General features: G+C 71.2%; 67 protein-coding genes and 3 pseudogenes (1 of these 70 only partly in view). 11 read left to right on the top strand and 59 right to left on the bottom strand.

Annotation, left to right across the window (positions count from 1 at the left end; translation table 11 throughout):
* The 3 genes in view from AC07DW_RS01075 to AC07DW_RS01065 are tightly spaced (at most 30 nt apart) and all read left to right on the top strand, a layout consistent with a single transcriptional unit that may run on beyond the window.
* A protein-coding gene (locus AC07DW_RS01075; protein ID WP_478855487.1) for a carbohydrate ABC transporter permease crosses the window boundary here: on the top strand, positions 1–659 show its 3' portion. It extends 310 nt beyond the left edge of the window; the window shows 659 of its 969 coding nt (coding positions 311–969); the start codon falls outside the window, past its left edge; the stop codon is at positions 657–659.
* A complete protein-coding gene (locus AC07DW_RS01070; RefSeq protein ID WP_478855486.1) occupies positions 656–1,585 on the top strand; it encodes a carbohydrate ABC transporter permease in 930 nt (309 codons plus the stop codon). Before AC07DW_RS01075 ends, AC07DW_RS01070 begins: the two co-directional genes overlap by 4 nt.
* Before the next feature lie 30 nt (positions 1,586–1,615).
* On the top strand, positions 1,616–2,656 hold the full coding sequence (locus AC07DW_RS01065) for a hydroxyacid dehydrogenase (RefSeq protein WP_478855485.1): 1,041 nt from the start codon (positions 1,616–1,618) through the stop codon (positions 2,654–2,656).
* A 115-nt stretch (positions 2,657–2,771) separates the two neighbouring features.
* On the opposite strand, the gene groL is transcribed toward AC07DW_RS01065, so the two are convergent.
* The 3 genes from groL to AC07DW_RS01050 form a co-directional block, all read right to left on the bottom strand.
* Positions 2,772–4,400: a chaperonin GroEL gene (gene groL, locus AC07DW_RS01060; RefSeq protein ID WP_478855484.1), complete on the bottom strand. Its 1,629-nt coding sequence runs from the start codon at positions 4,398–4,400 to the stop codon at positions 2,772–2,774.
* A gap of 116 nt (positions 4,401–4,516) precedes the next feature.
* Positions 4,517–4,825: a co-chaperone GroES gene (gene groES, locus AC07DW_RS01055; protein ID WP_019066754.1), complete on the bottom strand. Its 309-nt coding sequence runs from the start codon at positions 4,823–4,825 to the stop codon at positions 4,517–4,519.
* 227 nt (positions 4,826–5,052) lie between these two features.
* A complete protein-coding gene (locus AC07DW_RS01050; protein ID WP_478855483.1) occupies positions 5,053–6,024 on the bottom strand; it encodes a polysaccharide deacetylase family protein in 972 nt (323 codons plus the stop codon).
* 82 nt (positions 6,025–6,106) lie between these two features.
* On the opposite strand from AC07DW_RS01050, the gene AC07DW_RS01045 reads away from it, so the two are divergent.
* Positions 6,107–7,300 carry a class I SAM-dependent methyltransferase gene (locus tag AC07DW_RS01045; protein WP_478855711.1) on the top strand — a complete coding sequence of 398 codons (1,194 nt, stop codon included), beginning with the start codon at positions 6,107–6,109 and terminating at the stop codon, positions 7,298–7,300.
* A gap of 80 nt (positions 7,301–7,380) precedes the next feature.
* Here AC07DW_RS01045 and AC07DW_RS01040 read toward each other — a convergent pair whose 3' ends face one another.
* The 6 genes from AC07DW_RS01040 to tsaB form a co-directional block, all read right to left on the bottom strand.
* On the bottom strand, positions 7,381–8,637 hold the full coding sequence (locus AC07DW_RS01040; protein ID WP_478855482.1) for an RNA polymerase sigma factor: 1,257 nt from the start codon (positions 8,635–8,637) through the stop codon (positions 7,381–7,383).
* 59 nt (positions 8,638–8,696) lie between these two features.
* On the bottom strand, positions 8,697–9,053 hold the full coding sequence (locus AC07DW_RS01035) for a YciI family protein (RefSeq protein WP_478855481.1): 357 nt from the start codon (positions 9,051–9,053) through the stop codon (positions 8,697–8,699).
* Between the two features lie 164 nt (positions 9,054–9,217).
* Complete coding sequence (locus tag AC07DW_RS01030; RefSeq protein WP_478855480.1) at positions 9,218–9,472, bottom strand: hypothetical protein; 255 nt, start codon at positions 9,470–9,472, stop codon at positions 9,218–9,220.
* Entirely contained in the window at positions 9,469–10,575 is a 1,107-nt protein-coding gene (tsaD, locus tag AC07DW_RS01025) for a tRNA (adenosine(37)-N6)-threonylcarbamoyltransferase complex transferase subunit TsaD (RefSeq protein ID WP_478855479.1), read from the bottom strand. The genes AC07DW_RS01030 and tsaD overlap by 4 nt, the downstream gene beginning before the upstream one ends.
* Positions 10,568–11,071, bottom strand: coding sequence for a ribosomal protein S18-alanine N-acetyltransferase (gene rimI / locus AC07DW_RS01020; RefSeq protein WP_478855710.1), 504 nt, complete (start codon positions 11,069–11,071; stop codon positions 10,568–10,570). Before rimI ends, tsaD begins: the two co-directional genes overlap by 8 nt.
* 17 nt (positions 11,072–11,088) lie before the next feature.
* On the bottom strand, positions 11,089–11,745 hold the full coding sequence (tsaB, locus tag AC07DW_RS01015; RefSeq protein WP_478855478.1) for a tRNA (adenosine(37)-N6)-threonylcarbamoyltransferase complex dimerization subunit type 1 TsaB: 657 nt from the start codon (positions 11,743–11,745) through the stop codon (positions 11,089–11,091).
* 105 nt (positions 11,746–11,850) lie between these two features.
* On the opposite strand from tsaB, the gene AC07DW_RS01010 reads away from it, so the two are divergent.
* The gene (locus tag AC07DW_RS01010; protein WP_478855477.1) at positions 11,851–12,417 is read left to right on the top strand and encodes a hypothetical protein; all 567 of its coding nucleotides are present in this window, start codon (positions 11,851–11,853) and stop codon (positions 12,415–12,417) included.
* A gap of 441 nt (positions 12,418–12,858) precedes the next feature.
* Here AC07DW_RS01010 and AC07DW_RS01005 read toward each other — a convergent pair whose 3' ends face one another.
* The 9 genes from AC07DW_RS01005 to AC07DW_RS00965 form a co-directional block, all read right to left on the bottom strand.
* Positions 12,859–13,059 carry a hypothetical protein gene (locus tag AC07DW_RS01005; protein WP_478855476.1) on the bottom strand — a complete coding sequence of 67 codons (201 nt, stop codon included), beginning with the start codon at positions 13,057–13,059 and terminating at the stop codon, positions 12,859–12,861.
* A 141-nt stretch (positions 13,060–13,200) separates the two neighbouring features.
* Positions 13,201–13,716 carry a tRNA (adenosine(37)-N6)-threonylcarbamoyltransferase complex ATPase subunit type 1 TsaE gene (gene tsaE, locus AC07DW_RS01000; protein ID WP_478855475.1) on the bottom strand — a complete coding sequence of 172 codons (516 nt, stop codon included), beginning with the start codon at positions 13,714–13,716 and terminating at the stop codon, positions 13,201–13,203.
* Entirely contained in the window at positions 13,688–14,914 is a 1,227-nt protein-coding gene (locus AC07DW_RS00995) for an alpha/beta fold hydrolase (RefSeq protein WP_478855474.1), read from the bottom strand. Before AC07DW_RS00995 ends, tsaE begins: the two co-directional genes overlap by 29 nt.
* A gap of 23 nt (positions 14,915–14,937) precedes the next feature.
* Positions 14,938–16,083, bottom strand: a complete 1,146-nt coding sequence (alr, locus tag AC07DW_RS00990) for an alanine racemase (RefSeq protein WP_478855473.1) — start codon at positions 16,081–16,083, stop codon at positions 14,938–14,940.
* 92 nt (positions 16,084–16,175) lie between these two features.
* Positions 16,176–17,591, bottom strand: a complete 1,416-nt coding sequence (locus AC07DW_RS00985) for an NAD(P)H-hydrate dehydratase (RefSeq protein ID WP_478855472.1) — start codon at positions 17,589–17,591, stop codon at positions 16,176–16,178.
* Positions 17,592–17,594: 3 nt separating this feature from the next.
* Positions 17,595–17,963 (bottom strand): holo-ACP synthase, encoded by a 369-nt coding sequence (locus AC07DW_RS00980; protein WP_478855471.1) that lies wholly within the window; start codon positions 17,961–17,963, stop codon positions 17,595–17,597.
* Positions 17,960–19,807, bottom strand: a complete 1,848-nt coding sequence (glmS, locus tag AC07DW_RS00975; protein WP_478855470.1) for a glutamine--fructose-6-phosphate transaminase (isomerizing) — start codon at positions 19,805–19,807, stop codon at positions 17,960–17,962. Before glmS ends, AC07DW_RS00980 begins: the two co-directional genes overlap by 4 nt.
* 70 nt (positions 19,808–19,877) lie before the next feature.
* Positions 19,878–20,690 carry an ABC transporter permease gene (locus AC07DW_RS00970; protein WP_478855469.1) on the bottom strand — a complete coding sequence of 271 codons (813 nt, stop codon included), beginning with the start codon at positions 20,688–20,690 and terminating at the stop codon, positions 19,878–19,880.
* Entirely contained in the window at positions 20,687–21,685 is a 999-nt protein-coding gene (locus tag AC07DW_RS00965) for an ATP-binding cassette domain-containing protein (RefSeq protein ID WP_478855468.1), read from the bottom strand. The genes AC07DW_RS00970 and AC07DW_RS00965 overlap by 4 nt, the downstream gene beginning before the upstream one ends.
* Positions 21,686–21,834: 149 nt before the next feature.
* Between AC07DW_RS00965 and coaA the strand changes: the two genes are divergently transcribed.
* Both coaA and AC07DW_RS00955 read left to right on the top strand, forming a co-directional pair.
* Positions 21,835–22,827 (top strand): type I pantothenate kinase, encoded by a 993-nt coding sequence (gene coaA / locus AC07DW_RS00960; RefSeq protein ID WP_478855709.1) that lies wholly within the window; start codon positions 21,835–21,837, stop codon positions 22,825–22,827.
* A gap of 31 nt (positions 22,828–22,858) precedes the next feature.
* Positions 22,859–23,797 carry a DUF389 domain-containing protein gene (locus AC07DW_RS00955; RefSeq protein ID WP_478855467.1) on the top strand — a complete coding sequence of 313 codons (939 nt, stop codon included), beginning with the start codon at positions 22,859–22,861 and terminating at the stop codon, positions 23,795–23,797.
* A gap of 62 nt (positions 23,798–23,859) precedes the next feature.
* Here AC07DW_RS00955 and glmM read toward each other — a convergent pair whose 3' ends face one another.
* The 6 genes from glmM to AC07DW_RS00925 all read right to left on the bottom strand — a co-directional run bounded on the left by glmM (position 23,860) and on the right by AC07DW_RS00925 (position 28,924).
* Positions 23,860–25,218: a phosphoglucosamine mutase gene (glmM, locus tag AC07DW_RS00950; protein WP_478855466.1), complete on the bottom strand. Its 1,359-nt coding sequence runs from the start codon at positions 25,216–25,218 to the stop codon at positions 23,860–23,862.
* A 109-nt stretch (positions 25,219–25,327) separates the two neighbouring features.
* Complete coding sequence (rpsI, locus tag AC07DW_RS00945; RefSeq protein WP_356734380.1) at positions 25,328–25,846, bottom strand: 30S ribosomal protein S9; 519 nt, start codon at positions 25,844–25,846, stop codon at positions 25,328–25,330.
* 41 nt (positions 25,847–25,887) lie between these two features.
* Positions 25,888–26,331 carry a 50S ribosomal protein L13 gene (gene rplM / locus AC07DW_RS00940; RefSeq protein ID WP_478855465.1) on the bottom strand — a complete coding sequence of 148 codons (444 nt, stop codon included), beginning with the start codon at positions 26,329–26,331 and terminating at the stop codon, positions 25,888–25,890.
* Between the two features lie 139 nt (positions 26,332–26,470).
* A complete protein-coding gene (locus AC07DW_RS00935; RefSeq protein ID WP_478855464.1) occupies positions 26,471–26,722 on the bottom strand; it encodes a hypothetical protein in 252 nt (83 codons plus the stop codon).
* A gap of 30 nt (positions 26,723–26,752) precedes the next feature.
* Positions 26,753–26,980, bottom strand: a complete 228-nt coding sequence (locus AC07DW_RS00930; RefSeq protein WP_478855463.1) for a hypothetical protein — start codon at positions 26,978–26,980, stop codon at positions 26,753–26,755.
* A gap of 321 nt (positions 26,981–27,301) precedes the next feature.
* A complete protein-coding gene (locus AC07DW_RS00925) occupies positions 27,302–28,924 on the bottom strand; it encodes an ABC-F family ATP-binding cassette domain-containing protein (RefSeq protein ID WP_478855462.1) in 1,623 nt (540 codons plus the stop codon).
* Between the two features lie 55 nt (positions 28,925–28,979).
* Here AC07DW_RS00925 and AC07DW_RS00920 point away from each other — a divergent pair, with 55 nt between their 5' ends.
* Entirely contained in the window at positions 28,980–29,873 is an 894-nt protein-coding gene (locus AC07DW_RS00920; protein WP_478855461.1) for a hypothetical protein, read from the top strand.
* Here AC07DW_RS00920 and truA read toward each other — a convergent pair.
* From truA to AC07DW_RS00755, 33 genes are all read right to left on the bottom strand, one after another.
* Entirely contained in the window at positions 29,838–30,701 is an 864-nt protein-coding gene (gene truA, locus AC07DW_RS00915) for a tRNA pseudouridine(38-40) synthase TruA (RefSeq protein WP_478855460.1), read from the bottom strand. The two genes, AC07DW_RS00920 and truA, sit on opposite strands and share 36 nt — an antisense overlap.
* Before the next feature lie 77 nt (positions 30,702–30,778).
* Positions 30,779–31,276: a 50S ribosomal protein L17 gene (gene rplQ, locus AC07DW_RS00910; protein WP_478855459.1), complete on the bottom strand. Its 498-nt coding sequence runs from the start codon at positions 31,274–31,276 to the stop codon at positions 30,779–30,781.
* An 80-nt stretch (positions 31,277–31,356) separates the two neighbouring features.
* Positions 31,357–32,379, bottom strand: a complete 1,023-nt coding sequence (locus AC07DW_RS00905) for a DNA-directed RNA polymerase subunit alpha (RefSeq protein WP_003956430.1) — start codon at positions 32,377–32,379, stop codon at positions 31,357–31,359.
* Positions 32,380–32,499: 120 nt separating this feature from the next.
* The gene (gene rpsK, locus AC07DW_RS00900; protein ID WP_003956432.1) at positions 32,500–32,904 is read right to left on the bottom strand and encodes a 30S ribosomal protein S11; all 405 of its coding nucleotides are present in this window, start codon (positions 32,902–32,904) and stop codon (positions 32,500–32,502) included.
* Between the two features lie 64 nt (positions 32,905–32,968).
* A complete protein-coding gene (gene rpsM, locus AC07DW_RS00895) occupies positions 32,969–33,349 on the bottom strand; it encodes a 30S ribosomal protein S13 (RefSeq protein WP_478855458.1) in 381 nt (126 codons plus the stop codon).
* 185 nt (positions 33,350–33,534) lie between these two features.
* Positions 33,535–33,648, bottom strand: coding sequence for a 50S ribosomal protein L36 (gene rpmJ / locus AC07DW_RS00890; protein ID WP_003956441.1), 114 nt, complete (start codon positions 33,646–33,648; stop codon positions 33,535–33,537).
* 56 nt (positions 33,649–33,704) lie between these two features.
* Positions 33,705–33,926: a translation initiation factor IF-1 gene (gene infA, locus AC07DW_RS00885; protein ID WP_003956442.1), complete on the bottom strand. Its 222-nt coding sequence runs from the start codon at positions 33,924–33,926 to the stop codon at positions 33,705–33,707.
* Between the two features lie 213 nt (positions 33,927–34,139).
* Positions 34,140–34,991 carry a type I methionyl aminopeptidase gene (map, locus tag AC07DW_RS00880; protein WP_478855457.1) on the bottom strand — a complete coding sequence of 284 codons (852 nt, stop codon included), beginning with the start codon at positions 34,989–34,991 and terminating at the stop codon, positions 34,140–34,142.
* A 118-nt stretch (positions 34,992–35,109) separates the two neighbouring features.
* Entirely contained in the window at positions 35,110–35,769 is a 660-nt protein-coding gene (locus AC07DW_RS00875; protein WP_478855456.1) for an adenylate kinase, read from the bottom strand.
* Positions 35,769–37,088, bottom strand: coding sequence for a preprotein translocase subunit SecY (secY, locus tag AC07DW_RS00870; protein ID WP_478855455.1), 1,320 nt, complete (start codon positions 37,086–37,088; stop codon positions 35,769–35,771). The genes AC07DW_RS00875 and secY overlap by 1 nt, the downstream gene beginning before the upstream one ends.
* A 436-nt stretch (positions 37,089–37,524) precedes the next feature.
* The gene (gene rplO / locus AC07DW_RS00865) at positions 37,525–37,980 is read right to left on the bottom strand and encodes a 50S ribosomal protein L15 (protein WP_433114905.1); all 456 of its coding nucleotides are present in this window, start codon (positions 37,978–37,980) and stop codon (positions 37,525–37,527) included.
* Position 37,981: 1 nt separating this feature from the next.
* Positions 37,982–38,164: a 50S ribosomal protein L30 gene (rpmD, locus tag AC07DW_RS00860; protein ID WP_041130781.1), complete on the bottom strand. Its 183-nt coding sequence runs from the start codon at positions 38,162–38,164 to the stop codon at positions 37,982–37,984.
* A complete protein-coding gene (gene rpsE, locus AC07DW_RS00855; protein WP_006376045.1) occupies positions 38,164–38,769 on the bottom strand; it encodes a 30S ribosomal protein S5 in 606 nt (201 codons plus the stop codon). Before rpsE ends, rpmD begins: the two co-directional genes overlap by 1 nt.
* A 43-nt stretch (positions 38,770–38,812) precedes the next feature.
* Positions 38,813–39,196 (bottom strand): 50S ribosomal protein L18, encoded by a 384-nt coding sequence (gene rplR, locus AC07DW_RS00850; protein ID WP_031076680.1) that lies wholly within the window; start codon positions 39,194–39,196, stop codon positions 38,813–38,815.
* Between the two features lie 3 nt (positions 39,197–39,199).
* Positions 39,200–39,739 carry a 50S ribosomal protein L6 gene (gene rplF, locus AC07DW_RS00845; protein ID WP_064069946.1) on the bottom strand — a complete coding sequence of 180 codons (540 nt, stop codon included), beginning with the start codon at positions 39,737–39,739 and terminating at the stop codon, positions 39,200–39,202.
* A 21-nt stretch (positions 39,740–39,760) separates the two neighbouring features.
* A complete protein-coding gene (gene rpsH, locus AC07DW_RS00840) occupies positions 39,761–40,159 on the bottom strand; it encodes a 30S ribosomal protein S8 (protein WP_084897853.1) in 399 nt (132 codons plus the stop codon).
* A gap of 208 nt (positions 40,160–40,367) precedes the next feature.
* A complete protein-coding gene (locus tag AC07DW_RS00835) occupies positions 40,368–40,553 on the bottom strand; it encodes a type Z 30S ribosomal protein S14 (protein WP_003956452.1) in 186 nt (61 codons plus the stop codon).
* Positions 40,554–40,558: 5 nt separating this feature from the next.
* Positions 40,559–41,116, bottom strand: coding sequence for a 50S ribosomal protein L5 (gene rplE, locus AC07DW_RS00830; protein WP_064069947.1), 558 nt, complete (start codon positions 41,114–41,116; stop codon positions 40,559–40,561).
* Positions 41,116–41,439 (bottom strand): 50S ribosomal protein L24, encoded by a 324-nt coding sequence (gene rplX, locus AC07DW_RS00825; protein WP_019888758.1) that lies wholly within the window; start codon positions 41,437–41,439, stop codon positions 41,116–41,118. The genes rplE and rplX overlap by 1 nt, the downstream gene beginning before the upstream one ends.
* 2 nt (positions 41,440–41,441) lie before the next feature.
* Positions 41,442–41,810: a 50S ribosomal protein L14 gene (gene rplN, locus AC07DW_RS00820; protein WP_003956455.1), complete on the bottom strand. Its 369-nt coding sequence runs from the start codon at positions 41,808–41,810 to the stop codon at positions 41,442–41,444.
* Positions 41,811–41,951: 141 nt separating this feature from the next.
* Complete coding sequence (rpsQ, locus tag AC07DW_RS00815) at positions 41,952–42,236, bottom strand: 30S ribosomal protein S17 (RefSeq protein WP_189550649.1); 285 nt, start codon at positions 42,234–42,236, stop codon at positions 41,952–41,954.
* Positions 42,236–42,460, bottom strand: a complete 225-nt coding sequence (gene rpmC / locus AC07DW_RS00810; RefSeq protein WP_031076670.1) for a 50S ribosomal protein L29 — start codon at positions 42,458–42,460, stop codon at positions 42,236–42,238. The genes rpsQ and rpmC overlap by 1 nt, the downstream gene beginning before the upstream one ends.
* Complete coding sequence (gene rplP, locus AC07DW_RS00805; protein WP_005313579.1) at positions 42,460–42,879, bottom strand: 50S ribosomal protein L16; 420 nt, start codon at positions 42,877–42,879, stop codon at positions 42,460–42,462. Before rplP ends, rpmC begins: the two co-directional genes overlap by 1 nt.
* A gap of 5 nt (positions 42,880–42,884) precedes the next feature.
* Entirely contained in the window at positions 42,885–43,715 is an 831-nt protein-coding gene (rpsC, locus tag AC07DW_RS00800) for a 30S ribosomal protein S3 (protein ID WP_031076668.1), read from the bottom strand.
* Positions 43,715–44,062, bottom strand: a complete 348-nt coding sequence (gene rplV, locus AC07DW_RS00795; RefSeq protein WP_030685471.1) for a 50S ribosomal protein L22 — start codon at positions 44,060–44,062, stop codon at positions 43,715–43,717. The genes rpsC and rplV overlap by 1 nt, the downstream gene beginning before the upstream one ends.
* A gap of 49 nt (positions 44,063–44,111) precedes the next feature.
* On the bottom strand, positions 44,112–44,393 hold the full coding sequence (gene rpsS, locus AC07DW_RS00790) for a 30S ribosomal protein S19 (RefSeq protein WP_003974263.1): 282 nt from the start codon (positions 44,391–44,393) through the stop codon (positions 44,112–44,114).
* 12 nt (positions 44,394–44,405) lie between these two features.
* On the bottom strand, positions 44,406–45,242 hold the full coding sequence (gene rplB / locus AC07DW_RS00785; protein WP_344363073.1) for a 50S ribosomal protein L2: 837 nt from the start codon (positions 45,240–45,242) through the stop codon (positions 44,406–44,408).
* Between the two features lie 41 nt (positions 45,243–45,283).
* Positions 45,284–45,601, bottom strand: coding sequence for a 50S ribosomal protein L23 (gene rplW, locus AC07DW_RS00780; protein ID WP_351809114.1), 318 nt, complete (start codon positions 45,599–45,601; stop codon positions 45,284–45,286).
* Positions 45,601–46,251: a 50S ribosomal protein L4 gene (rplD, locus tag AC07DW_RS00775; protein WP_064069951.1), complete on the bottom strand. Its 651-nt coding sequence runs from the start codon at positions 46,249–46,251 to the stop codon at positions 45,601–45,603. The genes rplW and rplD overlap by 1 nt, the downstream gene beginning before the upstream one ends.
* Positions 46,252–46,259: 8 nt before the next feature.
* Positions 46,260–46,904, bottom strand: coding sequence for a 50S ribosomal protein L3 (gene rplC, locus AC07DW_RS00770; RefSeq protein WP_478855454.1), 645 nt, complete (start codon positions 46,902–46,904; stop codon positions 46,260–46,262).
* Between the two features lie 13 nt (positions 46,905–46,917).
* The gene (gene rpsJ / locus AC07DW_RS00765; RefSeq protein ID WP_003948644.1) at positions 46,918–47,226 is read right to left on the bottom strand and encodes a 30S ribosomal protein S10; all 309 of its coding nucleotides are present in this window, start codon (positions 47,224–47,226) and stop codon (positions 46,918–46,920) included.
* Positions 47,227–47,699: 473 nt separating this feature from the next.
* Positions 47,700–48,776, bottom strand: a complete 1,077-nt coding sequence (locus AC07DW_RS00760) for a hypothetical protein (protein ID WP_478855453.1) — start codon at positions 48,774–48,776, stop codon at positions 47,700–47,702.
* A gap of 83 nt (positions 48,777–48,859) precedes the next feature.
* A complete protein-coding gene (locus AC07DW_RS00755) occupies positions 48,860–49,828 on the bottom strand; it encodes a TetR/AcrR family transcriptional regulator C-terminal domain-containing protein (RefSeq protein ID WP_478855452.1) in 969 nt (322 codons plus the stop codon).
* A gap of 180 nt (positions 49,829–50,008) precedes the next feature.
* Between AC07DW_RS00755 and AC07DW_RS00750 the strand changes: the two genes are divergently transcribed.
* Entirely contained in the window at positions 50,009–51,112 is a 1,104-nt protein-coding gene (locus AC07DW_RS00750; protein ID WP_478855451.1) for an FAD-dependent monooxygenase, read from the top strand.
* Positions 51,113–51,139: 27 nt separating this feature from the next.
* Here the strand turns inward: AC07DW_RS00750 and AC07DW_RS00745 are convergent, their stop codons facing one another.
* A complete protein-coding gene (locus AC07DW_RS00745) occupies positions 51,140–51,343 on the bottom strand; it encodes a DUF397 domain-containing protein (RefSeq protein WP_478855450.1) in 204 nt (67 codons plus the stop codon).
* Positions 51,340–51,678, bottom strand: a pseudogene (locus tag AC07DW_RS00740) (Scr1 family TA system antitoxin-like transcriptional regulator); the annotation flags it as partial. The gene AC07DW_RS00745 and the pseudogene AC07DW_RS00740, both read right to left, overlap by 4 nt.
* Positions 51,679–51,682: 4 nt before the next feature.
* Between AC07DW_RS00740 and AC07DW_RS00735 the strand changes: the two are divergent.
* Both AC07DW_RS00735 and AC07DW_RS00730 read left to right on the top strand, forming a co-directional pair.
* Positions 51,683–52,160, top strand: a pseudogene (locus AC07DW_RS00735) (ATP-binding protein).
* Positions 52,161–52,212: 52 nt separating this feature from the next.
* Positions 52,213–53,045 (top strand): annotated as a pseudogene (locus AC07DW_RS00730) (RpnC/YadD family protein); the annotation flags it as partial.

The raw sequence follows: 53,045 nt of genomic DNA, 5'->3' as shown, positions 1-53,045 counted from the left end.
TCCCGCTGCTGCTCGCCGGGGCCCTCGGCCTCGCCCTGCTGCTCGACTCGGCGCTCGCGCGCGCACGCCACCTCTTCCAGCTGGCGCTGTTCCTGCCGCACGCCGTGCCCGGCATCATCGCCGCGCTGATCTGGGTGTACCTCTACACGCCCCAGCTCAGTCCGGTCGTGGAGGCCATGGAGTCCGGCGGCCTCGGCTTCGACTTCTTCTCACCCGAGGGCGCCCTCCCCTCCGTGGTGAACATCGCGCTGTGGGAATGGCTCGGCTACAACATGGTGATCTTCTACGCGGTCCTCCAGGCCATCGACCGCTCCGTCCTCGAAGCGGCGACGGTCGACGGGGCGGGCGCCTGGCGCACCGCCTTCAGCATCAAACTCCCGCTGATCCGGGCCTCGCTGGCGATGGTCGCGCTGTTCACCGTCATCGGCTCGCTCCAGCTGTTCACCGAGCCGCTGATCCTCAACAAGGGCACGGGCTCGGCCGTCACCTCCACCTGGACGCCCAACATGTACGCGTACACCGCGGCCTTCGACCGCAACGACTACGGCCTCGCGGCCGCCGCCTCCGTCCTCCTCGCGCTCACCGCCGCGCTGCTGTCCTTCGCCGTCACCCGCCTCACCGGCCGCCGGAGGCACGACCGCGGGGAGAAGCACGCATGAGCGCGCCCACCACCAGCCCACCGAGGCCCGCCACGGCCGACCGCCGCACGGCGCCCCCGGCACGGGGCGGCAGCCGCCCCCGCCGGGCACCGGACCGTTGGCTGTCCCGGACCGCCGTCAACGGGGCGCTGCTGCTGTCCGCCGCCTACACGCTGTTCCCCCTGGTCTGGCTCGTGACCGCCGCCACCAAGGACGCGGGCGGACTGCTGGCCGGGAACGCCTTCTCCTTCGAGGGGTTCGACCTCGCCGGCAACCTCACCCGGCTCGCCGCGTACGGCGACGGCGTCTACTTCCGCTGGTACCTCAACAGCCTGCTGTACGCGGGCGGCGGGGCACTGGCATGCTCGTTCGTCTGCGTCGCCGCGGGCTACGCCTTCGACAAGTACGACTTCCGCGGCAAGGAGAAGCTGTTCGGGGTGGTCCTCATGGGCGTGCTCGTCCCCACCACCGCGCTCGCCCTGCCCATGTACCTGCTCGCCGGCGAGGCGGGGCTCGTCAACACCTACGGGGCCGTGCTGATCCCCGTCCTGGTCAATCCGTTCGGCGTCTACCTCGCCCGCGTCTTCAGCGCCGGCTACATCCCGGGCGAGGCCCTGGAGGCCGCCCGCATCGACGGGGCCGGGGAGCTGCGCGCCTTCTGGTCGATCGGGCTGCGCATGATCATGCCCGGCTTCGTGACCGTCTTCCTCTTCCAGTTCACCGCCATCTGGAACAACTTCTTCCTCCCCCTGGTGATGCTCTCGGACCAGCGGCTCTTCCCCCTGAGCCTCGGCCTGTACGCATGGAACAGCAACGCCCACGCCGAGCCGGACTTCTACCCCCTCGTCGTCACCGGCTCCCTGCTCGCCGTCGTCCCCCTGGTCGTCGCCTTCGTCTCGCTCCAGCGCCACTGGAGGGCCGGCCTGACCGCCGGCGCCGTCAAGTGAGGCCGTCCTTCGAGGAGCTCACCACCCACCATGCGCCACACCACTGACAACCGGTCCGCCGAACGCCCCGCCCTGCTGCTCGCCATGGGCCCCGGCATCGCCGGGCGACTGCTCACCGACGCCCACCGCGCCCGCCTCACCGACCTCACCCGCACCGATCCGCATCTGGTCGCCCACGACCTGGCCGCGCCCACGCCCCTGGTGGCGTCCGCCCTCGCCCGGGCCGAGGTGCTGTTCACCTGCTGGGGGGCCACACCGCTCACCGCGTCCGTCCTGGACCGGGCCCCCCGCCTGCGCGCCGTCGTCCACGCCGCCGGCTCCGTCAAGCACCACGTCACCGACGCCTGCTGGGAGCGCGGCATCGCGGTGACCTCGGCGGCGGCGGCCAACGCCCTGCCCGTGGCCGAGTACACGCTCGCCGCCATCCTGCTGGCCGGCAAGCGCGTCCTGCGCGCCGCGCGCCGGTACGCCGAACTGCGCGCCGAGCACGACTGGCTGCGGGAGCTCGCCGACGGCGGCAACCACCGCCGCACGGTCGGCATCGTGGGCGCGTCCCGCATCGGCCGCCGCGTGATCGAGCTGTTGCGCCCCTTCGACGTGCGGGTGCTGCTGTACGACCCGTACGTCACCCCCACCGACGCCTCGGCGCTCGGCGCCGTCCCGGCCGCGCTGGACGAGCTGTGCGCCCGCGCGGACATCGTCTCCGTGCACGCCCCGCAACTGCCGTCCACCCACCACATGATCGGCCCCGCGCAGCTGGCCGTCATGCCGGACGGCGCCACGCTCATCAACACCTCGCGCGGCTCGCTGGTCGACGAGGCCGCCCTGCTGCCGCACCTCACCACGGGCCGCCTGCACGCGGTGCTCGACGTGACCGACCCCGAACTCCCGCCCCCCGACTCCCCGCTCTACACCCTGCCCAACGTGCTGCTCACCCCGCACATCGCCGGCTCCCTCGGCAACGAGCTGCACCGCATGGCCGACCAGGCCCTGGACGAGGTGGAGCGGTACGTGAAGGGGGCGCCGTTCGCGGACCCGGTGCGCCCCACGGAGCTGAACCGCTCGGCGTGACGCCGCCGGAGGGGCGCCGCCCGGTTCGGCGCCGCCCGGTTCGGCGCCGCCGGGAAACACCGAGGCCCGGTGCCCCCGCGACGGGGGCACCGGGCCTCGAAACGCTCGGGTGGCGTCAGTGGGAGTGGCCGTGACCGTGGCCGTGGCCCGCGTCCGCCGGCTCCTCTTCCTTCTTCTCGACGACCAGGGTCTCGGTCGTGAGCAGCAGGGAGGCGATGGAGGCGGCGTTCTCCAGGGCCGAGCGGGTGACCTTGACCGGGTCGATGACGCCGGCCTTGATCAGGTCGCCGTACTCGCCGGTGGCGGCGTTGAAGCCCTGGCCCTTGTCGAGCTCGGAGACCTTCGAGGTGATGACGTAGCCCTCGAGGCCCGCGTTCTCGGCGATCCAGCGCAGCGGCTCGACGGCGGCGCGGCGGACGACCGCGACACCGGTGGCCTCGTCGCCCTCCTTGCCGAGGTTGCCGTCCAGCACCTTGACGGCGTGGACCAGCGCGGAGCCACCACCGGAGACGATGCCCTCCTCGACCGCGGCGCGGGTCGCGGAGATGGCGTCCTCCAGACGGTGCTTCTTCTCCTTCAGCTCCACCTCGGTGGCGGCGCCGACCTTGATCACGCACACGCCGCCGGCGAGCTTCGCGAGGCGCTCCTGGAGCTTCTCGCGGTCCCAGTCGGAGTCCGTGGTCTCGATCTCGGACTTGATCTGCGCGACGCGGCCCTGCACGTCCTCGGAGTTGCCACCGCCGTCGACGATCGTGGTGTCGTCCTTGGTGACGGTGACGCGGCGGGCGGTGCCCAGCACCTCGAGACCGGCCTGGTCGAGCTTGAGGCCGACCTCCTCGGCGATGACGGTGGCGCCGGTGAGGGCGGCCATGTCGCCGAGCATCGCCTTGCGGCGGTCGCCGAAGCCGGGGGCCTTGACCGCGACGGCGTTGAACGTGCCGCGGATCTTGTTGACCACCAGGGTCGACAGGGCCTCGCCCTCGACGTCCTCGGCGATGATCAGGAGCGGCTTGGAGGAGCCGGCCTGGATGACCTTCTCCAGCAGCGGGAGCAGGTCGGTGATCGCGGAGATCTTGCCCTGGTGGATCAGGATGTACGGGTCGTCGAGGACGGCCTCCATACGCTCCTGGTCGGTGACCATGTACGGGGACAGGTAGCCCTTGTCGAAGGCCATGCCCTCGGTGAAGTCGAGCTCCAGGCCGAAGGTGTTGGACTCCTCGACGGTGATGACACCGTCCTTGCCGACCTTGTCCATCGCCTCGGCGATGAGCTCGCCGACCTGCTGGTCCTGCGCGGAGAGCGCGGCCACGGCGGCGATGTCGGCCTTGTCGTCGATCGGGCGGGCCGACGCGAGCAGCTCGTCGGAGACGGCCTTGACCGCGGCGTCGATGCCCTTCTTCAGGGCGGCCGGGGAGGCGCCCGCGGCGACGTTGCGCAGACCCTCGCGGACCAGGGCCTGGGCCAGGACGGTGGCGGTGGTGGTGCCGTCACCCGCGATGTCGTTGGTCTTGGTCGCCACCTCCTTCACCAGCTGGGCGCCGAGGTTCTCGTACGGGTCCTCGATCTCGACCTCGCGGGCGATCGTGACACCGTCGTTGGTGATGGTCGGCGCGCCGAACTTCTTGTCGATGACGACGTTGCGGCCCTTGGGGCCGATCGTCACCTTGACGGTGTCGGCAAGCTTGTTGACGCCGCGCTCAAGGGCGCGACGGGCGTCCTCGTCGAACTTCAGGATCTTCGCCATGGGAGCGATTCAGCCCTCTCGAAAACTCTGGTTGACGAACCGCGCCCCTCGCCGCCCGGCAATGTGTATCGGCGGGGGCCAGGGGCGCAGCTCAAAAGCGATCTTGCTCGGGTGACTTACTTCTCGATGATCGCGAGCACGTCGCGAGCCGAGAGGACGAGGTACTCCTCGCCGCTGTACTTCACCTCGGTGCCGCCGTACTTGCTGTACAGCACGATGTCGCCGGTCTTGACGTCGAGCGGCAGGCGCTCGCCGTTCTCGAAGCGGCCCGGGCCAACGGCCAGGACGACGCCCTCCTGGGGCTTCTCCTTGGCGGTGTCCGGGATGACCAGGCCAGAGGCGGTGGTCTGCTCGGCGTCGAGCGGCTGGACCACAATGCGGTCCTCGAGCGGCTTGATGGCAACCTTGGAGCTGGTGGTCGTCACGATCCGACCTCCCCCTTCGGAGATCTCACGGGGTTAACTGTCTGAGGTGGCGACCAGGTGGATCCGTCGTCGCGGGTGCCGGACCTGCCCGTCGCTGTGTTGGCACTCTCCAGTGGGGAGTGCCAGACCCGAGACTATGACCGCGATTAGCACTCGGTCAAGCGGAGTGCCAATTCACCGCCCGGTCGTGGCGTGCGCCGGCCGTCCGGCGGCGGCCGGCGAGGGGCTCATACGTAGTCCTCCAGCCTGGCCACCGCGTAGCCCTTGGCCGTGACGACGTCCATCACCTGCCTGATCATGTCCGGCATGGTGCCGTTCCAGTCCTCCCTGCCGCGGAAGTGCGTGAGGATGATGTCGCCGGGGTGCAGGTCCCGGTCCCACTCGCGCCATTCCATGTGGTCGGGGAACGCCTCGGCCGCCCACAGGGGCACGGCCCTGACACCGCACGACCGGGCGGCGCGCAGGGTGTCGGCGTTGTAGTTGCCGTAGGGCGGGCGGAAGAGGGTGGGCCGCTCGCCGTACCGCTTCTCGATGGTGTCCTGCTGCCCGCAGATCTCGTGCTTCTGCTCCGCGTAGGAGAGGCCGGGCATGTACCGGTGGTTGAGGGTGTGGTTGTGCAGGGCGACGCCCCGGTCCCGCATCCGCGCGAAGTAGCCGTAGTCCTCCTTGACCAGGTAGTCGCTGAGGAAGGCGCTGTACGGGATGTCCAGCTCGTCCATCATCTCCAGCAGCCGCGGGTCCTTCTCCGCGCCGTCGTCGATCGTCAGGAAGACGACCCGCTCCTGGGTCGGGACGGTGGTGAAGACGGGCGGCAGGGTCGGGTCGCCGACACCGAAGCCCTTGCGGAAGGTGATGTGCGGCCGGTCGGCCGCCGCCGGGGGCGGGGGTGCGGCCAGGGGGGTGGACCTCAGGCCCCACTTGCGGGCGGCGACGGCACGGGCGGCCTGCGCCCGCCTGACCTTCTCCACGTACGCGGTGAGGGCGGCGGCCGCGTCCGGGGGCCGCTGGGGCTGCTGACCGGCGGCGGGCCCGGCACTGCCGCCGCGCAGCCCCGGACCGCCCCGGCCCGGTCCCGCGCCCGCCCCTCCGGCACCGGTCTCCGCCGCGCAGGCGGATCCGAGTGCCGCGAGCACCAGGGCGGCGACCAGAACTCGCACCCGCTTACTTACCATTTGACCTTTTTGTCGTACTAGCTGCATGGCGCCGCATCCTGTCAGCGCGCGGCCCCGGCCACCGGGAGACACCGCCGCCCGGCGCGCACCATCCCCCGCCTGGCCCACAATGGGCCGGGTGACCGATCTCGCCGCCTTCTCCGCGCTCCTCACCGACGAGGGCCAGGCCCTGCTCACCGCCCTGCGCGACCACACCCCCTCCCAGGAGCTGGCGGTCGCCTCCCGGCTGCGCCGCGACCACCCGGCCGACCTGGTCACGGCGGCGATCGCCCAGGCCCGGCTGCGGCAGCGGGCGGTCGCCAAGTTCGGCGAGCACGACGCGCACCGCATGTACTTCACGCCCGGCGGCGTCGAGCAGTCCACCCGCAAGGCGGTCGCCGAGCACCGCGCCGCCGCCTTCGCCCGCCTCGGCGTGCGCAGCATCGCGGACCTGTGCAGCGGCATCGGCGGCGACGCCATCGCCCTGGCCCGCGCCGGCATCCGCGTCCTCGCCGTCGACCGCGACCCGCTGACCGCCGCGGCCGCCCGCGCCAACGCCGCCGCGCTGGGCCTGGCCGACCTGATCGAGGTGCGCTGTGCGGACGTCACGGAGGTCGACACCTCGGCGTACGACGCGGTCTTCGTCGACCCGGCGCGGCGCGGCGGGAGCGGCGGCCGGGGCGGGCGGATCTTCGACCCGGAGGCGTACTCCCCGCCCCTGTCCTGGGCCGTCGACGCGGCCCGCGGGGCCCCGCACGCCGCGCTGAAGATCGCCCCGGGCATCCCGCACGAGACCGTCCCGCCGGAGGCCGGGGCCGAGTGGGTCTCGGACGGCGGCGACGTGAAGGAGGCCGTGCTGTGGTTCGGCACCCGGCCCGGCACGGTCACCGCGACCCTCCTGCCCGGCGGCCACACTCTCACCGGCCGCGGCCTGCCCGACCCGCCGGTCCGCCCCGTCGGCCGCTACCTGTACGAACCGGACGGCGCCGTGATCCGGGCGCACCTGGTCGCCGAGGTCGCCGAGGACCTCGGGGGCGGCCTGGTCGACGGGACGATCGCGTACATCACGGCGGACGAACCGCGCCCCACCCCGTACGCCACCGCGTACGAGATCACCGACGAGCTGCCCTTCAACCTCAAGAAGCTGAAGGCGCTGCTGCGCGAGCGCGAAGTGGGAACCCTGACGGTGAAGAAGCGCGGCTCGGCGGTCGAGCCGGAGGAGCTGCGCCGCAAGCTCAAGCCGAAGGGGCCGCACGCGGCCACGGTGTTCCTGACCCGCGTGGCGGGCGCGCCGGCCATGCTGATCGGCCGGCCGGTGAAGTAGCGCGCCGACGGCACCGCACAGACGTCCACCGGTGGAACCGCGCACAGGTCCCGCCCCGGGGCCACCCGTCGCGGCGCCGGTCAGGACGGGGCGTCCCCCCGGGCCGGCGCGCCCGGCGGTGCGCTCTCTTGTGCCCGCTCCAGCAGCAGGGCCCTCTCCCGGGCGTTGCGCGCCAGTGACGCCGCCCGCTCGAAGGCCGCACGGGCCTCGTCGGCGCGCCCGAGCCGGGCCAGCAGGTCGCCCCGCACGCTGGGCAGCAGGTGGTAGTCCCTCAGGGCCGGTGCGCCGGCCAGGCCGTCCACGATGACCAGCCCCGCCGCCGGGCCCTCGGCCATCGAGACCGCCACCGCCCGGTTCAGCTCCACGACCGGCGAGGGGACGACGGCGGCGAGCCGCCCGTACAGGGCCGCGATGGTCGCCCAGTCGGTGTCCTCGTACCGCGCCGCGCGCGCGTGGCAGGCCGCGATCGCCGCCTGGAGGGAGTACGGCCCCGTCCCGGCCCTCTCCAGCGCCGCGAAGCCCCGACGGATCAGCAGCCGGTCCCAGCGGCCGCGGTTCTGGTCGGCCAGCAGCACCGGCTCCCCACCCGGTCCGGTGCGCGCCGCCGTGCGCGACGCCTGGAGCTCCAGGAGCGCGGCCAGCCCGTGCGCCTCCGGCTCGCCGGGCATCAGCCCGGCCAGCACGCGCGCGAGCCGCAGCGCGTCCTCGCACAGGCCCGGGCGCAGCCAGTGGTCGCCGGCGGTCGCCGCGTACCCCTCGTTGAAGATCAGGTAGATGACCTCCAGCACGGAGGCGAGGCGGGCCGCCCGGTCCTGGGCGCGGGGCACCTCGAAGGGCACGCCCGCCCGGGCGAGGGATCGTTTCGCCCGGACGATCCGCTGCGCGACCGTCGCCTCGGGCACCAGGAAGGCGCGGGCGATCTCCTCCGTCGTCAGCCCGCCGAGCAGCCGCAGCGTGAGCGCCACGCGCGCGTCGGCGGAGAGGACCGGGTGGCAGGCGGTGAAGACCAGCCGCAGCAGGTCGTCGTCGATGTCGTCCGGCTCGGCCGTCTCCGGTTCGTACGCGGTCCGCAGGTCGCGCCCGACCTCGGCGAGCTTGCGCGCGTACGTCTCCCGGCGGCGTACGAGGTCGACGGCGCGGTTCCTGGCCGTGGCCATGAGCCAGGCGCCCGGCCTGTCCGGGACGCCCGACTCCGGCCACTGCTCCAGGGCGGCGACCAGGGCGTCCTGCGCCAGCTCCTCCGCGATGCCCACGTCGCGGACGATCCGGGCGACGGCCGCGATGATCCGCGCCGACTCGATCCTGAACACCGTCTCCACGGCGTGGGGTGCGCTCACGCCTCCTCATGGTGCCGTACCGGCCGGTGCCCCGCCGGCCGGTACCGCGCGGGTGCCGATCAGCCTTCGGCGATCTCCCGGACCTCGGCGGTGATGGTCCAGTACTCCTCATGGGTCCGGAGGAACCGCCGGGTCCACTCGACGGCCTCGGCCTTGTCCTTGCACTGGATGATCGAATACCCGCCGACGACCTCCTTGGACTCGGTGAAGGGCCCGTCGGTGACCGACAGCCGCCCGCCCGACCAGGTGACGCGGGTGCCCTCGGAGGTGGGCGTGAGCCCGGCGGTCTCCAGCATGACCCCGGCCTTGGTGATCTCCTCCAGGAGCTTGCCCATCCGCTCCTGGAGCTCGGGGCTCGGGCCCTCGGCGGGGGCGTTCTTCTCGTCGACGCGGATCATCGTCAGGAAGCGCGGCATGGCCGTCTCCTCGCTGTGGTGCGGCGGGGCCGTTCCCCGCCTTCACCCCTACGTCGAACGGGCGGCCGCCGGATCGACACCCGGCACGGAAGAACCTCGGGAATTTCCGGCGGGCCTCCGCACGGCCCGACCGGTCGGCTCGTGGTGCCGGCCGGACGGGCGGCTCACGTCCCGTGGGACTCGAAGCGCCAGCGGTGCACCGGGCGGGTGACCAGGTCCGGGGCGGGCTCCGGGAGCTCGGGAAGGTCGGCCTCGTAGGGGGCGTCCCACCAGGTGAGGACCAGCACCCGGTCGCCGGGCGCGGTGAACGTCTCGCGCCGGACCGGCTCGGCCGGGAGCGGCCGGGTGCGGGCCCACTGAAGGAGCTCCGCGCCGCGGCCCTCCACCGCGCGGGCCTCCCACATCAGGGTGACCTTCACGAGTACAGGTTGTCCTTGCTGACCTCGTGCACGTGGTCGTGGCCGTGGTCGTGACCGCCACCGCCGGGCACGTGCGGGTCCGTCACCGGCAGGGACGAGTCCGCCGACAGATCCAGGTCGGAGGCCGGCCGGTTGCGGGCCACCATCTCGGCGCCGAGGGCCGCGACCATCGCGCCGTTGTCGGTGCACAGGCCGGGCCGGGGGACGCGCAGCCGGATGCCGGCCCGCTCGCACCGCTCCTGGGCCAGGGCCCGCAGGCGCGAGTTCGCGGCCACCCCGCCGCCGATCATCAGGTGGTCGACGCCCTCGTCCTTGCAGGCCCGCACCGCCTTGCGGGTCAGCACGTCGACGACCGCCTCCTGGAAGGACGCCGCCACGTCCCGTACCGGCACCTCCTCGCCCGCCGCCCGCTTGGCCTCGATCCAGCGGGCCACGGCCGTCTTCAGGCCCGAGAAGGAGAAGTCGTACGCGGGGTCGCGCGGCCCGCTCAGCCCGCGCGGGAACGCGATGGCGGACGGGTCGCCCTCCTTGGCCAGCCGGTCGATGACCGGGCCGCCGGGGAAGCCCAGGTCCAGCACGCGGGCGATCTTGTCGAACGCCTCGCCCGCCGCGTCGTCGATCGTCGCGCCCATGGGCCGGACGTCGGAGGTGATGTCCGGGGCCAGCAGCAGCGACGAGTGGCCGCCGGACACCAGCAGCGCCATCGTCGGCTCCGGCAGCGGCCCGTGCTCCAGCTGGTCGACGCAGATGTGCGAGGCCAGGTGGTTCACCCCGTACAGCGGCTTGTCCAGCGCGAACGCGTACGCCTTCGCCGCCGACACGCCGACCAGGAGCGCTCCGGCGAGGCCCGGTCCCGCGGTGACGGCGATGCCGTCCAGGTCGCGGGCGGACACCCCGGCCTGCTCCAGGGCGCGCTCGATGGTGGGGACCATCGCCTCCAGGTGCGCGCGGGAGGCGATCTCGGGGACGACGCCGCCGAACCGGGCATGCGTGTCCACGCTCGACGCGACGGCGTCCGCGAGCAGGGTGGTACCGCGGACGATGCCGACGCCGGTCTCGTCGCAGGAGGTCTCGATGCCGAGGACGAGGGGTTCGTCAGCCATGACTCTCAGTTCCTTGTACGTCTGGTGCGCCGGGTGCGCCGGGTGCGTCTGGTGCGTCCTGGACGCGCAGGCGCATGACGAGCGCGTCGATGTTGCCGGGCTGGTAGTAGCCGCGGCGGAAGCCGATCGGTTCGAAGCCGAAGCGCTCGTACAGCCGCTGCGCACGGGTGTTGTCCACGCGCACTTCGAGCAGGACCTCGTCGCACTCGAAGGCGGTGGCGTGCTGGAGGAGGTCCGTCAGCAGGCGGGCGCCGAGTCCGGAGCCCCACTGGTCGCGGGCGACGGCGATGGTCTGTACGTCGCCGAGTCCGCCGGCCGCGGCGAGCCCGGCGTACCCCACCAGCCGGCCGCCGGTCTCGGCCACGACGTAGCGGCGGGTGGCGTGCGGGCCGCGCGCGTGGGCGAGCTCGGACCAGAACATCCCCTCCGACCAGGCGTCGTCGGGGAACAGCTCCCGTTCCAGCTCCAGCACCGGCGCGATGTCCCACCAGCGCATCTCGCGCAGGACCGCCGTCACTTGGGGGTGACCACCTTGTAGTTCTTCGGCACCTGGGCGTCGGGGCGCCGCAGGTACAGCGGGCGCGGCTCCAGGAACGGCTCGCCCGCCTTCAGCCGCTCGGCCGCCAGCGCCGCGAGGGCCGCCGCCGACTGGTGCTCCGGGTCCCGGGCGCCGGGGAACACCTCGCCGTACAGCCGCGCGCCCGCCCCGACCGCCGGCAGGCCGGCGACCCGCTCGGCGATGTCGGCGGGCCGGTCGACGGCGGGCTCGGTCACGCGGGTGCGGCAGTCGTCGTAGCGCGCCCAGTAGACCTCCTTGCGGCGGGCGTCGGTCGCGACGACGAACGGCTCGTCCAGCCCGGAGGCGTACGCGAGGCCGTCCAGCGTGCACAGTCCGTGGACCGGTACGCCGCCGAGCGCCGAGGCGAAGGTCGCGGCGGTCACCAGGCCGACCCGCAGCCCGGTGTACGGGCCGGGGCCGACGCCGACGACGATGCCGGTCACGGCGTCGAGCTTCAGTCCGGCGTCCCGCAGGACCCGGTGGACGGCGGGCAGCAGCAGTTCCCCGTGCCGGCGCGCGTCGATCCGCGTGGACGTGGCGACGACGGAGTCGCCGTCGTGGAGGGCGGCCGTGACGGCGGGTGTGGCGGTATCCATGGCGAGCAAGAGCACGCAAACAGCCTACGGCTCCGTGGCGGCGGGCACGGAGCCCCGGGTCGCGGGCATGATCCTGCTACGGTCACACCGCATACGTACGTGGGAGAGGTGGGCAGCAACGTGGCAAGGAGCAGCTCGGGATTCGTGGCCGGGCTCACCGCGGCGGCTCTGGCCGCGGTCGCCTTCCTCGCCTACCAGGCGTCGGCCCATGTCCCCGCCGACCTGTCGGCCGGGTCCCCCGCGCCGGCCGCCTCGCCGTCGGCCCCCGCGCCGAGCGGTGGCGCGAAGCGGCCGGCCGGTCCCGCGGCGGCGCTGCCGAAACAGTCCGGCTCGGGCGTGCGGGTGGTGTACTCGCTGAGCGGGAAGCGGGTGTGGCTGGTGGGCGAGAAGAACGCGGTGACGCGGACGTTCGCGGTGATGCCGAGCACGGTCGACCCGGCTCCCGGGACGTACGCGGTGACGTCCCGCTCGGGCAGCGTGCCCGGCTCCGACGGCGTGCGGATCGAGCACGTGGTGCGGTTCGCGACGGTCGACGGCGTGACGATCGGCTTCAGCGCGGCCGTCGACGGCACGATGGCCACCCCGGACCCGGCGCGCCGCACGGGCGGCATCCGGATGAAGCGGGCGGACGGCGACGCCATGTGGACGTTCGCGACCGTCAACTCGAAGGTCGTCGTCGTCCCCTGACCGGCTGTCGCCGCTGCCTTCCGGTCCGTCCGCGACCGGCCGGGAAGGGACCGGACCGCTGTCCGTCCGCGGCGGCGCCGTGGCGGTGGCTTCCGGACCGAACCGGCCGGTGACGCGCCGCAGCGGTCCGGGCGGTGGCTTCCGGACCGGCCCGTGACCTACTCGGCCCGACCAGTGACGCGCCGCGCGCGGGCGGTGGCTCCCGGTCCGGAGCGGCCCGAACCCGACCGGTGACCCGTGGCGGCACACGGGGGCGGTGGCTCCCGGACGGAGCGGCCCATGACCGGACTCCCCCGACAGGTGTGACGCGCGGCGGCGCGGAGCGTCGAAGTCCCCCGCAGCCCCTCCGCGCGGCGCGCACGGCGCACGTGGCGTTGTGCGGCCTGGCGTCGAGCGCCCCCCTCGGGACGGGGCGCCCCGCTCGGCGGCGGCGCCGGCGGCTTACGCGGCCCTGCGGCGCTCCGGCGCGGACGGCGGGGCCTCGCCGCGGGCCTCGCGGAGAGGGGCGCCGGGCGCGTCGTCGGCGCCCGCGCCCGCCTCGGCATCGGCGTCGGTCGCTCCGGGCGGCGTGGAGACGGCGCTCGCCGCCGCGCACGACGCCAGCAGATCGCGCATCGACACATTCTGCTCGGACGTCGGCATGGTCGCCTCCTCGGGCTGCGGGGCGGGCACGGTTAGGTAGACCTAACCAGGTCCTGGTACCCATGTGACCACGCCCGGGAGGTACGGCGCAACATCATGCCGACGTCTTGTCGGAAACTACGGCGCCCGGTTCCCGTCCCGCTACCCCAGCGCCAGGTCCACGCCGGCCCAGCGCGCCCCGTACCCGGTGAGCGTCACGACCCGCCGTTCGTCGTCCGTGGAGCCGACGACCCGGTCGATGACGACGTGCAGCCGGTCCTCGCTGAGGTCCTCCACCTTGCCCTCGCCCCACTCCACGACCACCACCGAGTCGGGCAGCGAGACGTCCAGGTCGAGGTCCTCCATCTCGTCGAGCCCGCCGCCCAGGCGGTAGGCGTCGACGTGGACGAGCGCGGGGCCGCCCGCCAGGGACGGGTGGACACGGGCGATGACGAACGTCGGGGACGTCACGGCCCCGCGTACCCCCAGGCCCTCGCCGAGTCCGCGCGTCAGGGTCGTCTTGCCGGCTCCGAGCTCGCCGGTCAGCATGACGAGGTCGCCGGGGCGCAGCAGCTTGGCGAGCGTACGGCCCAGGTCCTGCGTCTGCTCGGGGGCGTGGAGGGTGAGGCGGGCGGTGGCCGTGGCCCCCTCAGGGGCCGGGCTGTGCGGTGCTTCCATACGTGCCAACGTTAGTCGGTGCCGGCACGGCTCCGACCCGTACCAGCAGGTCCGCGAGCCGGTCGGTGACCGTCTCGGGGTGCTCCAGCATCACCAGGTGCCCACCGTCGGGCACGATGACCAGCTCGGCGTCCGGGAGCAGGCCGGCGATGGCCTCGGTGTGCGAGCTGGGCGTCACCAGGTCCCGGTCGCCGGCCAGCGCCAGCACCGGCACCTCGGCGAAGACGCCCAGCGCCTCGGCCTTGTCGTGCTCGGTGAACGCCGGGTAGAACTCGGCGACCACGTCGATGGGCGTCCCCTCGATCATCCGTTCCGCGAACCGGGCGACCGCCGGGTCGACGTCCTTCGACGAGAACGAGTACCGCTTGATCAGCCCCGCGAACAGGTCGGCGGTGGCCTGCCGTCCCCGCTCCACCAGCTCCGCCTGCGAGCCCAGCGCCCGCAGCACGCCCGGCAGCACCCGGCGCACGGCGTTGACGCCCGCGACCGGCAGCCCGTAGTTGACCTCACCGAGGTTGCCGCACGACGTCCCGACGAAGGCGACGCCGACGACCCGCTCGCGGATCAGCTCCGGGTACTGCTCGGCCAGCGCCATCACCGTCATGCCGCCCATCGAGTGCCCCACCAGCACCAGCGGCCCTTCCGGCGCGGCGGCGTCGACGACCGCCTTCAGGTCACGGCCGAGCTGGTCGATGGTGACCGGCACCCGGTCCGGGCCCTGCTGCGCCGCGCCCCGCCCGGAGCGGCCGTGGCTGCGCTGGTCCCAGTGGACCGTGCGGACCAGGCCCCGCAGCGCGGCGCGCTGGAAGTGCCAGGAGTCCTGGTTGAGGCAGTAGCCGTGGCTGAAGACCACGGTGACGGGGCCGGGCGACCGGCGCCCGAAGAGCCGGCGGCGGCGCGGCGGAGCGCCGCTGTCCGCCTCCACCTCGTCGACCTCGTAGTACAGCTCGGTGCCGTCGTCGGCCACGGCCCGGCCGGGGGTGCCGCGCAGCGCGCCGTACGGGCCGGCGGCGTCCAGCGCGAGGCGCGCCTTGCGGCGTATGCCGCGCCCGACCGTGAGCCGCTCGACGGCGACCCCGGCCGCCGCGCCGGCCGCGATCACTCCTATCGCGGCACCGGCGAACCCGGCGCGGCGCCAATTGCCGGCCGCGGCGGCGGACAGCGCCTCGGCCGCCTCCACCGAACTGGTCTCAGTCACTACGCCGCTCCTCCGGGCTGCCGCTACTCGTTGAGATAGACGCGTGGTACCCGTGAACCGATGCGCGTCACGATCTCGTACGCGATCGTGTCCGCGGCGCGCGCCCAGTCCTCGGCGGTCGGCTCACCGTGATCGCCTGCCCCGAACAGCACCGCTTGTGCACCCGGTTCGACGACGTCTCCCCGGAGGTCGACGACGAACTGGTCCATGGCGACCCGTCCGGCCACCGTCCGCACCGCGCCGCCGACGAGCACCGGGCCTCGGCCGGACGCGTGGCGCGGGATGCCGTCGGCGTACCCCAGGGGTACCAGGCCGAGGGTGGTGGGCCGGTCGGTGACGTAGTGGTGGCCGTAGCTGACGCCGTGCCCGGACGGCACGTCCTTGACGAGGGCGACGCTCCCCACCAGCCGCATCACGGGGCGCAGCCCGAAGTCGGCGGGGGTGCCGACCTCGGGGCTCGGCGAGACGCCGTACATGGCGATCCCCGGCCGTACGAGGTCGAAGTGCGTCTCCGGGAGGGTGAGCGTGGCCGGGGAGTTGGCCATGTGCCGCACCTCGGGATCGACGCCCGCCTTCTCGGCGTACGCGAGCATCTCGTGGAACGTCTCCAGCTGGGCGCGGATTGAGGGGTGTCCGGGCTCGTCGGCGCACGCGAAGTGCGACCACAAGCCGGTGACCTTCACCAGGCCCTCGGCCTGCGCGGCGAGGGCCTCGCCGACGAGCCGTGACCAGTCGGCGGGCTGGCAGCCGTTGCGCCCGAGACCGGTGTCCGCCTTGAGCTGCACGCGCGCCGGCTGTGCGGTCCGGCGCGCCGCCTCGGTGACCTCCCGCAGGGCCCACAGCCCGCTGACCGTCATGTCCAGGCCGGCCCGGATGCCCTCGTCCCAGGGGTCGCCGGGCGTCCACAGCCAGCACAGGACGGGCGCGTCGATCCCGGCGGCCCGCAGCGCGAGGGCCTCGTGCGGTGTGGCGGTGCCCAGCCAGGTGGCCCCGGCCTCCAGCGCCGCCCTCGCGCACGGCACGGCCCCGTGCCCGTACGCGTCGGCCTTCACGACGCCCATGACCTGAACGTCCGTCCCCACGCGCCCGCGCAGGGCACGCACGTTGGCGCGCAGCGCGCCGAGGTCGATCTCGGCGCGGGCGCGAAGGGTCTGTGCTGTCTCACTCATCGCGCCCAGTCTCTCAGGTGCGCGCCCCGCCTCCCCCGTGTCCCCGCCCACGCCCGGTGCCGGGCGGGGCCGGCGGCCCCGGCCGGGGCGTCTCAGCCCCGTACGTCCCGCCACGCCCCCGGCAGCGCCTCCGCCACGTCGCACGCCGCGACCGGGGCGTCCCGCGAGGCGCGGCGGGCCGCCAGCCCGTGGAGGTAGGCCCCGGCCGACGCGGCGTCGCGCGGCGCGAGGCCCGCCGCCAGCAGCGAGCCGGCCAGGCCCGACAGGACGTCACCGCTGCCGGCGGTGGCCAGCCACGGCGTACCGGTGGGGTTGACGCGCACCGGCCCGTCCGCGGAGGCCACCAGCGTGGTGGAGCCCTTCAGCAGCACCGTCGCGCCGTACCGCCCGGCCAGCTCCCGCACCGCCTCCAGGCGCCGGGACTCCACGTCCTCGCGGGCCGTGCCCAGGAGCGCCGCCGCCTCGCCCGCGTGCGGGGTCAGCACCGTGGGCGCCGGGCGGGCGCGGACCGCCGACGGGTCCAGGTTCCGCAGCCCGTCGGCGTCCACCAGGACGGGGACGTCGGACTCCAGGACGTCGGCCACGCCCGGCGTGTCGCCCAGGCCCGGTCCGACGACCCACGCCTGGACGCGCCCCGCCCTGGCGGGCGGCCCGGCGTGGACCAGGGTCTCGGGGTGGCGGGCCAGCACCGCGTCGCCGGCCGGCCCCACGTACCGCACCGCCCCGGCGCCGCCCCGCAGGGCGCCCGACACCGCGAGGACGGCCGCGCCGGGGTAGCGCGCCGAGCCGGCGACGATGCCGACGACGCCCCGCCGGTACTTGTCGCTCTCCCCCGCCGGGACGGGCAGGAGGCGGGCCACGTCGTCGTGTTGGAGGGCCTCGGCGTCGGGCACCGGCGGCAGGGCGAGCCCGATGTCGACGAGCCGCAGCGCCCCCGCGTGCTCGCGGGCCGGGTCGATCAGCAGCCCGGGCTTGTACGCCCCGAAGGTCACCGTCGCGTCCGCGCGCACCGCCTCGCCCGCCACCTCCCCGGTGTCGGCGTCCACGCCGCTCGGCAGGTCGACGGCCACCAGCACGGCGCCCGAGGCGCGCGCCGCCCGCACCAGCTCCGCGGCCCGCGGCCGCAGCCCGCCGCGCCCGCCGATCCCGGTGATGCCGTCCACCACCAGGTCGGCACGCTCCACCGCCCCGGCCGGGTCGCCGGCCACCCGGCCGCCGGCGCCCGTGAGCGCCGCCAGCCCGCCCTGGTGGGCGCGCGTGCCCAGCAGGACGGCGGACACGCCCGCGCCCCGGCGGGCCAGCCGGGCGCCCGCGTACAGCGCGTCGCCGCCGTTGTCGCCGCTGCCGACCAGCAGTACCACCCGGGCGCCGTAGACGCGGCCGAGCAGCCCGGCGCAGGCGGCTGCCAGCCCCGCCGCCGCCCGCTGCATCAGCGCGCCCTCCGGCAGCCTCGCCATCGACTCGGCCTCGGCGGCCCGTACGGTCTCCACGCGGTAAGCGGTACGCATGGGTCAACCCTCCGCGATCACCACCGCCGACGCCACCCCCGCGTCATGGCTGAGCGACACGTGCCACTGCCGTACGCCCAGCTTCGCGGCGCGCGCCGCGACCGTGCCCCGCACCCGCAGCCGCGGCTGCCCGCTGTCCTCGACGTACACCTCGGCGTCCGTCCACTGGAGCCCGGCCGGGGCGCCGAGGGCCTTGGCGATCGCCTCCTTCGCCGCGAACCGCGCCGCCAGCGAGGCGATGCCGCGCCGCTCCCCGCTCGGCAGCAGCAGTTCCCGCTCCACGAAGAGCCGTTCCGCCATGTGCGGCGTGCGCTCCAGCGCCGCCGCGAACCGGTCGATCTCCGCCACGTCGATCCCGACCCCGATGATCATTCGACGGTGACCGACTTCGCCAGGTTGCGCGGCTGGTCCACCTCGTTGCCCCGGGCCGTCGCCAGCTCGCAGGCGAAGACCTGCAACGGCACCGTGGACACCATCGGCTGGAGCAGGGTCGGCGTGGCGGGGACGCGGATCAGGTGGTCGGCGTAGGGCGTCACCGCCTCGTCGCCCTCCTCCGCGATGACGATCGTGCGGGCGCCTCGGGCCCGGATCTCCTGGATGTTCGACACGATCTTGTCGTGCAGGACCGACCGTCCGCGCGGCGAGGGGACCACCACGACGACCGGCAGGTCCTCCTCGATCAGCGCGATCGGCCCGTGCTTCAGCTCGCCCGCGGCGAAGCCCTCCGCGTGCATGTACGCGAGCTCCTTGAGCTTCAGCGCGCCCTCCAGGGCCACCGGATAGCCCACGTGCCGCCCCAGGAACAGCACGGTGTTCTTGTCCGCCAGGGAGCGGGCCAGCTCCCGCACCGGTTCCATGGTCTCCAGGACCCGGTCGACGTCGTCCGCGATCCGCGCCAGGTCCCTGACGACCGCCCGGATCTCGTCGCCCCACTGGGTGCCGCGCAGCTGCCCCAGGTACAGGGCCAGCAGGTACACGGCCACGAGTTGTGTCAGGAACGCCTTGGTGGACGCGACCGCCACCTCCGGGCCCGCGTGCGTGTAGAGCACGCCGTCCGACTCGCGCGGGATGGTCGAGCCGTTGGTGTTGCAGATCGCCAGCACCCGCGCCCCCTGCGCGCGGGCGTGCCGCAGCGCCATCAGGGTGTCCATGGTCTCGCCCGACTGCGAGATCGCGATCACCAGCGTGCGCTCGTCCAGGATCGGGTCCCGGTAGCGGAACTCGCTGGCCAGCTCCACCTCGCACGGGACGCGGGTCCAGTGCTCGATGGCGTACTTGGCGATCAGCCCGGCGTGGAACGCCGTCCCGCACGCCACGACGACCACCTTGTGGGCCTCGCGCAGCACCGCGTCGGGGATCCGCAGTTCGTCCAGCCGCAGCGAGCCGCCGGCGTCGATCCGGCCCAGGAGGGTGTCGGCGACCGCCTTGGGCTGCTCGGCGATCTCCTTGAGCATGAAGTAGTCGTACCCCCCCTTCTCGGCCGCCGAGGCGTCCCAGTCGACGTGGTACGAACGCACCTCGGCGGGCGCCCCGTGGAAGTCGGTGACGGTCACGCCGTCCCGGCGCAGCTCCACCACCTGGTCCTGCCCGAGCTCGATCGCCGAGCGGGTGTGGGCGATGAACGCGGCCACGTCGGAGGCGAGGAACGCCTCGCCCTGGCCGACCCCGACCACCAGCGGCGAGTTGCGCCGGGCGCCCACGACCACGTCCGGCTGGTCGGCGTGCACGGCGACCAGGGTGAAGGCGCCGTCCAGCCGCCGGCACACCAGCCGCATCGCCTCCGCGAGGTCGCCGCACGAGGAGAACTCCTCCGCCAGCAGGTGGGAGACCACCTCGGTGTCCGTCTCGGACTCCAGGACGTGCCCCCGCCCGGCCAGCTCGGCGCGCAGCGGTGCGAAGTTCTCGATGATGCCGTTGTGGACGACGGCGACCCGCCCCGCGTTGTCGAGGTGCGGGTGGGCGTTGGCGTCGGTCGGCCCGCCGTGCGTCGCCCACCGGGTGTGCCCGATACCCGCGCTGCCCGTCGGCAGCGGCCGGTTGTCCAGCTCCTTCTCCAGGTTGACGAGCTTGCCCGCCTTCTTCGCCGCGGCCATCGACCCGTCGGAGAGCACCGCGACACCGGCCGAGTCGTAGCCCCGGTACTCGAGCCGCTTGAGGCCCGCGATCACCACATCAAGCGCCGACTGCCCGCCGACGTAACCCACGATTCCGCACATGCCGAGCAGCCTAAAGCCGCCGCCCCCCTCAGGTCCGCAAGGCCGACCGTGGCCGGTCCGGGCCCGCCGGTCAGGCCTTCGCCCGGTACGCCCGCATGGCCAGCGGGTAGAACACGACGGCTATGCCCGCCGCCCAGACCAGCGACCACAGCACCGGCCGGCCGACCTCGCCGCCCAGCAGCAGGCCGCGGAAGGCGTCCGACAGGTGCGTCACCGGGTTGACGTTCACCCAGGCCTGGAGCCAGCCGGGCATCGTGTCGACCACGACGAACGCGCTGCTGGTGAACGTGATCGGGAAGATCAGCGTGAACCCGAACGCCTGCACCTTCTCCGCGTCGCCCGCCAGCATCCCGATGAGCACCGCGCACCACGACACGGCCGCCGCGAAGGTGACGACCAGCAGGAGGCCCGCGAGGAAGCCGCCGATGCCGCCGGTGACCCGGAAGCCGAGCGCCAGGCCGAGGCCGGTCATCAGCAGCACCGCCCACACGTGCTTGGCCAGATCGGCGGCGATCCGGCCGAACAGGGGTGCCGACCGGGCTATCGGCAGGCTCCGGAAGCGGTCGAAGACCCCTTTCGTCAGGTCCGTGTTGAGGGCCATCGCCGTGTAGATCGTCATGAACAGGGTGTTCTGGACGATGATCCCCGGCAGCGCGTACTTCAGGTAGGCCTCCGGCGACCCGGCCATCTGTCCGCCCATCACGTACGTGAAGAGGAGGACGAACATGATCGGCGTGATGCTGAAGTCCACGAGCTCCAGCGGGTTGTGCTTGACGGCCACCAGGCTCCGCCACGCCATCGTGGCCGTCTGCCGCAGGCCCGCACCCGGCCGCACCCGGCCGCCCGCCGTCAGGGGCGCGCCGCCGGCCGTCGTGGCGGTCATGCCGAACTCACCACCTTCTCGATGTCGCTGTCGTCGGGCTCGGCCTCCGCGTCGCCGGCGCCCGGCTCCGCGCGGTGCCCGGTGAGTGCCAGGAAGACCTCGTCCAGCGACGAGCGGCGCAAGGTCAGCTCGCCGACCGCGATACCCGCCCCGTCCAGCCGCCGGACGACGGCGGGCATCAGCTCCGGGCCGTTCACCGGGGCGGTGATCACGTCGCCCTCGATCTGCGTCTGCGGGCCGGCCGCCTCGGCGACCAGCGCGTGGGCTCCCGCCAGGTCGTCCGCCCGCACCGGCCGCACCTGGAGCACCTGGCCGCCGACCTGGGTCTTCAGCTCGTCGGGGGTGCCCTCGGCGATGACTCGGCCCTTGTCGATCACCACGATGTCGTCGGCGAGCACATCCGCCTCGTTCAGGTACTGCGTGGTCAGCAGGGCGGTCACGCCCTCGGCGACCAGGCCGCGCAGCATGTCCCACAGCTCACCGCGGCTGCGCGGGTCCAGGCCGGTGGTCGGCTCGTCGAGGAACAGGATCCGCGGCCGCCCGACCAGGCTCGCCGCCAGGTCCAGCCGGCGCCGCATACCGCCCGAGTACGTCTTCACCGCGCGGCCCGCCGCGTCGACGAGCTGGAACCGGTCCAGCAGCTCTGCCGCCCGGGCCCTGGCCTCCCGGCGCGGTATCCCCAGCAGGCGTCCGATCAGCAGCAGGTTCTCGGTGCCCGTCAGGTTGTCGTCGACCGCCGCGTACTGCCCGGTGAGGCCCACGAGCGAGCGCACGACCCCGGCCTCCCGCACCACGTCGTGCCCGGCGACCAGGGCCCGGCCCCCGTCCGGCGCCAGCAGGGTGGCGAAGATCCGGACCGCCGTGGTCTTCCCCGCCCCGTTCGGCCCCAGCAGCCCCAGCACGGTCCCCGTGCGGGCGGCGAGGTCCACCCCGGCCAGCGCCCGGGTCTCCTTGAATCGTTTGGCCAGGCCCTCGGCCTGGATCGCGTACGTCATGGGACCGATCCCCTCGGCTCGGGTCGTACCACGCGAACACCGGGGCACCGGCGCCCACCTCTCCCACAACTGTGACGCACGCCACTGACATTCCCGGGTCGCCCGAGGTGACCGAGCACACGGCCCACAACCCGGCCGCAAGCACGACAATGGCGGGTGTGATCACTTCGCCGCCACGAGGCACCGCCGCCCACCGCCGTGCGGAGGCCAGTCCGTACGTCGACCTCACCCGCGACGAGTGGAGCGCGCTGCGCGACAAGACGCCGCTGCCCCTCACCGCCGAGGAGGTCGAGCGGCTCCGCGGGCTCGGCGACGTCATCGACCTCGACGAGGTCCGCGACATCTACCTGCCGCTCTCCCGCCTGCTCAACCTGTACGTCGGGGCCACCGCGAACCTGCGCGGCGCGCTGAACACGTTCCTCGGCGAGAGGAGCGCCCAGCGCGGCACCCCGTTCGTCATAGGGGTCGCCGGTTCCGTGGCCGTCGGCAAGTCCACCGTCGCCCGGCTCCTCCAGGCGCTGCTCGCCCGCTGGCCGGAGCACCCGCGCGTGGAGCTGGTGACCACCGACGGGTTCCTGCTCCCCATGAAGGAGCTCCAGGCGCGCGGCCTGATGTCCCGGAAGGGGTTCCCCGAGTCGTACGACCGGCGCGCCCTGACCCGGTTCGTCGCGGACATCAAGGCGGGCAAGGACGAGGTCACCGCCCCCGTCTACTCCCACCTGATCTACGACATCGTGCCCGGCCAGCGCCTCACCGTCCGGCGCCCCGACATCCTGATCGTCGAGGGCCTCAACGTCCTCCAGCCCGCGCTGCCCGGCAAGGACGGCCGCACCCGCGTCGGGCTCGCGGACTACTTCGACTTCTCGGTGTACGTCGACGCGCGCCCCGAGGACATCGAGTCCTGGTACCTGAATCGTTTCCGCAAGCTGCGGGCCACCGCGTTCCAGAACCCCTCCTCGTACTTCCAGAAGTACACGCGGGTCAGCGAGGAGGAGGCGCTCGACTACGCCCGTACCATGTGGCGGACCATCAACAAGGTGAATCTGCTGGAGAACGTGGCCCCCACCCGCGGCCGTGCCACGCTCGTCGTACGCAAGGGCCCCGACCACAAGGTCCAGCGGCTCTCCCTCCGCAAGCTCTGACGACTCCGGACACCCCGAAGGGGCCGCGCCCGTGCTGCACCTGCGCCTGATCGTCCCGGCCGACCGCACCGAGGAGGTGGTCGGCACCATCGAGAAGACGGTCGGCACGACCCACCTCGTCGTCGTCCCCGGCGCCGCCCGCGACCCGGCGGGCGACCTCGTCCTGTGCGACGTCGCGCGCGAGGCGGGCGACGGACTGCTCTCCGACCTGTGCGCCCTGGGCCTGGACCGGTCCGGCTCGATCGCCGTCGAGGACATCGGGCTGTCCCTCTCGGAACGCGCCGAGAAGGCCGAGGAGGCCGCGCCCGGCGAGGGCGCCGACGCCGTGCTGTGGGAGCAGCTCCAGGACGCCACGCACGAGGAGTCCACCCTCAGCGTCACCTATGTGGCGTTCCTGACCCTCGCCACCATGATCGCCGCGTGCGGTGTGGTCCTCGACAACGCCATCCTGATCGTGGGCGCCATGGCGGTGGGCCCGGAGTTCGGCCCGCTCGCCGGCATCTGCACGGCGCTGGTGCAGCGGCGGCCCCGGCTGGCGGTACGGTCGCTGGTCGCCCTGCTGGTGGGGTTCGCGGCGGCCATGGGGCTGACGGTGCTGTTCGGCCTCGGGATGGACGCGGCGGGCCTGTTCACCGAGAGCATGCTGCACGGCGAGCGGCCCAACACCGGGTTCATCTACGCGCCGGACTGGTTCTCCTTCGTCGTCGGCTTCCTCGCGGGCGCCGCCGGCACGCTGTCGCTCACGTCCGCGAAGTCGGGGGCGCTGGTCGGTGTGGCCATCTCGGTCACCACCGTCCCGGCGGCGGCCAACGCGGCCGTCGCGCTGGGGTACGGCGACCTGGGCCAGACCAAGGGCTCCGTGGAGCAGCTCCTGCTGAACCTGCTGGCGATCGTGATCGCCGGCACCCTGACCCTGCTGACGCAGAAGTTCCTCTGGGCGCGGCAGCGCCGCCGTACCCGGCAGGCCTGAGGGCGCGTACGCGTAAGGGGCGCCCCACCGGCCACGGTGGGGCGCCCCTTATGCGGACGACGTCAGCCGAGCGCGGACTTCACCACGTCGGCGAGCTCACCGGCGACCGAGCGGGCCTGCTCGATGTCGGCGGCCTCGACCATGACGCGTACCAGCGGCTCGGTGCCCGAGGGGCGCAACAGGACGCGGCCGGTGCTGCCCAGCCGGCGCTCGGCGTCGGCGACGGCGCTGCCCAGCTCGGCGGAGGTCTTCACGCGCGACTTGTCGACGTCCTTGACGTTGATCAGGACCTGCGGCAGGCGCTCCATGACCCCGGCCAGCTCCGCGAGCGGCCGCCCGGTCGCCGCGACGCGGGCGGCGAGCAGCAGGCCGGTGAGGGTGCCGTCGCCGGTGGTGGCGTGGTCCGAGACGATGACGTGCCCGGACTGCTCGCCGCCGAGGGCGTAGCCGTGCTGCTTCATCGACTCCAGCACGTAGCGGTCGCCGACGGCCGTCTGGACGAGCTGGAGGCCCTCGCGCTCCATGGCGAGCTTGAAGCCCAGGTTCGACATGACGGTCGCCACGACGGTGTCGCCGCGCAGGGTGCCCGCCTCGCGCATGGCGAGGGCGAGCACGGCGAGGATCTGGTCGCCGTCGACCTCGGCGCCCGTGTGGTCCACGGCCAGGCAGCGGTCGGCGTCCCCGTCGTGGGCGATGCCGAGGTCGGCGCCGTGCTCGACGACGGCGGCCTTCAGCATCTCCAGGTGCGTGGAGCCGCAGCCGTCGTTGATGTTGAGCCCGTCGGGGGTGGCGCCGATGGTGATGACGTCGGCCCCGGCCTGCTGGAACGCGGCGGGCGACACCCCGGACGCGGCGCCGTGCGCCTCGTCCAGCACGATCTTGAGCCCCTCGAGCCGGTTCGGCAGGACGCTCAGCAGGTGGGCGACGTACTGGTCGAAGCCCTCGTGATAGTCGGCGATCCGGCCGACGCCGGCGCCGGTCGGCCGGTCCCACGGCTCACCGGTGCGGTGCTGGTCGTACACCGCCTCGATCCGGTCCTCCAGCTCGTCGGCCAGCTTGTGGCCACCGCGCGCGAAGAACTTGATGCCGTTGTCCGGCATGGCGTTGTGGCTGGCTGAGAGCATCACGCCCAGGTCGGCGCCGAGCGCGCCCGTCAGGTACGCCACGGCCGGCGTCGGCAGCACGCCGACCCGCATGACGTCCACACCGGCGCTCGCGAGGCCCGCCACGACGGCGGCCTCCAGGAACTCTCCCGACGCACGGGGGTCACGCCCGACCACGGCGGTCGGCCGATGTCCTTCAAAGGTCCCCGCCTCGGCGAGCACGTGCGCCGCCGCGACCGACAGGCCGAGCGCGAGCTCAGCCGTCAGGTCCGCGTTGGCGACACCGCGCACGCCGTCCGTGCCGAAGAGTCGTCCCACAGCTGTCCTCCGAGTTACTCCGAAAAAGCAAGGTGAAGCGTATAGACGTACGCCCCGGCAGCACGAAGGTGCCGCCGGGGCGTACGTTGAGCAGACCGAGCAGGCGTGATTAGCGCTTGCTGTACTGCGGGGCCTTACGGGCCTTCTTGAGACCGGCCTTCTTGCGCTCGACGGCACGGTCGTCGCGGCTCAGGAAGCCGGCCTTCTTCAGGGCGCCGCGGTTGTTGTCCACGTCCGCCTCGTTCAGCGCGCGGGCCACGCCGAGGCGCAGGGCGCCGGCCTGACCGGAGACGCCGCCACCCGAGATGCGGGCGATGACGTCGTAGCGGTTGTCGAGCTCGAGCACCTTGAAGGGCTCGTTGACTTCCTGCTGGTGCACCTTGTTCGGGAAGTAGTCCTCAAGGGTGCGACCGTTGATCTTCCACTTGCCGGTGCCCGGGACGATCCGGACGCGGGCGATGGCGTTCTTGCGGCGGCCCAGGCCGGCGGCCGGCTGCGGCTCGCCGAAGCGGGACGCGACGGACTCCGAGGTGTACTCGCCCTCGACGGGGACCTCGGACTCGAAGGTGGTGACCTCGGCGTAGGTCTCCTCGCCCTCGATGGGGTTCTCAACAGTGGTCTCGGCCACGATGCTCCTCAGATTCTCTTCGTCTTAGGGGGTGGCCGGACTTACTGCGCGACCTGGGTGATCTCGAACGGGACCGGCTGCTGGGCAGCGTGCGGGTGGTTCTCGCCCGCGTAGACCTTCAGCTTCGAGAGCATCTGACGGCCGAGGGTGTTCTTGGGGAGCATGCCCTTGATGGCCTTCTCGACGGCCTTCTCGGGGTTCTTCGCCAGCAGCTCGTCGTAGCGGACGGAGCGCAGACCACCCGGGTAACCGGAGTGGCGGTAGGCCATCTTCTGGGTCCGCTTGTTGCCGGACAGATGCACCTTGTCGGCGTTGATGATGATGACGAAGTCACCAGCGTCGACGTGCGGCGCATAGATCGGCTTGTGCTTGCCCCGCAGAAGGGTGGCGGCGGTGGTCGCCAGACGGCCCAGGACGATGTCCTGCGCGTCGATGATGTGCCACTGGCGCGTCACATCGCCGGGCTTGGGGCTGTACGTACGCACGGTCGTAGCCTTCGCTTCTTCAGTGAGTGGGTCCTGACAAGGCCACCCGGACGATCACGACAGCCTAGACGGCACGTCGGGGACGCAACCCGAGTGCCAGTCGCTGGTCATCGGCCCGGTGGACCGGCGTAACGGCCTCTCACGTGAGAACGAGCAAGCCAATACGCATAACGAACCAGAAGAATACGCGCCGTCCCCCACCCGGGTCAAAACCGGCCCGTCCGCACGGCGCGCGGACGGACCCGAACCGGTCAGGACGCGCCCGGCGCCGGGCGAGGGCCGGCGCCTGGTTCCGGTTGGAATCCCGGGTGATCTCGGCGTTCCTCCCGGTGCGTCGCCGCATCACGGCCATGTCTCCGACCAGCGTGTCCTCGCCGAGCACGATGGCCACGTGGTTCTCCGGCCCCGGGCGCGCGGCGACCTACGCGGTCAGCTCGGCGAACGCGGTCCGGTCGGCCTCCCGGAACGTGACGGCGACCTTCCAGCCACCCGTCCCCGACCTCAGAATTCGCACGTCCTCGAAGCGCCCGATGCCGATCCCGCCCGTGCTCCGGGCGACGACGCACGCGTCCCGGTTGTCGGAGGTGAGGAAGCGCCCCTGGGGCGCGGCTCGTCCACGGGCACGGCACCCGGCCGGTCCGCGAAGCACACCCCCTGCCGCACGCTCTCCACCTCCAGGATGCGCGGCGGCTGGTCCGGCGCGCCGACCGCCCGCCTCCAGGGCCGTACGACGGCGAGCAGCGCCCCCGTGAGCACGGCCCCCGCCGCGACCGCCCACGGCAGCCGGGTGCGCCGCGCCCACGGGCCGGCCGGGCTGCCGGGCCGTCCGGGCCACCGTCGGCGCGCCCGTCCTCGCCGGCGCGGGCCCCGGACCCGCCGGCGCCTCCGGGGCGCTGAACGGCCCGAACCGGTACCCCGGACCCATCGGCCCCACCCCCGGCCGGACCCCACCCGCGTCCGTCCCGCGCGGCTATCGCGCCCGCTCGACCCGCCGCTCGTCCCACACCGGCTCCGGCGTCTCGCGCACGACGCCGTCCGAGCCGAAGACCAGGTACCGGTCGAAGGAGCGGGCGAACCAGCGGTCGTGCGTGACCGCCAGCACCGTCCCCTCGTACGCCTCCAGCCCCACCTGGAGCGCCTCGGCCGACTCCAGATCCAGGTTGTCGGTGGGCTCGTCCAGCAGCAGCGCGGTCGTGCCCGCGAGCTCCAGCAGCAGGATCTGGAACCGCGCCTGCTGCCCGCCCGACAGCCGGTCGAAGACCTGGTCGCCCTGCCGTTCCAGCTCGTACCGCCGCAGCACCGACATCGCCCCGCCCCGGTCCTTGGCGTGCTCGGACCACAGGATGTCGACCAGCGTCCGGCCCATCAGTTCCGGGTGGGCGTGGGTCTGCGCGAAGTGCCCGGGCACCACCCGGGCGCCCAGCTTCCAGTCGCCGGTGAAGGCCACCGACGCGTCCCCGGCCAGCAGCCGCAGGAAGTGCGACTTGCCCGAGCCGTTCGACCCGAGGACCGCGACCCGCTCCCCGTAGAACACCTCCAGGTCGAACGGTCGCATCAGCCCGACCAGCTCCAGCTTCTCGCACGTGACGGCCCGCACCCCGGTGCGCCCGCCCTTCAGCCGCATCCGGATGTCCTGCTCCCGCGGCGGCTCCGGCGGCGGGCCGGCCTCCTCGAACTTCCGCAGCCGGGTCTGGGCGGCCGCGTACCGGGACGCCATCTCGTGGCTGACCGACGCAGCCTGCCGGAGGTTGACCACCAGCCGCTTCAGCTGGGCGTGCTTCTCCTCCCACCTGCGCTTGAGCTCCTCGAACCGCGCGAACCGCTCCCGCCGCGCCTCGTGGAACGTCGCGAAGCCGCCGCCGTGCACCCAGACGTCCGACCCCGCCGGGCCCGGCTCCACGGCCACGATCTTCTCGGCGGCCCGCGCCAGCAGCTCCCGGTCGTGCGAGACGAACAGCACGGTCTTGCGGGTCTCGGCCAGCCGCTCCTCCAGCCACCGCTTGCCGGGCACGTCCAGGTAGTTGTCCGGCTCGTCGAGCAGCAGGACCTCCTCCGGACCGCGCAGCAGCGCCTCCAGCACCAGCCGCTTCTGCTCACCGCCGCTGAGCGTGCGCACCTCGCGGAACTGCGCCTTGTCGTACGGCACGCCCAGCGCCGCCATGGTGCACATGTCCCAGACGGTCTCGGCCTCGTACCCCCGCGCCTCCGCCCAGTCGCTCAGCGCCTGCGCGTACGCCATCTGCGCGGCCTCGTCGTCGACGGTGAGGATGCGGTGCTCGGCCGCGTCCACGGCCGCCGCGGCCTCCCGGATCCGCGCCGGCGCGACCGACACCAGCAGGTCCCGTACGCTCCGCTCGTCGCGCACCGACCCGACGAACTGCGGCATCACGCCCAGTCCGCCCGAGACGGTCACCGAGCCGCCGTGCGGCTGGAGGTCCCCCGCGATCAGCCGCAGCAGCGTCGTCTTGCCCGCCCCGTTCGCGCCGACGAGCGCCACCACCGCGCCCTCGCCCACCCGGAACGACACGTCGCCGAGCAGCACCCGCCCGTCCGGCAGGTAGTACTCCAGATGCCCGACCTCTACATGTCCCATGGGCGCATTGTCTCCGGGGGCCGCCCCGTGCCCCAACCGGATTAGGATGCGCGGCATGAGCTTTGGGGGGCCTCAGTGGCCGCAGCAGCCGCACGATCCGTACCAGCAGGACCCGTACCGGCAGGACCCGTACACGGCGGAGACGCCGGACTGGAGCGCCCTCGCGGAGGCCGCAGCCGCCCGTACGCGGCGCAAGCGCCTGCTGATCGTCGGCGGCGCGGCGCTCGCCACCGCGCTCGTGGGCACCGTCATCGCGACAGCGATCGTCTCCACGAACAAGAAGGACGACGACGGGGCCAACCTCGCGGACACCACCAGCGCCGCTCCGGAGCTGCCCACCGACACCGCCAAACCGCAGCCGTCCTTCTCCTCGGTGGCTCCCCCGCCCCCGCCGAACCCGATGGACTTCATCTCCAGCGCCCGGAAGGACACCGCGCCGCTCAGCGCCGAGTCCCTCTTCCCCGGCAAGAAGCTCACGATGGGTGACCGCGTCCACCGGAAGGGCGCCACCGCCTCCACCACGAACTGCGCGGCGGCGGCGGAGGACGGCCTCGGCGCGGTCCTGGACCGCAACGGCTGCCGGCGCGTGATCCGCGCCACGTACGAGAAGGACGGCGTCGCCGTCACGGTCGGGGTCGCGCTGTTCGACACCAAGGAGGCCGCGCTCAGGGCCAAGGAGCAGACGGTCGGCGGCATCACCCCGCTCGCCGGGTCCGGCGTCGACGGATTCTGCCGGGCGCAGACGGTGTGCCTGCGCCGCGCCAACTCGCTCGGCCGGTACGCCTACTTCACCCAGGCGGGCTTCACCAGCGGCAAGAAGGTCACCAAGAGCGACCGGGCGGTCTTCCAGGTCAGCGACGACCTCGGGTCCTTCGCCTTCAACCAGATCTACGCCCGGGGCCGCGCCCAGGCCTCAGCAGCAGCCACCGCTCCCGCCGCGAACCAGTGAGCGCTTGTTGCGGGCCTCCAGGTTCCTGGCGGCCAGCAGCTCGTCGGCCGGGTAACCGACCTCCTCCAGCGTGAGCCCGTGCGGGCGCACCACGTGGACGGCCGAGTCCCGCACGCCCGCGGCCAGCACCTTCCCCGGCCAGTCCACCGGCCGGTGCCCGTCGCCCACGAACAGCAGCGCGCCGACCAGTGAGCGGACCATGTTGTGGCAGAAGGCGTCCGCCTTCACCGTGGCCTCCAGGACGCCGGACGGCAGCCGCTCCCACCGCAGCTCCTGGAGCGTGCGAATGGTCGTCGCCCCTTCTCGCTTCTTGCAGTAGGCGGCGAAGTCGTGCTCCCCCAGCAGCGGCTCGGCGGCGGCGTTCATCGCGTCGACGTCCAGCGGCCAGTCGTGCCACAGGATGTGCCCGCGCAGCAGCGGGTCGACGCCACCGGGGGTGTCGGTCACCCGGTACGCGTACCGCCGCCAGATCGCCGAGAACCGCGCGTTGAACCCGGTCGGCGCCTCCTCGACCCGCCACACCCGCACGTCGTGCCCCAGCCGCCCGGCCAGCCGCCGCAACAGCTTGTCCCGGTGCTCGGCCCACACCGCCTCCGGCAGGTCGACGTGGGCGACCTGCCCGCGCGCGTGCACCCCGGCGTCCGTCCGGCCCGCGACGGTCAGCTCGTACGTCTCGGAGGAACGCGTCACCGTGCGCAGCGCGTCCTCGATCTCCCCCTGCACGGTCCGCTGCCCGCCGGCCTGCTTGGCCCAGCCGTGGAAGTCCTTGCCGTCGTACGAAAGGTCCAGCCGCACCCGTACGGAACCGGGCTTCACGTCATCGCTCACGCGTACATCCTCTCAAGCGGAACGGGCCCGCCCCCCGCGAGGGGGACGGGCCCGTCGTTGCGCCTTCAGAACGCGGTTCAGGCGTCCTTCGACTCCGCGGCCGGAGCCTCGGCGGCCTCATCGGCCTTGGTGTCCTCGGCCTTGGCGGCCTCGTCGGACTCCTTCACCGCGCGCTTGGTCGCGGCCTCGGCCTCGGCGACGGTCGCCTTCTTGGCGATCTCGCCCTCGACCAGCTCGATCACAGCCATCGGGGCGTTGTCGCCACGACGGTTGCCGATCTTGGTGATGCGGGTGTAGCCACCCGGGCGCTCGGCGTAGCGCGGAGCGATCTCGGTGAAGAGCGTGTGCACGATGCCCTTGTCCGTGATCGTCTGCAGCACCAGGCGACGGTTGTGGATGTCGCCCTTCTTCGCCTTGGTGATCAGGCGCTCGGCGACCGGACGCAGGCGGCGGGCCTTGGCCTCGGTCGTGGTGATGCGGCCGTGCTCGAAGAGCGACTTCGCGAGGTTCGCGAGGAGCAGCTTCTCGTGCGCGGCGCTGCCGCCCAGACGGGCACCCTTGGCGGGCTTCGGCATGGTGTTTCTCCTTGTGATCTGCCCCGGCCGTATCAGGTACCGGGGTCAGGGCCCCGCGGGCGGTCGCCCGCGGGCAGCGATCAGTACTGCTCGGTCTCGACGAAGCCCGCGTCCGCGTCGTCGTCGGCGCCGAAGGCGTCGGCGGCGGCGGTCGGGTCGAATCCGGGCGGGCTGTCCTTCAGGGCCAGGCCCATGCCGGCCAGCTTCGCCTTGACCTCGTCGATCGACTTCGCACCGAAGTTGCGGATGTCGAGCAGGTCGGCCTCGGAACGCGCCACGAGCTCACCCACGGAGTGGATGCCCTCGCGCTTGAGGCAGTTGTACGAACGAACGGTGAGCTCGAGCTCCTCGATCGGCAGCGCCAGGTCGGCGGCGAGGGCGGCGTCCGTGGGGGACGGGCCCATGTCGATGCCCTCGGCGTCGATGTTGAGCTCGCGGGCCAGGCCGAACAGCTCGACCAGGGTCTTGCCGGCCGACGCCATGGCGTCACGGGGACGCATGGCCTGCTTGGTCTCGACGTCCACGATCAGCTTGTCGAAGTCGGTGCGCTGCTCGACACGCGTCGCCTCGACCTTGTACGTGACCTTGAGGACCGGCGAGTAGATCGAGTCGACCGGGATACGGCCGATCTCCTGGCCCACCTGCTTGTTCTGGACGGCGGAGACGTAGCCGCGACCGCGCTCGACGGTCAGCTCCATCTCCAGCTTGCCCTTGCCGTTCAGCGTGGCGAGCACCAGGTCGGGGTTGTGCACCTCGACACCGGCCGGCGGGGCGATGTCGGCCGCGGTCACGAGGCCCGGGCCCTGCTTGCGCAGGTACATCACGACCGGCTCGTCGTGCTCGCTGGACACGACCAGCTGCTTGATGTTCAGGATGAGGTCGGTGACGTCCTCCTTGACGCCCGGCACGGTGGTGAACTCGTGCAGGACACCGTCGATGCGGATGGACGTGACCGCCGCACCCGGGATCGAGGAGAGGAGCGTACGCCGGAGCGAGTTGCCGAGCGTGTAGCCGAAGCCCGGCTCCAGCGGCTCGATGACGAACCGCGAGCGGTACTCGTCGACGACCTCTTCGGTCAGCGAGGGACGCTGAGCGATAAGCATGGTGTGTTTCCTTCAGTCGTGGACGCCCGCTATTTGACGTCCTCGGATAGTGCAAGGGTACGGGCGGCACGCCCCCGAAGAGCCGTACCGCCCGAGAATCCCTGCGAAAGCAGCCGTGCGTCAGACGCGGCGGCGCTTCGGCGGACGGCAGCCGTTGTGCGGGGTGGGGGTGACGTCCTGGATGGAGCCGACCTCGAGACCGGTCGCCTGGAGCGAACGGATGGCCGTCTCACGACCCGAGCCCGGGCCCTTGACGAAGACGTCGACCTTGCGCATGCCGTGCTCCTGCGCGCGGCGGGCGGCCGACTCGGCGGCCATCTGCGCGGCGAAGGGGGTGGACTTGCGCGAGCCCTTGAAGCCGACGTGGCCGGCGGAGGCCCAGGAGATCACGTTGCCCGAGGGGTCCGTGATCGAGACGATCGTGTTGTTGAACGTGCTCTTGATGTGGGCGTGCCCGTGAGCGACGTTCTTCTTTTCCTTGCGGCGCACCTTCTTGGCAGCGCCCTGACGACCCTTGGGGGGCATGTCTTACTCCTACGGGAGGTGGTCGGTCCTACAGCGAAGACCGTGGACAGTCGTCCGCTGCGGACTACTTCTTGCCCGGCTTCTTCTTGCCGGCGATGGCGCGACGCGGGCCCTTGCGGGTACGAGCGTTCGTGCTGGTGCGCTGGCCGTGGACCGGCAGACCGCGACGGTGGCGCAGACCCTGGTAGCAGCCGATCTCAACCTTGCGGCGGATGTCGGCCTGGATCTCGCGACGGAGGTCACCCTCGGTCTTGAGGTTGGCGTCCACGTACTCGCGGATCTTGACCAGGTCCTCTTCGGCCAGGTCACGAACGCGGGTGTTCGGGTTCACACCGGTGGAGGCGAGGGTCTCCTTCGCCAGGGTGCGGCCGATACCGAAGACGTAGGTGAGTGCGACCTCCACACGCTTGTCGCGCGGGATGTCGACACCGGAAACGCGTGCCATTCAATGGCTCCTGTGTGTTCGGGGGTCTTCCGCAGTGCCGCTCCGTGGCCGCCGTACGAGGTACGGACCAGGTCCCCGGCCCCCGCCGGAGGTGTCGCCGACCCTGTCAGGGTTTGGCGGGCGCTGCGTATGTACGAATTTGCTCGCGTCGCGCGAAGAACTGCGGAGGTGCAGGTCGGCGTGCGTCAGCCCTGGCGCTGCTTGTGGCGCAGGTTGTCGCAGATGACCATGACCCGGCCGTGACGGCGGATCACCTTGCACTTGTCGCAGATCTTCTTGACGCTCGGCTTGACCTTCATGGGATGTGAGGTTCTCCGGGTCAGTGCCACCGCCCCGCGGAGGGGCGCGACAAGATCTACTTGTATCGGTAGACGATCCGCCCACGCGTCAGGTCGTACGGAGACAGCTCCACGACGACCCGGTCGTCCGGGAGGATACGGATGTAGTGCATCCGCATCTTGCCGGAGATGTGCGCGAGGACTTTGTGACCGTTCTGGAGCTCTACCTTGAACATGGCGTTCGGCAGGGACTCGATCACGGTGCCCTCAATTTCGATGGCACCTTGCTTCTTGGCCACGCTTCGCCCTTCGAATCGGCTACCTTGATCGACTCTCGTCGCCGTGTGCGGACACACGGGTACACGAGAGCCGACGCATCAGTCTACGTCAGGCCCCAGGAAAAGACGAATCCCGAGAGCTTGCCCACTGCGGGAGATCGTTACCCCATCCCCGGCTCCCCGGTCCGGACGCCCGCGCCGCCGTGCCGCGGGGCCGGCCGCCCCGTCCGGGGGTCAGGCCAGCGGGTCCGGGGCCGCCGTGACGCCCAGCTCCGCGAGCTTGGCCTTGCCGCCGTCCGGGGCCGTCAGGACGAGCGGGCCCTCCTCCGTGAGGGCCACGGAGTGCTCCCAGTGGGAGGACCAGGTGCCGTCCGTCGTGATGACGGTCCAGTCGTCCTCCAGGACCTCCGTGCGGGGCGTACCGAGCGACACCATCGGCTCGATCGCCAGGCAGAAGCCGGGCACCAGCCTGGGGCCCTTGCCGCGCTTGCGGGAGACGTAGTTCAGCAGGTGCGGGTCCATGTGCATCTCGGTGCCGATGCCGTGGCCGCCGTAGTCCTCGATGATCCCGAACTTGCCCAGGCTGTGCTCGCCCGCGGCCGGACGCGGCTGGCGGCGGATGTAGGACTCGATCGCCTTGGAGATGTCCACCAGCCGGTTGCCGTTCCTCATCGCGGCGATGCCGGCCCACATCGACTCCTCGGTCACCCGGGAGAGCTCGATCAGCTCCGGGGCGTGGCCCGACCCGACGAAGGCCGTGTACGCGGCGTCGCCGTGCCAGCCGTCGACGATCGCGCCGCAGTCGATGGAGATGATGTCGCCGTCCTTGAGGACGACCTCGTCGCTGGGGATGCCGTGGACGACGACCTCGTTCACCGACGTGCAGATCGTCGCGGGGAACCCGCCGTACCCGAGGAAGTTCGACTTCGCCCCGTGGTCGGCGATGACCTTCCGCGCGACCTCGTCCAGGTCCTTCGTCGTCGCGCCGGGCACGGCGGCCTCCCGGGTCGCCGCGTGGATGGCGGCGACGACAAGCCCCGCCTCGCGCATCTTCGCGATCTGCTCGGGAGTCTTGATCTGCACCATGACGGCTGACGCCTTTCCAAACGGAGAACGGGGTGACCTCACCACGATACGGCGGTACGACACCGGCCGCGGCGCCCCGAAGGGCACCGCGGCCGGTGTACGACATGTGTCCGGAAGGCTACGCGGCCTTCTCGCCCCGCAGCGCCTCCATGGCCCGCCCGGTCACCTCGTCGACCTTGCCGAGCGCGGAGATGGTCACCACCAGGCCCTGGGCCCGGTAGTAGTCGATGATCGGCTCGGTCTGCGTGTGGTAGACCTCCAGCCGCTTGCGGACGGTCCCCTCGGAGTCGTCGTCACGCTGGTACAGCTCGCCACCGCAGACGTCGCAGACGCCCTCGGCCTTCGGCGGCGCGTACGTCACGTGGAAGACGTGGGAGCTGTCGTTGCGGCAGATGCGGCGGCCCGCGATCCGCTTGACGACCTCGTCCTCCTCGACCTCCAGGTCGAGGACGGCGTCCAGCTTCATGCCCTCGCCGACGAGCATGGCGTCCAGCGCCTCGGCCTGGGCCACGTTGCGCGGGAAGCCGTCCAGCAGGAAGCCGTTCACGGCGTCCGCCTGCTCCATGCGGTCCTTGGCCATGCCGATGGTGACCTCGTCGGGTACGAGGTTGCCGGCGTCCATGTACGCCTTGGCCTGCTTGCCCAGCTCCGTGCCCTGACTGATGTTGGCGCGGAACAGGTCGCCCGTGGAGATGTGCGGGATCGACAGGTTCTTGGCAAGGAACGCGGCCTGCGTTCCCTTGCCCGCACCGGGCGGTCCGACGAGGACGATTCGCATCAGCGGAGGAACCCTTCGTAATTGCGCTGCTGGAGCTGGCTCTCGATCTGCTTCACGGTCTCCAGCCCCACACCCACGATGATGAGGATGCTCGTCCCACCGAAGGGGAAGTTGGCATTGGCGCCACCGAAGCCTGCCAACGCCATCGTCGGCACAAGAGCGATCAGACCCAGGTACAGCGAGCCCGGCCAGGTGATCCTGTTGAGCACGTAGCTCAGGTACTCGGCAGTAGGTCGACCAGCCCGGATACCCGGGATGAAGCCACCATACTTCTTCATGTTGTCCGCGACTTCCTCGGGGTTGAACGAGATCGCCACGTAGAAGAAGGCGAAGAACACGATCAACAGGAAGTAGACGGTGATGTAGTAGGGGTGGTCACCCTTGACGAAGTGGGCTTCGATCCAGGTCTTCCACCCGGAGGTGGAGGTCGAGAACTGGGCGATCAGGGCCGGGATGTAGAGCAGCGACGAGGCGAAGATGACAGGAATCACACCTGCCTGGTTCACCTTGAGCGGGATGTACGTGGACGTACCGCCGTAGGACCTGCGGCCGATCATGCGCTTCGCGTACTGCACCGGGATCCGGCGCTGGGCCTGCTCGACGAAGACCACCAGGGCCACCATCACGAAGCCGATCAGGATGACGGTGCCGAACTCGATCCAGCCCTGGGCGAGCTTGCCGCTGACCTTGATGGCCCACAGGGCGCCCGGGAAGCCGGCGGCGATCGAGATGAACATCAGGATCGACATGCCGTTGCCGATGCCGCGGTCGGTGATGAGCTCACCGAGCCACATCACGACGGCGGTGCCCGCGGTCATGGTGATGACCATGAGGATGGTCACGAAGATCGAACGGTCCGGGACGACCTGACCGGCCACCGTGCAGCCGCTGAACAGCGCGCCGGTGCGGGCCGTCGCCACCAGGCCGGTGCCCTGGAGGATCGCGAGGGCCATCGTCAGGTACCGCGTGTACTGCGTGATCTTGGCCGTGCCCGCCTGTCCCTCCTTCTTGAGGGCCTCGAGGCGCGGGATGACGACGGTCAGCAGCTGCAGGATGATGCTCGCCGTGATGTACGGCATGATGCCGAGCGCGAAGATGGTGATCTGCAGAAGCGCCCCGCCGCTGAACAGGTTCACGAGGCCGAGCAGGCTGTTGCCGCCCTTGCTGGCCTCGTCCACGCACTGCTGGACGGACTGGTAGTCGACACCGGGGACGGGGATGTGGGCCCCGAGCCGGTAGATCACGATGATGCCCAGCGTGAAGAGCAGCTTCTTGCGCAGGTCGGGCGTCTTGAACGCCCGGGCGAACGCGGTGAGCACGGTGCCTCCTGCGACCCCCGCGTTACGCGCGTGAGGGTGACGGTTTGGTAAGTGAGTAGATACAAACACGGCAGCCTTACGCCACGGGGGCAGACTGCCGGGACACTAACAGCGGCTACCATACCCGGCCGCCCCGCCCGCGTGAAACGTCGCTGAGGCACGTCAACCGCGGGTAAGGCGAAAGCCCACGGGCGACCGGACGACCGGGCCCTGCCGGGCCAACGACCGAGCGTCCCCGATCGACACCCGGCACAGAGCATCCACAGCCAACATGTCCGAAACCCGACCCCCGTCGCCGCTCGGCGCGGCCCCGCCCGGGCATCGGCCGGCTGCTCGGCGCCGGGGAAACGGGGCCCGTACGCGAAAAGAGCCTGGCCGACACCCCGTGAGGGGCGCCGGCCAGGCTCTTTTCCGTCGGTGTCCGTCAGGACAGAGCTCAGACGAGCTCGGTGACGGTACCGCCAGCGGCGGTGATCTTCTCCTTGGCGGAGCCGGAGACGGCGTCAACCGAAACCTGCAGCGCCACGGAGATCTCGCCCTGGCCCAGGACCTTGACGAGGCTGTTCTTGCGCACCGCGCCCTTGGCGACCAGATCGGCCACCGTGACGTCGCCACCCTCGGGGTAGAGGGAGGCGAGCTTGTCCAGGTTCACGACCTGGTACTCGGTGCGGAACGGGTTCTTGAAGCCCTTGAGCTTCGGGAGACGCATGTGGAGGGGCATCTGCCCACCCTCGAAGCGCTCCGGAACCTGGTAGCGGGCCTTCGTGCCCTTGGTACCACGGCCGGCCGTCTTACCCTTCGACGCCTCACCACGACCCACACGGGTCTTGGCGGTCTTGGCGCCCGGGGCGGGACGGAGGTCGTGGGCCTTCAGCGGCTTGTTCTCCGCCATGTCAGTCGACCTCCTCGACCGTCACGAGGTGGCGGACGGTGTGCACCATTCCGCGGAACTCGGGGCGGTCCTCCTTGACAACCACGTCACCCAGGCGCTTGAGGCCCAGGGAACGCAGGGTGTCGCGGTGGTTCTGCTTGCTGCCGATGTACGACTTCGTCTGCGTGACCTTGAGGCGAGCCATTACGCACCCGCCCCTGCACGCGCACGGAGGAGAGCCGCGGGGGCGACGTCCTCGAGGGGCAGACCGCGGCGGGCCGCGATCTCCTCGGGACGCTGCAGGCCCTTGAGGGCCGCCACGGTCGCGTGCACGATGTTGATCGCGTTGGACGAGCCGAGCGACTTCGACAGGATGTCGTGAACGCCGGCGCACTCGAGCACGGCACGCACCGGGCCACCGGCGATAACACCGGTACCGGGGGAAGCAGGCTTGAGCAGGACGACGCCCGCGGCCTTCTCGCCCGTGATCGGGTGCGGGATGGTGCCCTGGATACGGGGGACCTTGAAGAAGTGCTTCTTGGCCTCCTCAACACCCTTGGCGATGGCGGCCGGCACCTCCTTGGCCTTGCCGTAACCGACACCCACGGTGCCGTCACCGTCGCCCACCACGACCAGCGCGGTGAAGCTGAAGCGACGACCACCCTTCACAACCTTGGCGACGCGGTTGATCGCGACGACGCGCTCAACGTACGCGGTCTTCTCGGCGGCAGCAGCGCCGCCGTCACGGCCCTTCCGGTCCCGCCGCTCGCCGCCACCGGCACCGCTTCCGCGGCGCTGGGGTCCAGCCATTGGAATTACCTCTCTTCGTTTTCCGCTGAGCTACGGAACCGGCTCAGAACTTGAGCCCGGCTTCGCGGGCGGCGTCCGCCAGGGCGGCAATGCGCCCGGCGTACTGGTTGCCGCCACGGTCGAACACGACAGCCTCGATGCCGGCGGCCTTGGCACGCTCGGCCACGAGCTGGCCGACCTGCTTCGCCTTCGCCGACTTGTCGCCTTCGCCGCCGCGGATGGACGCGTCCAGGGTGGACGCCGACGCGAGGGTGTGACCCGCGATGTCGTCGATGACCTGAGCGGTGATCCCGCGGTTGGAGCGCGTGACGACCAGGCGCGGACGCTCGGTCGTACCCGCGATCTTCTTGCGGATGCGGATGTGGCGACGCTTCAGAGCAGCGCCCTTGTAGGCCTTGCCCTTGGCAATCTTCACGCCGTATGCCATGGCTTACTTACCAGCCTTTCCGACCTTGCGGCGGATGACCTCACCCGCGTACTTCACGCCCTTGGCCTTGTAGGGGTCGGGCTTGCGAAGCTTGCGGATGTTCGCGGCGACCTCGCCGACCTTCTGCTTGTCGATGCCCTCGACCGAGAACTTGGTCGGCGACTCGACCTTGAAGGAGATGCCCTCGGGGGCCTCCACCAGGATCGGGTGGCTGTAGCCGAGCTGGAACTCCAGGTTGGAGCCCTTCGCGGCCACGCGGTAACCGACACCGCTGATCTCGAGCGCCTTCGTGTACCCCTGGGTCACACCGGTGATCATGTTGGCCACCAGCGTGCGGGACAGGCCGTGGAGGGCCTTGTTCTGACGCTCGTCGTTCGGACGAGTGACGTTGAGAACGCCGTCCTCGCCCTTAACGATCTCGATCGGCGCGGCGACGGTGTGGCTCAGGGTGCCCTTGGAACCCTTCACCGTGACCGTGCGGCCCTCGATGGTGACGTCCACGCCGGCGGGAACCGTGATGGGGAGCTTGCCAATACGCGACATTAGCTTTTCCTCCGTTCCCGACTACCAGACGTAGGCGAGGACTTCCCCACCCACGCCCTTCTTCTGCGCCTGCTGGCCGGTCAGGAGGCCGTGGGACGTGGAGATGATCGCCACGCCCAGACCGCCGAGGACCTTCGGCAGGTTGGTGGACTTCGCGTAGACCCGCAGGCCGGGCTTCGAGATCCGCTTGATGCCCGCGATGGAGCGCTCACGGTTCGGACCGAACTTGAGCTCGAGGACGAGGTTCTTGCCCACCTCGGCGTCCTCGACGCGCCAGCCCGTGATGAAGCCCTCCTGCTGGAGGATTTCCGCGATGTGAGACTTGATCTTGCTGTGCGGCATGGTCACGGAGTCGTGGTACGCCGAGTTCGCGTTCCGCAGACGCGTAAGCATGTCTGCGATCGGATCAGTCATGGTCATGAATTGGCCTTCGGCCTCTCTCGCCGGGGTTTCCTGTATGCGCCATCCCTCTCCCCGCTCATGGGCGGGACGGGTGCGGTGCGGGGACCTACGGCGTAGTAAGTCGTACGGGCGGCAGGCGCCCAACCCCACAAGCCTACGACATGCGGGGCGGGGCTCCTGCCGACCAGATGCTTACCGAGAGTCCTGGAGCAGCCCGAAAGGGCTGTTACCAGGAGCTCTTGGTCACGCCCGGCAGCTCGCCACGGTGAGCCATCTCACGGAGGCACACGCGGCACAGGCCGAACTTGCGGTAGACGGAGTGCGGACGACCGCAGCGCTGGCAACGGGTGTACGCGCGCACGCCGAACTTGGGCTTACGGGCAGCCTTCGCGATGAGAGCCTTCTTCGCCATCTCGCTTACGCCTCCTTGAAGGGGAAGCCGAGGTGACGGAGGAGCGCACGGCCCTCTTCGTCGTTGGTCGCCGTGGTCACCACGGTGATGTCCATACCCCGGACACGGTCGATCTTGTCCTGGTCGATCTCGTGGAACATGACCTGCTCCGTGAGACCGAAGGTGTAGTTGCCACGGCCGTCGAACTGCTTGGGGGACAGACCGCGGAAGTCGCGGATGCGCGGGAGCGCGAGCGACAGGGTGCGGTCCAGGAACTCCCACATGCGGTCGCCACGGAGCGTGACGTGGGCACCGATCGGCTGGCCCTCACGCAGCTTGAACTGCGCGATGGACTTGCGGGCCTTGGTGACGGCCGGCTTCTGACCCGTGATCGTGGTGAGGTCCTTGATGGCCCCGTCGATCAGCTTGGAGTCGCGGGCGGCGTCGCCCACACCCATGTTGACCACGATCTTCACGAGGCCGGGAACCTGCATGACGTTCTCGTACGAGAACTCCTCACGCAGCTTGCCCGCGATCTCCTCGCGGTACTTCGTCTTGAGACGCGGAGTGGTGGTGGTAGCCATCAGATGTCCTCACCCGTCCGCTTGGCAACGCGGATCTTGTTGCCCTCGTCGTCGAAGCGGTAACCGACGCGCGTGACGACCTTGTTGCCGTCCTTCTCCACCACGAGCTGAACGTTGCTCACGTGGATCGGGGCCTCGGTCGTGACGATGCCACCGGTCTGCGAACCGCGAGCGGTCTGACCGGCCTTGGTGTGCTTCTTGACCCGGTTGACACCCTCGACCAGGACGCGGTCCTCACGGGGGAAGGCCGCGATGACCTTGCCCTGCTTGCCCTTGTCCTTACCGGTGATGACCTGTACCAGGTCGCCCTTCTTGATCTTCATGCTTACAGCACCTCCGGCGCGAGCGAGATGATCTTCATGAACTTCTTCTCGCGCAGCTCACGGCCCACCGGGCCGAAGATACGGGTGCCGCGAGGGTCGCCGTCGTTCTTCAGAATGACGGCGGCGTTCTCGTCGAAGCGGATGTACGAGCCGTCCTGGCGGCGGCGCTCCTTGACGGTGCGAACGATGACCGCCTTGACGACGTCACCCTTCTTCACGTTGCCACCGGGGATCGCGTCCTTGACGGTGGCGACGATGACGTCACCGATGCCCGCGTAGCGGCGACCGGAACCACCGAGAACACGGATGCAAAGGATCTCCTTGGCACCAGTGTTGTCGGCGACACGCAGTCGCGACTCCTGCTGGATCACGTCTATCTCCTGATCGTCTGCCGGTTCCCGGCAGGGCCCGTGAGGGCCCTGCCGAGCCTGGCGGAACTAAGTGCTGGGGCAGTGACGCCTCAGCGGGGGGCATGCGGGACCTCTCCCCCAGGGGGAGAGGACCCCGCAAAATTACTTGGCCTTCTCGAGGATCTCGACGACGCGCCAGCGCTTGGTCGCGGACAGCGGCCGGGTCTCCATGAGGAGGACGCGGTCGCCGACACCCGCGGCGTTCTGCTCGTCGTGCGCCTTGAGCTTGTTCGTACGGCGGATGACCTTGCCGTACAGCGCGTGCTTGACGCGGTCCTCGACGGCGACGACGACGGTCTTGTCCATCTTGTCGCTGACGACCAGACCCTCACGGGTCTTGCGGAAACCGCGCTCGGTCTTCTCTTCAGTCACGTTGTTCTCGCTCATCAGGCGCTCTCCACCGTTTCGATGCCCAGCTCGCGCTCACGCATCAGGGTGTAGATCCGGGCGATGTCCTTACGGACGGACTTGAGCCGACCGTGGTTCTCGAGCTGCCCGGTCGCCGCCTGGAAGCGGAGGTTGAACAGCTCTTCCTTGGCCTCGCGGAGCTTGGCAACAAGCTCCTCGTTGCCCAGCTCGCGCAGCTCGGACGCCTTGGTACCGGCCGACATCACGCTTCACCTGCCTCGCGCTTGACGATCCGGCACTTCATCGGCAGCTTGTGGGCCGCGCGAGTCAGAGCCTCACGTGCGATCTTCTCGTTCGGGTAGGACAGCTCGAACATGACCCGGCCCGGGTGCACGTTCGCGACCCACCACTCCGGCGAACCCTTACCGGAACCCATGCGGGTCTCGGCGGGCTTCTTGGTCAGCGGGCGGTCCGGGTAGATGTTGATCCAGACCTTGCCGCCACGCTTGATGTGGCGGGTCATCGCGATACGAGCCGCCTCGATCTGGCGGTTGGTCACGTACGCCGGAGTCATGGCCTGGATGCCGTACTCGCCGAACGCAACCGTCGTACCACCCTTGGCCATACCGCGGCGCTTGGGGTGGTGCTGCTTGCGGTGCTTGACCCTACGGGGGATCAGCATGTCGGTCAGGCCTCCGTTCCGGTGCTCTCAGCCGGAGCGGCGGCAGCGGCCTCGGCCTTGGGGGCCTCGGCAGCGGAACCAGCCTGCTGCGGCTTGCGACCGCGACCGCCACGCTCGCCACCGCGGCCACCACGGGCCGGGCGGTCAGCGCCACCACGGGCCGGGCGGTTGCCGGCGCGGGCAGCAGCGTTCTCGGCGCGGACCTCGGCGATGTTCTTGACGTCGCCCTTGTAGATCCAGACCTTCACGCCGATGCGGCCGAAGGTCGTCTTGGCCTCGAAGAAGCCGTACTCGACGTTCGCGCGGAGCGTGTGCAGCGGCACACGGCCCTCGCGGTAGAACTCCGAGCGGGACATCTCGGCGCCGCCGAGACGGCCGCCACACTGGATCTTGATGCCCTTGGCGCCGGCCTTCATGGCGGACTGCATGCTCTTGCGCATGGCCCGACGGAAGGAGACGCGGGAGGACAGCTGCTCGGCAACGGCCTGGGCCACGAGCTGAGCGTCGACCTCGGGGTTCTTGACCTCGAGGATGTTCAGCTGGACCTGCTTGCCCGTGAGCTTCTCGAGGTCGCCGCGGATGCGGTCGGCCTCGGCGCCACGGCGGCCGATGACGATGCCGGGACGCGCGGTGTGGATGTCCACCCGCACGCGGTCACGGGTGCGCTCGATCTCCACCTTCGAGATGCCGGCGCGCTCCATGCCGGACGTCATCATCCGACGGATGGCGACGTCTTCCTTGACGTAGTCCTTGTACAGCTTGTCGGCGTACCAGCGCGACTTGAAGTCGGTGGTGATGCCGAGCCGGAACCCGTGCGGGTTTACCTTCTGGCCCATTACCGGGTTCCTTCCTTGCTGCTGACGACCACGGTGATGTGGCTGGTCCGCTTGCGGATCCGGTAGGCACGGCCCTGGGCGCGCGGACGGAACCGCTTCAGGGTCGGACCCTCGTCGACGTACGCCTCGCTGATGTACAGCGAAGAGGCGTCCGTGTGGTCGTAGTTGTGCGCGGCGTTGGCAATGGCGCTGTCCAGCACCTTGCCCACCGGCACGCTCGCGGCCTGCGGGGCGAAACGCAGGACCGCCTGAGCCTCCGTGGCATCCATGCCACGGATGAGGTCCACCACGCGGCGGGCCTTCATGGGCGTGACGCGGATGTACCGCGCCTGGGCCCTGGCTTCCATGGTTGTCCCTTCAGTGTCTGACACGTTCGTCATGGTCTGTCACCCCGCGTTAGCGGCGCTTCGACTTCCGGTCGTCCTTGACGTGGCCGCGGAAGGTGCGAGTCGGCGAGAACTCGCCGAGCTTGTGGCCGACCATCGACTCGGTGACGAACACCGGGATGTGGGTCTTGCCGTTGTGCACCGCGATCGTGTGGCCGAGCATGGCCGGGACGATCATCGAGCGACGGGACCAGGTCTTGATGACGTTCTTGGTGCCGGCTTCGTTCTGAGTGTCCACCTTCTTGATCAGGTGGTCGTCGACGAAGGGCCCCTTCTTGAGACTACGCGGCATCTAAACCCGCTCCTAGCGCTTCTTGTTCGTCTTGCGGCGGCGGACGATGTACTTGTTGCTCGCCTTCTTGGGAGAACGAGTACGACCCTCCTTCTGACCCCAGGGGGAGACCGGGTGGCGACCACCGGAGGTCTTGCCCTCACCACCACCGTGGGGGTGGTCGACCGGGTTCATGGCGACACCACGGACGGTCGGGCGAACGCCCAGCCAGCGCTTGCGGCCGGCCTTGCCCCAGTTGATGTTCGACTGCTCGGCGTTGCCGACCTCGCCGATCGTGGCGCGGCAGCGGACGTCGACCAGGCGGATCTCACCGGACGGCATGCGCAGGTGGGCCATCTGGCCCTCCTTCGCGAGCAGCTGCACGGAGGCACCCGCGGAGCGGGCGAACTTGGCGCCACCGCCGGGACGGAGCTCGATCGCGTGGATCGTGGTACCGACCGGGATGTTGCGGAGGGCCAGGTTGTTGCCGGGCTTGATGTCGGCGCCGGGGCCGTTCTCGATCCGGTCGCCCTGGTTCAGGCCACGCGGAGCGATGATGTAGCGCTTCTCGCCGTCCACGTAGTGGAGGAGCGCGATGCGCGCGGTGCGGTTGGGGTCGTACTCGATGTGAGCGACCTTGGCCGGCACGCCGTCCTTGTCGTGACGACGGAAGTCGATCACGCGGTAGGCGCGCTTGTGGCCACCGCCCTGGTGACGGACGGTCACACGACCGGTGTTGTTACGGCCGCCCTTGCTGTGCAGGGGGCGGACCAGCGACTTCTCCGGCGTGGACCGCGTGATCTCGACAAAGTCGGCGACGCTGGAGCCACGACGGCCCGGAGTCGTCGGCTTGTACTTGCGGATACCCATTTCTCAGTCCTCGTCCGATATTCGGACGATCCAGACCGCCATCAGGCGGTCGGACCGCCGAAGATGTCGATACGGTTGCCCTCAGCAAGGGTCACGATGGCGCGCTTGGTGTTCGCGCGCTTACCGAAACCGGTGCGGGTGCGCTTGCGCTTGCCCTGACGGTTGATCGTGTTCACCGACGCGACCTTGACCGAGAAGACCGCCTCGACGGCCTGCTTGATCTGGGTCTTGTTGGCGGTGGGTGCCACGATGAACGTGTACTTGTTCTCGTCGAGCAGCGCGTAGCTCTTCTCGGAGACAACCGGCTTGACGAGAACGTCGCGCGGGTCGGAGAAGGTCTTGCTGGTGATCTCGGCCATCAGGCCTCGCTCCCCTCGTTGTCATCGGCCTTGGGGCCAGACACGAAGGACTCGAAGGCGGCCTTGGTGAAGACCACGTCGTCGGAGACGATCACGTCGTACGTGTTCAGCTGGCCCGGCTCCAGGATGTGCACCTGGGGCAGGTTGCGGGCGGACAGCCACGCGGCCTCGTCGGCGCGCTCGACGACCAGGAGCAGGTTCTTGCGCTCCGAGATCTTGCCGAACAGCGTCTTGGCGGCCTTGGTGGAGACCTCACCCTCGACCACGCCGGTGACGACGTGGATACGGGAGTGACGCGCCCGGTCCGAGAGGGCACCGCGCAGGGCGGCGGCCTTCATCTTCTTCGGGGTGCGCTGCGAGTAGTCACGCGGCACGGGGCCGTGGACGACGCCACCACCGGCGAACTGCGGGGCGCGGGTCGAACCCTGACGGGCGCGGCCGGTGCCCTTCTGGCGGTAAGGCTTCTTGCCACCGCCGCGGACTTCGCCACGGGTCTTGGTCTTGTGCGTGCCCTGACGGGCAGCGGCCAGCTGTGCGACGACGACCTGGTGGATCAGCGGAACGCTGGTCTTCGCGTCGAAGATCTCCGCGGGGAGCTCGACGGTCCCGGCCTTGTCGCCTGCCGGCGAAAGGATGTCAATGGTGCTCATCGGTTACCTCAGGCCCCCTTGGCCGCGGTACGGACCAGGACGAGGCCGCCGTTCGGACCAGGAACCGCGCCCTTGATCAGGAGCAGGCCCTTCTCCGCGTCAACGGCGTGGACGGTCAGGTTCTGGGTGGTGACCCGCTCGTTGCCCATGCGGCCCGCCATGCGGAGGCCCTTGAACACACGGCCCGGGGTGGCGCAGCCACCGATGGAACCGGGCGAGCGGTGCTTGCGCTGGGTACCGTGTCCGGCGCCCAGGCCACGGAAGTTGTGGCGCTTCATGACACCGGCGAAGCCCTTGCCCTTGCTCTTGCCGGTGACGTCGACCTTGACGCCCGCCTCGAAGACCCCAGCGGTGATCTCCTGGCCGAGCGTGTACTCGGAGGCGTCAGCGGTGCGGATCTCCACCAGGTGGCGGCGCGGGGTGACGTCGGCCTTGGCGAAGTGACCCTTGAGGGGCTTGTTCACCTTGCGCGGGTCGATCTCGCCGAAGGCGATCTGGACCGACTCGTAGCCGTCAGTGTCGTTGCTGCGGACCTGGGTGACGACGCAGGGCCCGGCCTTGACGACGGTCACCGGGACGACCCGGTTGTTCTCGTCCCAGACCTGGGTCATGCCGAGCTTCTCGCCCAGGACGCCCTTAATGTTCTTAGCCATCTCGCGCGTCACCTCAGAGCTTGATCTCGATGTCGACGCCGGCCGGCAGGTCGAGACGCATCAGCGAGTCAACCGTCTTCGGCGTGGGGTCGAGGATGTCGATGAGGCGCTTGTGCGTGCGCATCTCGAAGTGCTCGCGCGAGTCCTTGTACTTGTGCGGCGACTTGATGACGCAGTACACGTTCTTCTCAGTGGGCAGCGGCACCGGGCCCGCGACCGACGCACCAGTGCGCGTCACCGTCTCGACGATCTTCTTCGCCGACGAGTCGATGACCTCGTGGTCGTAGGCCTTGAGCCGGATGCGGATCTTCTGTCCCGCCATGGCTACTCAGTAGTCCTGTCTCTCGTAACGCTCTGGAACCTGGTGGGCCGCTTCCCCCCGGCGTCTCCGCCGCGGAACCACAGCCCCTCCTCCGACCCACGCGGTCGGGTGTGTCGCATCCCCTCTACGCAGATCTCCCGAAGGATTTCCCAACCGAGGGGGTGCGGGCCCGAGGACCGCGAGACCGGGGGCGGAACACCCACCGGGTGCCTGGTCGGCGCCCCGCTGACACTTCCCGGAAGATTCCCGTACGTCCGCCCCTGATCAGGGACGACGAGTACTGTGGGACTCGCTTCCGGTCCTCCCGGCGGGAGGCGCGCAGCATCGGCACTCAACCGAGCAACCCCGACAGTCTGCCATACGGGACGTACCCGACGCCAATCGAGCCGAAGAGATTACCCCGCGCGGTGTGCCTGTCAAACCGCGGCACACCCCACCGGAGACGGAACGCCCTGTTCCGCGCCCGTGCCCCGTCAGGTGCGGGTCACGGTGCCGCACTCCTGGGGCAGCTGGTCCAGGGACTTGCTGCGGTCGTAGGGATCGACCGGCTCTCCGGTGCCCGCGCCCCCCTCTCCGGCCACCAGGTCCGAGAGGAACCGGGGGTGCAGGAAGCCCTCGCCGTCGCGCGAGCAGTCGTCGTTGCCGACCCTTACGTCCATGCGCAGGACGAACAGCTTCCCGGGCGTCGTGCGGATCTTCGCCGGGTCGTGCAGGGCCAGGGTCATCTGTCTGCGCACGATGGTCCGGGCGACCTCGGTGGCACCGCCCGGGTCCGCCTTCACCACCGGGTGGACGAACGTGTAGTCGGCGTGTACGAGCACCTGGCCGTCCCGCTCGCCCTTCTCGTAAGTCATCCGGCCCTGGACCTTCACCACGTCCCCGGCCGGTCGGACCTCGGCCGGGTCGAAGCGGCTGAACACCCACAGCGGATCGCGGTCCGGGGCCGGGTCGGCCAGGGCCTTGTCCAGCAGTCCGCGGCCGTCGACCTGGAGCGGGTCCAAGAGGTCCAGCGCGGCACGGGGCCGCTCGCCCCTCAGGGTGGCGGGGTCCAGATTGGCGGCCACGAGCAGCGCCTTGGCGCTGGTGAGGGCGTGCCGGACGTCCTCCACGCTCATGCCGCCGACCGGCCTGGCCCCGGGCACCCGGATCCCGGCGGCACCGTCGGCCCAGTGGGCCGCGGGTGAGCCCCGGAAGGGTTCCTTGAGCGTGGGGAGGTCCTCCACGGCCGGCGCCGGAGGCGCGGCGGCGTGCGTGTCCCCTCCCCCGACCCCCCCTCCGAACCGGTCGGTGACCAGCCCGGGGCGGACGGCGACGACCACGAGCCCCGCCGCCAGCAGCATCCCGAGCACTCCGGCCAGGCGCCGCCGCCGGAGCGCCCGCCCGTCGATCTCCCGCCAGGCCGGTCCGGTGCGCCACCCCGCGGGCTGCGCGGAGCCGGCCACCCGCGCCGCCCGCGCGGCGCGTTCGTCGGCCGACGGCTCCTTGGGGGCGGTCGCCCCGCCGTCCCGCTCCGCCGCGCGGAGGAACCGCGCCCACTCCTCGTCGGACACGGACGGCCCGTCCCCCGGCCGTCCTTCCGGCGCGCCCGTCCCCACGATCCCCACCCCTGTCGTGCCGCTGAACGCATATTTGATCATGCCGGACGGGCGGCTGCCTCGACCAGGCGTTCGATGCCGTCGAGGAGCGGTGTCAGGCCGAAGTCGAACAGCGCGTCGAGGTCGAGGTCGTAACCGCCTTCGAAGGCGGTGATCGTACGGGTGAGGGCGGGGTAGCGCCCCGAGGTGAGAATGCCGCGCATCGCCGCTTCCTGGCCGTCCATCCACTCGTCCTCGGTGAGGCCGGTGGTGGCCTGTGCCTGCACCTCGCGCTCCAGGTTGACGGCCAGGCCCTGGACGTAGCTGTAGATCAGCAGGTGGATGTCGAAGCGGGTCTTGGCGTCCAGTCCGCCACCCTCCAGCGCGGCGAGCATCCATTCGCCGTGCGCCATCAGGTTCGGCAGGACGAGCGGCCGGCTGAGCGGGCCGATCTGGGCGACCCACGGGTGCCGCCGGCACACCTCCCACAGGGCGCGCGCGCCCGCCTCCATACGCGCTCGCCAGCCCCGCGGCGGCGCGTCGGGGGGCGCGACCTCGCCGTAGGCGGCGTCGGCCATCAGGGCGACGAGCTCGTCCTTGCTGCCGACGTAGCGGTAGGGGGACATGGCCGCGACCCCGAGGCGGGCGGCGACGCCGCGCATGGAGAGGGCGGCGAGCCCTTCGGCGTCGGCGATGCCGATGGCGGCGCTGACGATGCGGGCGCGGGTGAGCTCCGGTTCGGCGGTGCGCCGGGCGGCCGGGGCGGTGTCCGGGGCGGCGCGCGTACCGGCGGCGGTGGCGGCGGCGGTCGGGGTGCCGGCGACGACGGTGCCGACGCGCGGCCGGGCTTCGACGGTGCCCTCCAGGCGCAGGGCGGTGAGCGCCTTGGTGGCGGTGGCGAGGGCGACCCCCCATTGCCGGGCGATCTGCCGGGTGGAGGGCACACGGTCGCCGGGGCGCAGCTCGCCGTCGGCGATCCGCTGCCGGATGTCGGCGGCGATGCGGAGGTAGGGGGGTCGGTCACCCATGCGGTACCACCTCGTTTCCTTTTTCGCCGGGCGGGCGGGCTGTACTAGGGCAGACCCTAGCAGGGAGGCTGCCGTCGAATACGCGCCTGGCCTAGTACAGCGGGCTTTTTTACCTGCTTGGCAGGGGTGTGCGTACGTCGTACATTCAGCGGCGTACACCGTATCGAAGGGAGCTCCACCATGCAGTCCGTCCTCATCTCCGGTGCCGGCATCGCCGGATCGGCCCTCGCGTGCCTGCTGCGCGCCCGCGGCTTCGCGCCCACCGTCGTCGAACGGGCGCCCGGCCTGCGCGCCGGCGGCCAGGCCGTCGACATCCGGGGCGTTGCCCTGGAGGTGGCCGCCCGCATCGGGATCCTGGAGGGCGCCCGGGAGGCCCGCACCCGCATGCGGGGCATGTCGATCCTGGACGCGGACGGCACCGAGATCGACCGGTCGACGGAGTACACGCTCAGCAGCGGCCGGCTGTACGGCGACGACATCGAGGTGCTGCGTGAGGACCTGGGACGACTGCTGTACGACCGGGCACGCGCGACCGGGGAGGTCGAGTACGTCTTCGGCGACAGCGTCACCGCCCTCGCCGAGGACGCCGACGGGATCCGGGTGGACTTCGCCCACGCCCCCTCGCGCCGTTTCGACCTGGTGGTCGGCGCGGACGGCCTCCACTCCACCGTGCGGCGGCTGGCCTTCGGCCCGGAGGTGGACTTCACCCGGCACCTGGGCAGCTACCTGTCGGTCTTCAGCGCGGACAACTTCCTGGACCTGGACAACTGGCAGGTCTGGATGCGCGACGGGGAGACGGGGTTCGGCATCATGCCCGTACGCGACAACGGCGAGCTGCGGGTCGCGTTCGGTTTCGAGTCCGCGCCGCTCCCCCGCGACGCCGACCTCAAGTCCCTGATCGTGGACCGGCTGGCCGCCCTGCGGTGGGAGGGCGACCGGCTGGCCAAGGCCGCGCTCGAGGCGCCGGACTTCTACTGCGACGCGATGGCCCAGATCCACATGGACGCCTGGTCGCGGGGGCGTTCGGTCCTGCTCGGCGACGCCGGGTACTGCCCGTCCCCGCTCTCCGGCCAGGGCACGAGCCTCGCCCTGGTGGGCGCGTACGTCCTGGCGGACGAGCTCGCGCGGGCGGAGGGACGCCACGGGCCGGCCTTCGCCGCGTACGAGTCGCGCATGCGCCCCTTCGTGGCCGCGAACCAGGCCCTGGCCACGGAGAACCCGGGCGGCCCGGCGTCGGAGGAGTCGGGCACGCGGGCGAAGAACCTGATCACGCTGGACGTGTGACCCTCCCCGCGAGGAGCGGGCGGCGGACTAGACGCAGGTCGCGTACGACACGAAGACGGCCCACGCGGCGGGCGGGAGGGCGAGGCGGGGGCCGTCGGCGTTCTTCGAGTCGCGGACGTGGACGGCGCGGGGGGCGAGGGCGACCTCGACGCAGTCCTCACCTTCACTGCTGCTGCCGTAACTGCTTTTGCACCACGTCAGGTCCAAGACGTCGGAGCTCTCGCGATTCATGTCTCTCTCAGCACTTGCTCGATGAAGGCCACCGACTCCCCCGGCGTGAGAGCCCGAGCCCGGATGATGCCATAGCGCAGTTCGAGGATTCGGAGCTGGCGGGGATCGGAAACCGGACGGCCGGCGAACCCGCCGTCCGAGCGCCCCACCGCCGTACCGTCCTCGAACTTCAGCACCTCGATACGGCCACCCGTACCAGGATGATCCCCCGTGGCGGTCGGCATGACCTGGATCTCCACGTTGTCCATCTGCCCGACCGCCAGCAGGTGTTCGAGCTGCCGACGCAGCACCATTGCCCCCCCGATCGGTCGGCGCAGCGTCACCTCTTCCTGGAGCGGCGTGATCAGGCGAACCGCCGAACTCACGTCCGACGCACGTCATTTCAGCGTGCGGCTGCCCTCCACGCCACGCGGCACCCGCCTCGCGCGCCTGCTCGCCACCGAGCGGTTGCGCGCCTGGGACCTGCCGTACGGGATCTCCGGGGCGGCCATGCACGTCGTCGCCGAGCTGGCCGTGAACGCCGTGACGCACGGCCGGGTGCCGGGCCGGGACTTCCGCCTGGCACGCAGGGTGACGGACGGCGGACGCGCTCTGCGCGTCGAGGTGACCGACACCCGGGGCCGACCGGCTCCCGGGCCGCCGGCCGCCGGGGCTCGGGCCGGTGATCGTCGAGGAGCTCGCGGACCGGTGGGGCGTCGTGCCGGGGCAGGTGCCGCGCAAGACGGTGTGGGCGGAATGTCACCTGGTCGTACCGGGACCCGCTGTGCCGGTTCCGGGCGATCCCGGCCACCTTCAGCCGGGTAATCCGATCAGGTGATGCATGTGCGTCTGGCATATGTGCAGCGCGCTCGGTGCCTACCGTCCAGTGCATGGTCAGTTCCTCACACGAGGCGATGCACCGCATCTTCCAGGAGTACCCGGAGCTCTTCTCCGGTGTTTCGGAGGTGCTGGGCGTCCCGTTTCCCCCACCCACTTCGGTGCGGGTCCTGCCGACCGACCTCACGGAGGCCCGTCCCCTTGAGCGCCGCGTGGACACGCTGCTGCTCTTCGACACCGAGGACGAGGGGTCGTTCCTCCTGGCCGTCGAGGCGCAGGGCAAGAAAGATTTCTCCAAGCCCGCGAGCTGGGCGTACTACCTGTCCTACCTCTACGCGAAGTACCAGCGGCCGCCGGTGTTACTGGTCATCTGCCAGGACCGCTCCACGGCCGAATGGGCTGCCCGGCCCGTCCATATCGGCCCTCGGCAGTGGGCCTCGCTCACCCTTCGCCCCCTGGTGGCCGGTCCGCACAACATGCCCGTGCTCCGCAACACCGCCGAGGCCCGCAAGGACCTGGCCCTGGCCACCCTGGCCGCGATCACACATGCCGACAACCCGGACGTCGCTGCCATACTGAAGGCAGTCTCCGGCGCCCTGCGTGAAACAACCGAAGAGCTTTCGTACCCCCTCGCCGAACTCATCGCACAAGGCCTGGGCAAACGCCCGGCCGCACAACTGTGGAGGCAGCTGATGGCCGTGGACCTGTCGTTCTACAAGTCGCCCATCTCGGAGGAGATCCGGGACGAGGGCCGCGTCGAGGGCCGCGTCGAGGGCCGTGCCGAGGGCCGCCGAGGCCCTGCTGATCGTCCTGGAACAGCGCGGCGTCGCCGTGTCCGACGAGGCCCGCGAGCGCATCGCCGGTTGCACGGACGCGGAACTCCTGC

The sequence above is a fragment of the Streptomyces sp. NPDC045701 genome, assembly GCF_056432045.1.
Note: the sequence above shows the minus strand (reverse complement) of the source record. Positions and strands in the feature narration are given on the sequence as shown.

Bases quoted from the DNA above. Each gene is read 5' to 3' on its own strand.
- AC07DW_RS01070 (WP_478855486.1), top strand. From the start codon at position 656: ATGAGCGCGCCCACCACCAGCCCACCGAGGCCCGCCACGGCCGACCGC.
- AC07DW_RS01065 (WP_478855485.1), top strand. From the start codon at position 1,616: ATGCGCCACACCACTGACAACCGGTCCGCCGAACGCCCCGCCCTGCTG.
- groL (WP_478855484.1), bottom strand. From the start codon at position 4,400: ATGGCGAAGATCCTGAAGTTCGACGAGGACGCCCGTCGCGCCCTTGAG.
- AC07DW_RS01050 (WP_478855483.1), bottom strand. From the start codon at position 6,024: ATGCAGCTAGTACGACAAAAAGGTCAAATGGTAAGTAAGCGGGTGCGA.
- AC07DW_RS01045 (WP_478855711.1), top strand. From the start codon at position 6,107: ATGGGCCGGGTGACCGATCTCGCCGCCTTCTCCGCGCTCCTCACCGAC.
- AC07DW_RS01035 (WP_478855481.1), bottom strand. From the start codon at position 9,053: ATGCCGCGCTTCCTGACGATGATCCGCGTCGACGAGAAGAACGCCCCC.
- tsaD (WP_478855479.1), bottom strand. From the start codon at position 10,575: ATGGCTGACGAACCCCTCGTCCTCGGCATCGAGACCTCCTGCGACGAG.
- rimI (WP_478855710.1), bottom strand. From the start codon at position 11,071: ATGCGCTGGTGGGACATCGCGCCGGTGCTGGAGCTGGAACGGGAGCTG.
- AC07DW_RS01005 (WP_478855476.1), bottom strand. From the start codon at position 13,059: ATGCCGACGTCCGAGCAGAATGTGTCGATGCGCGATCTGCTGGCGTCG.
- tsaE (WP_478855475.1), bottom strand. From the start codon at position 13,716: ATGGAAGCACCGCACAGCCCGGCCCCTGAGGGGGCCACGGCCACCGCC.
- alr (WP_478855473.1), bottom strand. From the start codon at position 16,083: ATGAGTGAGACAGCACAGACCCTTCGCGCCCGCGCCGAGATCGACCTC.
- AC07DW_RS00985 (WP_478855472.1), bottom strand. From the start codon at position 17,591: ATGCGTACCGCTTACCGCGTGGAGACCGTACGGGCCGCCGAGGCCGAG.
- AC07DW_RS00980 (WP_478855471.1), bottom strand. From the start codon at position 17,963: ATGATCATCGGGGTCGGGATCGACGTGGCGGAGATCGACCGGTTCGCG.
- glmS (WP_478855470.1), bottom strand. From the start codon at position 19,807: ATGTGCGGAATCGTGGGTTACGTCGGCGGGCAGTCGGCGCTTGATGTG.
- AC07DW_RS00970 (WP_478855469.1), bottom strand. From the start codon at position 20,690: ATGACCGCCACGACGGCCGGCGGCGCGCCCCTGACGGCGGGCGGCCGG.
- AC07DW_RS00965 (WP_478855468.1), bottom strand. From the start codon at position 21,685: ATGACGTACGCGATCCAGGCCGAGGGCCTGGCCAAACGATTCAAGGAG.
- coaA (WP_478855709.1), top strand. From the start codon at position 21,835: ATGGCGGGTGTGATCACTTCGCCGCCACGAGGCACCGCCGCCCACCGC.
- AC07DW_RS00925 (WP_478855462.1), bottom strand. From the start codon at position 28,924: ATGGGACATGTAGAGGTCGGGCATCTGGAGTACTACCTGCCGGACGGG.
- AC07DW_RS00920 (WP_478855461.1), top strand. From the start codon at position 28,980: ATGAGCTTTGGGGGGCCTCAGTGGCCGCAGCAGCCGCACGATCCGTAC.
- rplQ (WP_478855459.1), bottom strand. From the start codon at position 31,276: ATGCCGAAGCCCGCCAAGGGTGCCCGTCTGGGCGGCAGCGCCGCGCAC.
- AC07DW_RS00905 (WP_003956430.1), bottom strand. From the start codon at position 32,379: ATGCTTATCGCTCAGCGTCCCTCGCTGACCGAAGAGGTCGTCGACGAG.
- rpsK (WP_003956432.1), bottom strand. From the start codon at position 32,904: ATGCCCCCCAAGGGTCGTCAGGGCGCTGCCAAGAAGGTGCGCCGCAAG.
- rpsM (WP_478855458.1), bottom strand. From the start codon at position 33,349: ATGGCACGCGTTTCCGGTGTCGACATCCCGCGCGACAAGCGTGTGGAG.
- rpmJ (WP_003956441.1), bottom strand. From the start codon at position 33,648: ATGAAGGTCAAGCCGAGCGTCAAGAAGATCTGCGACAAGTGCAAGGTG.
- map (WP_478855457.1), bottom strand. From the start codon at position 34,991: ATGGTGCAGATCAAGACTCCCGAGCAGATCGCGAAGATGCGCGAGGCG.
- AC07DW_RS00875 (WP_478855456.1), bottom strand. From the start codon at position 35,769: ATGCGAATCGTCCTCGTCGGACCGCCCGGTGCGGGCAAGGGAACGCAG.
- rplO (WP_433114905.1), bottom strand. From the start codon at position 37,980: ATGGCGGAGAACAAGCCGCTGAAGGCCCACGACCTCCGTCCCGCCCCG.
- rpmD (WP_041130781.1), bottom strand. From the start codon at position 38,164: ATGGCTCGCCTCAAGGTCACGCAGACGAAGTCGTACATCGGCAGCAAG.
- rpsE (WP_006376045.1), bottom strand. From the start codon at position 38,769: ATGGCTGGACCCCAGCGCCGCGGAAGCGGTGCCGGTGGCGGCGAGCGG.
- rplR (WP_031076680.1), bottom strand. From the start codon at position 39,196: ATGGCATACGGCGTGAAGATTGCCAAGGGCAAGGCCTACAAGGGCGCT.
- rplF (WP_064069946.1), bottom strand. From the start codon at position 39,739: ATGTCGCGTATTGGCAAGCTCCCCATCACGGTTCCCGCCGGCGTGGAC.
- rpsH (WP_084897853.1), bottom strand. From the start codon at position 40,159: ATGACCATGACTGATCCGATCGCAGACATGCTTACGCGTCTGCGGAAC.
- AC07DW_RS00835 (WP_003956452.1), bottom strand. From the start codon at position 40,553: ATGGCGAAGAAGGCTCTCATCGCGAAGGCTGCCCGTAAGCCCAAGTTC.
- rplE (WP_064069947.1), bottom strand. From the start codon at position 41,116: ATGGCTACCACCACCACTCCGCGTCTCAAGACGAAGTACCGCGAGGAG.
- rplX (WP_019888758.1), bottom strand. From the start codon at position 41,439: ATGAAGATCAAGAAGGGCGACCTGGTACAGGTCATCACCGGTAAGGAC.
- rpsQ (WP_189550649.1), bottom strand. From the start codon at position 42,236: ATGAGCGAGAACAACGTGACTGAAGAGAAGACCGAGCGCGGTTTCCGC.
- rpmC (WP_031076670.1), bottom strand. From the start codon at position 42,460: ATGTCGGCCGGTACCAAGGCGTCCGAGCTGCGCGAGCTGGGCAACGAG.
- rplP (WP_005313579.1), bottom strand. From the start codon at position 42,879: ATGCTGATCCCCCGTAGGGTCAAGCACCGCAAGCAGCACCACCCCAAG.
- rpsC (WP_031076668.1), bottom strand. From the start codon at position 43,715: ATGGGCCAGAAGGTAAACCCGCACGGGTTCCGGCTCGGCATCACCACC.
- rplV (WP_030685471.1), bottom strand. From the start codon at position 44,062: ATGGAAGCCAGGGCCCAGGCGCGGTACATCCGCGTCACGCCCATGAAG.
- rpsS (WP_003974263.1), bottom strand. From the start codon at position 44,393: ATGCCGCGTAGTCTCAAGAAGGGGCCCTTCGTCGACGACCACCTGATC.
- rplB (WP_344363073.1), bottom strand. From the start codon at position 45,242: ATGGGTATCCGCAAGTACAAGCCGACGACTCCGGGCCGTCGTGGCTCC.
- rplW (WP_351809114.1), bottom strand. From the start codon at position 45,601: ATGGCCGAGATCACCAGCAAGACCTTCTCCGACCCGCGCGACGTTCTC.
- rplD (WP_064069951.1), bottom strand. From the start codon at position 46,251: ATGAGCACCATTGACATCCTTTCGCCGGCAGGCGACAAGGCCGGGACC.
- rplC (WP_478855454.1), bottom strand. From the start codon at position 46,904: ATGGCTAAGAACATTAAGGGCGTCCTGGGCGAGAAGCTCGGCATGACC.
- rpsJ (WP_003948644.1), bottom strand. From the start codon at position 47,226: ATGGCGGGACAGAAGATCCGCATCCGGCTCAAGGCCTACGACCACGAG.
- AC07DW_RS00755 (WP_478855452.1), bottom strand. From the start codon at position 49,828: ATGGGTGACCGACCCCCCTACCTCCGCATCGCCGCCGACATCCGGCAG.
- AC07DW_RS00750 (WP_478855451.1), top strand. From the start codon at position 50,009: ATGCAGTCCGTCCTCATCTCCGGTGCCGGCATCGCCGGATCGGCCCTC.
- AC07DW_RS00745 (WP_478855450.1), bottom strand. From the start codon at position 51,343: ATGAATCGCGAGAGCTCCGACGTCTTGGACCTGACGTGGTGCAAAAGC.